The following is a 56,988-nucleotide window of genomic DNA, read 5'->3' as shown; positions in this document are numbered from 1 at the left end:
GTGCGGCCGGCTTGTACATCTCGAGCAGGTACTCGTACCCGAAGATCTCCTCCAGCCGCCGGCGGTCGAACACCAGCCGATCGAAGGGCGACAGCAGCGCAGTGCGCGGCGCGACGTCGTCGAGGCGCGCGAGCGCATCGGCGTCGACGCGCCAGCGGCCTTCCGCGCCGTCGACCACGGCCTCCTCGCCGATCTCGCCGACGTCCACCGGCTCCAGCGGCTGGGCGATGCCTTTCGTCCGCGCGATGCCAAGCGACGTCAGCCGTCGCTCCGCCCGCTCTCGTGCAGCCTCCTCATCGCTGAGGATCGGCACATCGGCCGGATACACGCGGTCCGCGACGTCGAACAGCCGTCCGGCGGCATCCCTCGACGAGATGGCAACGTCGCCGCACAGGACGAGCATCTCCAGCAGCTGCATCGAGTTGCGGTTGTTCGTCCACCCCGACGAGCGCCACGACACCTGGGCCGCGTCGGGGATGTCGGAGGCCCGCAGGGGACCCTCCGCGCGGAGCCGCGCCATCACCTCGCGCCGGAACACCTCGTTCGCCGCCAGCCACTCCCGGGCCTGCGCCGACTGGGGGCGCTGCCGCATCTCGGGAAGCAGCAGCGGCAGGTCGGTCATGGCCCGGTAGAACCCGCCCCACTCGAACACCGCGCGGTCCTCCTCGACGAGGCGCATGAGGTCGGCCGGCTGATAGGGCCAGCCGAGCCGGCTCCACAGAATCAGGTCGGCGCTCGGCGCGACCGCGGCCGTGGGCTCGATGTTCACGATGGTCAGCGCGTCGATCGTCTCGACGATGCCTGCAGGCCGCTCCCCCGTCAGGAGCTGCGCGCGCACCGCGAGGCGACGCGCGTCGTCACGAGTCAGCCGGACTGCCACGCTTCGACGCTACCGCCCGACGCCGACACCCGAGCGGGGCGCGTCAGAACTGCACGCGCGGCGGCTCCGAGATCGCGGCGCCGTCGATCACTTCGAAGAACTCGCGCTCGTGGAAGCCCAGGTTGCGCGCGAACATGTTGTTCGGGAACACCTTGATCTTGGTGTTCAGCTCACGCACCCCGCCGTTGTAGAAGCGGCGGGAGGCCTGGACCTTGTCCTCGGTGTCGACGATCGACTGCTGCAGCTGGAGGAAGTTCTGACTGGCCTGCAGCTGCGGGTATGCCTCGGCGACCGCGAACAGCGACTTCAGCGCCTGCTGCATGCGTCCTTCGGCGGCGCCCGCCTCCGCGGGGCCCGTCGCCGACAGCGTGTCGGCGCGTGCCTGCGTCACGCGCTCGAAGACCGCCTTCTCATGCGTGGCGTATCCCTTGACGGCCTCGATGAGGTTCGGCAGCAGGTCGGCTCGACGCTTGAGCTGGACGGTGATGTCGCTCCACGCCTCGTCGACGCGCACGTTCAGCTGGACCAGCGAGTTGTAGGTCGCCCAGAGATAGATGCCGACGATGACGACGAGCGCCACCACGATAAGGACTGGGATCAGCCATTCCATGTGCGGAGGCTCCGTTCGGTAGTGACCTCATCCTACCGACGCGCGCACGCCCGGCATGAGGGCGATCCGGGACTCTCAGCCGTTACCCACCGAGGACGCGATCGAGGTAGGGATTGCGGAACAGACGCTCCGGGTCGAGGCGGTCGCGCAGCGCCAGGAAGTCGTCGAAGCGCGGATACCGCTCACGGAACGTCGCGGCACCCAATGTGTGCATCTTGCCCCAGTGGGGTCGTCCGCCGAAGCCGAGCATGATCTCCTCGACCGCCTCGAAGTACTCCGTCGGGTCCTCGCGCCAGTACCGGTGCACGGCGATGTAGCCCGCGTCGCGACCGTGAGCCGTCGACATCCAGCGGTCGTCGGCGGCGGCGAAGCGCACCTCGACCGGGAACCCGATCCGCCAGCCGCGATCGTCGATGAGCGCGCGGAGCGCCTCGAACGCGGGACGCACGTTCGCCGCCGGCAGCGCGTACTCCATCTCGCGGAATCGCACGGACCTGCTGGTCGCGAACACGCGGGCCGAGGCATCCGTGAACTCCCGGTCGCCCCACACCTTCGCCGACACCCGGTTGATGGCGGGTACGAGTGCGGGGATCGCCCGTCCGGTCGAGCACGCGATCTGGTGCAGACCGCTCCCGACGAGGGTGTCGTCGATCCACTTGCCCACGGGGGCGAGCGGATGCCGCGGCGCACCGTCGGGCAGACGCGTGTTGGTCTTCGTCATCGCGCGGTCGGTGTGCGGGAACCAGTAGAACTCGAAGTGATCGGCACCGGCCACCCGGTCGTCGAGCGCCGCCAGGACGTCTTCGAGCGGCTCCGGCTGCTCCACGGCGTGCAGCACGTAGGCGGGGACGCACTGGAGAGTGACATCGACGAGGATGCCGAGCGCACCGAGCCCCAGAGCGACCGCGGGGACCAGCTCAGGGTTCTCTTCCTCGTTCACCGTGAGGAGATCGCCGGATGCCGTGACGAGAGTCGCTCCGACCACCTGCGCGGCGATGCCGCCGAAGCGGGCGCCGGTGCCGTGCGTGCCGGTGGAGATCGCACCGGCGATGGACTGCCGGTCGATGTCGCCCAGGTTCTCCATCGCGAGGCCGAAGGGCGCCAGCAACGACGGGACACGATGCAGACGCGTGCCGGCGAGCAGCGTCGCGCGGCCGCGATCCACGTCGACCGAGACGAGGCCGCTGAGCTCGCGGAGCTCCAGGAGTGCGCCGGGCGCGACGGCGATGCCGGTGAAGCTGTGCCCGGCGCCCACCGCTTTGACAGGGATGTGCTGGGCTGCCGCGGCGACCACCGCCCGCTGGACGGCCGCGACCGTGGGCGGGTACTCCACGCGCTGCGGCCGCACCGACTCCGTCCGTCCCCAGTTGCGCCAGACGCCGCCGGGGCGGGTCACAGGAACGCCTTCCCCTCGCCGCGGTAGGTCGGGAGTTCTCCGAGGCGTGCGTCGCCGTCGACCAGGTGGTACGCGGCGACGCGCTCGGCGAGCTCGCCGCTCTTGGAGTGGCGGAACCAGACGCGGTCGCCGATCCTCAGGTCGCGTGCCGCATCGCCCCGCAGGGGCGTCTGCACCTCGCCGGCTCCCTCGCGGGGCGCCATGCGCAGCCCCGCCGGCGCGACAGCGCGCGGCTGACGCGACTCGAGAGCGGGACCGGATGCGATCCATCCGCCGCCCAGCACCGTGGCGACGTCGGGAGCCGGCTTGCGCACGACCTCGAGGGCGAACGCCGCTGCCGGCGCCGGGTCGAAAGCGCGATAGCCGTCGAACAGGTGGCCGGCGAGGAGCCCGCTGCCCGCGGTGACCTCGGTGACGGACTGATCGGATGCCGTCAGCTCGAGCGAACCGGTGCCGCCGCCGTTGACGAACTCGAGGGGGGCGATGTCACGCAGCGCGGACACGATCGCGGCGCGGCGGTCCAGGAGCTCGGCGGCCGAGCGACGCTGCATCCAGCGGATCACCGTGTCGCCCGATCCCGTCGCGTCGCCCTGACCCGCGATCTGGGCTTCGTACATCATCAGGCCGACGAGCCGGAAACCCGGGCGCGCGGCGATGGAGCGCGCCAGCGCGGCGACCTCGGCCACCTCGTAGACCGGCGACCGCAGCACGCCGATGTGGCCCAGCGCGGGGGCGCGCCAGGAGGCGTCTGCGTCGATCGCGACCCGGATCTCGGCGCGGGCGCCGGGCGCGGCGATCGCGTCGACGAGGTCGAGCTGAGCGAGGTCATCGACCATCAGGGTGATGCGCGCCGCGGCGTTCTCGTCGGCCGTCAGCGCTGCGAGGGCGGCACGGTCGACCGTCGGGTAGCCGAGGACGATGTCGTCCATGGTCTCGGCGAGCCACAGCGCCTCGGGGAGGGTGAAGGCGAGGACGCCCGCGTAGCCCGGCAGTGCCAGCACGGCATCGAGCACCTCCCGCACGCGCACCGACTTGCTCGCCACGCGGATGGGGACGCCTCCCGCCCGCACGACCAGATCGAGGGCGTTGTAGCGCAGCGCCTCGGCGTTGATCGCGGCGACGGGGCCGCTGATATCTGCGAGCGCATGGGTCATGGCACCCCAGTAGGACGCGGGGTGGGCCCAGGGCTTCGTCGCCGTGGGTGTGGACAGCAGATCGAGACTCATACGGCTCGCTTCGGGTGCGTGCGCATCGCACCAGCCTAAGGCGCCGCGGGCACCTGCGGTGACCGCGTCGCGTCAGCGTGCGCCGGCGTGCGAAGGCCGACCGACAGGGTCAGTCCTTCGCCCTCGCGGCGCGCTCCTGCTCGACCTCGTCCTCGGCGCCGTATACCGCGATCGGAGGGGCACCGAGCAGCAGCGCGGTGACCTTCCACCACCAGCCGCTCTTCGGCTGCTTCTGCTCCTGCGCGTGGGGAACGTCCGCGCTCCGACCGTCCGTGCGCCGACGCGCCGTGTCGTTCTCGCCCATGTCCGGCCCCTTCACCGCTTTCGCCCAGGCTAACGCGTCTTCTCGGGCACCGCGAGGGTGTGGAGCCGGTGCCCCCGGTGGGATTCGAACCCACACTCGAGCGATTTTAAGTCGCCTGCCTCTGCCGTTGGGCTACGGGGGCCTCATCGCGTCCGCGGGGAACGCGAATGCCGCAGGCTCATCTTCTCAGACGAGCCTGCGGCATCCTGCGGACTTACTTCGCTGCGACCTTCTCGGCGTCGGCGGCCTTCGCGGCGGGCTTGCGCGCGGGAGCCTTCTTCGCCGGTGCAGCCGCGGCGGCCGGCTCGGCCGGCGCCTCGACGGGCTGCGGCGGTCGCGGACGCGCCGCGAACTCTTCGAAGACGTAGCGGGGGTTCTGGACGGTCGACAGGTTCACCATGTCGCGGCCCAGCCAGAAGTTGTTCCACCAGCCCCACAGCACGCGCCACTTGCGCTCCCACGAGGGCATGGCCAGGCCGTGGTAGCCGCGGTGGGCGAGCCAGGCGATCGGTCCCGTGAGGGCGAGCTTGCCGGACTGGAACACGCCGACCCAGAGCCCGAGGCCCGCGACGGCGCCGAGGTTCTTGTGGTAGTACTCCCGCGGCAGCTCGCCGCGCAGCACGCCGACGAGGTTCTTGGCGAGGAGCTTCGCCTGGCGCACGGCGTGCTGGGCGTTCGGGACGCAGTACCCGCCCACTCCGCCGCCGGTGAGATCGGGCACGGCCGACACGTCGCCCGCCGCCCACGCACCCTCGACGATCTCGTCCTCGCTGCCCACCCGCAGGTCGGCGCGGGTGCGGATGCGACCGCGCTCCTCGATGGGGAGGTCGCCACCGCGCACGACGGTGGGGTTCGCCATCACGCCGGCGGTCCAGATGATGAGGTCGCTGGGGATGGTCTCGCCCGTGGAGAGCTCGATGTTGCCGCCGACAGCGCCGGTGACCTGCGTGTCGAGGTGCACCGAGGCGCCCCGCTTGGCCAGGTTCTTCAGCACCCACTCGCTCGTCTTCAGCGACACCTCGGGCATGATACGGCTCATGGCCTCGATGAGGTGGAAGTGCGTGTCGTCGAACGTGATCTGCGGGTAGCTCTTGACCAGCGACGAGGCCAGCGAGCGCAGCTCGGCGAACACCTCGATGCCGGCGAAGCCACCGCCGACCACCACGACGGTCAGCAGCCGGTCGCGGTCGGGCCCCGGGGGAAGAGTGGACGCCTTGTCGAAGTTCGACATCAGCTTGTCGCGGATCGCGACGGCCTCTTCGATCGTCTTCAGGCCGATCGCGTTGTCGGCGATGCCCGGGATCGGGAAGGTGCGCGAGACGGCGCCGGCGGTGACCACGATCTGGTCGTAGGCGAACTCGTACGGCTCCCCCGCGATCGGGGTGATGGTGGCGACCTTGCCCGCGTGGTTGATGCCGGTCACCTTGGCGGCGACCACATGGGTCCGCTTGAGGTGACGACGCAGTGCCACGACGGAGTGGCGCGCCTCGATCGAACCGGCGGCGACCTCGGGGAGGAACGGCTGATAGGTCATGTAGGGAAGCGGGTCGACGATCGTCACGTCCGCTTCACCCTTGCGCAGATGCTTCTCGAGCTTCCAGGCCGTGTAGAAGCCTGCGTATCCGCCACCGACGATGAGGATCTTGGGCACGGTGTTGGTCACGGTTTGGAGTACTCCTCCTGTGTCAGCGGCTCGGCGCGCGGGACGCCAATCGGATGCGTCGGACAGCAGCGGTGACGCCGAGCGCCACCAGTATAGCCGTCGCTGTGGCCAGCAGGAGCGGCAGGGTCCCGTACAGCACGGTGTTCCGGTCGGGCAGCAGCGGCGACGTGACGCGGGTGGCCTGGTCGGCATCGGGCAGCGGCGGAACCTCGACGACCGGGGCCGGCTCCTCGGGCAGCGCCGCCACAGGAGCCCGGCGGTACAGCCGCACCCAGTCCTCGAGACTGCCCATGGGGTTGGCGGTCACACTCGGCACACTCGCCGAGACGGCGGCCGCGGCATCCACCAGTCCATAGCCGTAGAGCACGTCGGGCACATCCTTCGCGCCCGCCGCAGGCCGGGCGGTCTTGATGATCCGGTTGATGACGTTGGCGGCGTCGAGCTCGGGGTGCGCAGCGCGCACGAGCGCCACGATGCCGGCGACGATGGGTGCGGCGCCGCTCGTGCCGTTCCACGAGACCAGCGTCGAGTCGGCTGACACGCCCACGAGCTCCTCGCTGGGCGCCGACACGCCGATGGTGATGCCCTGTGTGGACGCATCGACGCTCGCCTCGCCGGCGCGGTTGACCCCGCCGACGGTGAGCACGCCCGGGATGGTGGCCGGGGCGCCGACGCGGGTCGTCCCGCTGCCCCGGTTGCCGGCCGCGACGACGATCACGACGTCGTGGTCGAAGGCGTAGAGGAAGGCGTCGTCCCAGCTCTCGGGCCAGTCCGGCACGTTCGTGGTGAGCGACATGTTGATGACGTCGGCCCCGTTGTCGACCGACCACCGGATCGCCTCGGCGATCTGGTCGGCGAAGGGCCGCTTGGCCGACGATCCGAACGCGACCGACACCGCGAGCAGCTGCGCCTCGGGGGCGACGCCGATCATGCCGGTGGCCGGACCCGTCCCGCGACCGGCGGCCAGTGACGCCACCCAGCTGCCGTGGTCGGCGTCGACCGCACCGACGGGCGTGCGGCCGTCGGGCGAACCGGCGCCCGACACGTCGGTGCCGGCGGCGACCGCGCCGGCGAACTCGACGGGTCCGCGGCCGATGCCGGTGTCGATGACGGCGATCTTCGCCCCCGCACCGCGCGTGGTCTCCCAGGCCTTCTGGACGCCGTAGTCGGTGAGCCAGTACTCCGCCGCGCGCACCGGGTCTTCCGCGGCGGTCACCGCTTCGGCCCTAGCCGGTGTGGTCGCCGCTTCGGCCGCCGCCGGTGCGGCGACGACCAGCGTCGCGGCGATCGCCGCTGACGTCAGCGCCGCGAGAAGGCGGCGGATCATCCGCCCGATCCCGGCTCGGCGCAGACGCAGCGCGCGGGCGACCACGACGACAGCGCGAGGGCGCGGTCGCCGATCGGATTCACGCCCGGACCGGCGGCGAGCGCGTGTCCGGCGAGCGCGTGCAGGCATTTGACGCGCGTCGGCATGCCGCCGGCCGAGATGCCGGCGATCTCGTCCACCTCGCCGAATGCGGAACGGTCGTGCAGGTACGCCTCGTGGGCGATCCGGTAGGCGGCGGCGACGTCTTCGTCGGCGGCGAGCAGTTCGGAGAGCTCGCGCATCACATGGTCGGCTTCGAGCACCGACATGGCGGCCGTCGCGGCCGGGTGCGTCAGGTAGTAGAAGGTGGGGAACGGCGTGCCGTCCGGGAGGCGAGGCGATGTCGCCACCACGGTCGGATTGCCGCACACGCAGCGCGCGGCGATTCCGACGACTCCGCGGGCCGGACGACCGAGCTGTTCGCGAAGCACGGCGAGGTCGGCGTCGCTGACAGGGGGGTACGGCGGGGTCGTCACAGAGCTGCTCCTTGGTCGGGCCCAGGGTACCGGCGGCACCTGGGACGCCGCTGGGCCGTGGGGCCGGCGAGGTGTCCGCGCCGGCCGCCGGGCCTCACGGCGTCGGGGTGGTCGAGGGGTCGGGGTCGGGCACGCCGATGTTCAGCGGCGCCGCCGTCCGCGCGAGGCCGGCCTCGGTCATCGAGCGCACGAGCTTCGACATCCAGTCCCCTTCGGCGGCCTCGAGCTCGTCACTCACCGGATCCTGTTCCTGCGGTGTCAGCTCGGGAGGTAGATCGTCGTCGACGAGGTAGACGACCTCACCGGGCTTGACGTAGTACAGCCGCTCGCGGGCCTGCGTCGTGATGTACGCCGGGTCCTTCCATCGCTCGCGCTGGGAGTCGAGTTCGGCGACCTCCTCGCGACTGAGCTGCACGGCCGCTTCCAGGGCTGCCACCTGCTGACGCTGGTCGACGTAGGTGCCGATGGTGGGCACGAGCACGAAGGCGGCGAGCACGACGAGGCCCATCATGATCACCATGAAGCCCGAGAGACGGATGCCGCCGAGCCAGCCCCGCACGTCGACAGGGCGGCGTCCGCTCACCGGGCGTCGACGTGGTGGGACAGGATCAGCGGAACGGGTCGAGCGGCCTGAGGTACGGGAAGGGGGAGCCGTCGTCTTGGCCACGGCTCCCCCTTCCTGCATACGCCGTCGTGCGGCGCCACTTCTCACGCGGTCAGCGCATCAGCCCTTGAACCGGGGGAACGCTCCGCGGCCCGCGAACACCGCGGCCTCGCCGAGCTCCTCTTCGATGCGCAGAAGCTGATTGTATTTCGCGACGCGCTCGCTGCGGGCGGGCGCGCCGGTCTTGATCTGACCCGCGTTCACCGCGACGGCCAGGTCGGCGATCGTGGTGTCCTCGGTCTCGCCCGAGCGGTGCGAGAGCATCGACCGGTAGCCGTTCTGGGTGGCCAGCGCGATGGCGTCGAGGGTCTCCGACAGCGTGCCGATCTGGTTGACCTTCACCAGCAGCGCGTTGCCGACGCCGAGGTCGATGCCCTTCTGGAGGCGCGTGGGGTTGGTGACGAACAGGTCGTCGCCGACCAGCTGCACCTGCGAGCCGATCTTCTCGGTGAGCGCCTTCCACGCGTCCCAGTCGTCCTCGGCGAGGGCGTCCTCGATGGTCACGACAGGGTAGTTCGCGACGAGGTCGGCGAAGTAGTCGGTGAGCTTCTCGGCCGACCACGGCTTGCCCTCGACCGTGTACACGCCGTTGTCGAAGAACTCGGTCGCAGCGACGTCGAGACCGACACCGATGTCGCGCCCGGGCGTGAAGCCGGCCTTCTCGATCGCCCGGATGAGGAAGTCGAGGCCCTCGCGGTTGCTGGGGAGGTCGGGGGCGAATCCGCCCTCGTCGCCGAGGCCCGTCGCGAAGCCCGCAGCCTTCAGCTCCCCCTTGAGGACGTGGTAGACCTCGGTGCCCCACCGCAGGGACTCGGAGTAGGTCTCAGCGCCGATCGGAGCGAGGAAGAACTCCTGGAAGTCGATGCCGTTGTCGGCGTGCTCGCCGCCGTTGATGACGTTGAACAGCGGCACGGGGAGGACGTGGGCGTTGGGTCCGCCCAGGTAGCGGAACAGCGGCAGGTCGGCCGAGTCGGCGGCGGCCTTGGCGACGGCGAGCGAGATGCCCAGGATCGCGTTCGCGCCGGTGCGCGACTTGTTCTCGGTGCCGTCCGTGGCGATGAGGATCTCGTCGACGACGCGCTGCTCACTCGCCTCGATCCCCTCGATGGCGGGCCCGAGCTCGTCGATGACAGCGGCGACGGCCTTCAGCACGCCCTTGCCGCTGTATCGGCTCTTGTCGCCGTCACGCAGTTCGTACGCCTCGAAGGCGCCGGTGGATGCGCCGGACGGCACGGCCGCACGCTGGACGATGCCATCGTCCAGCAGGACCTCCACCTCGACGGTCGGGTTTCCACGCGAGTCGAGGATCTCGCGGGCGCCTACAGCCTCGATCTGTGCCACAGGGGTTCTCCTTGCTTAGGGTGATTCGCTGGAGCGTCGTCGGTCCGCCCCTCAGCCTACTGACCCGGTGCCGGCTTGCGAGGACGTCAGACGATCAGCGCGATGGCGATGCCGTCGTAGCCCTTGGCGTCGAGGGTCTGGAGGGCTGTCGCGTCGAACCGCGGATCGCGGCCCAGCATCTCGAGGCCCCGCTGCACGCCGATGATCTGCGGATTCTCGGTGGCCGGATTGGCGACCTCGCCGCCGCGGACGGTGTTGTCGACCATGACCACGGTGCCCGGTCGGCCGAGGCGAGCCGCCCAGTCGAGGTAGATCGTGTTGGACTCCTTGTCGGCGTCGATGAAGACCAGGTCGAACGGCTCCTCGCCTTCGAGCGTGGGCAGCACGTCGGCGCCGCGGCCGAGCCGGATCTCGACCTTCTCCCCCACGCCCGCGCGGTCGAGGTTGGCGCGCGCGAGCTCCGCGTTGCGCGGCTCCGCCTCGATCGTCACGACTCGCCCGTCGCCCGGGATGCCTCGGGCGAGCCAGATCGTCGAGTACGCGGCGAGCGTGCCCACCTCGAGCACCCGACGGGCTCCCGAGATGCGCGCCATGAGGTGCAGCAGCTTCCCGTTGACCGGCGCGACTTCGATCGCGGGCAGCCCCGCGCCGTTCTGCGTCTCGACCGCCTTCTCGAGGTCCGGGTCGTGCCCCACCAGGAGGTCGGTCAGGTACGCGTCGACACGGGACCACGTCTCGGGAGTGGGCCAGGCGTCGGGAGTCGGTGGGGCCATGTCCTCAGCCAATCCGGCTGTCGACCGGGCGTCAAGGCCTGGTCGCCGCCCGGAGGACGAGGGCCTCGAGCAATGCGGCGGCCGTGGCTGCGTCGTCGACGGTGACCGTGACGCGTCGGCCGTTGCGTCGGGTGACCTCCAGCGCCTCGCCCGCGCGAAGCACGATCCCGAAGCGACGCCCCTGCGGTGCGATGCGCACTCCCCAGCCGCCGAACTCCCCCATCGGGTTCACCTCGACCCGCGCGGCCGACTCGATGTCGGCGAGCGGAACCGTGAAGCGCGGGATGCCGAGCACCGAGTCGACGTGCAGCCCGGTGTCGTCCACGCGCACGTGGAAGGCGAGGGTGGTCGCGGCGAGCAGGAGCAGCAGGATCGTGACGCCTGTCAGGATCCACACGAGCGTCGTGTCGGCGCCGGTGACCCAGGCCATGACTGCCGACACGGCCACCAGCACGACCGCCGCGATGATCGCGATGGCGGCGCCGGGCGTCATCGCCACCGACCGCATCCACAGGACGCGTTCGTGCGGCGCGAGCGCAAGCGGCTCGGCGGGCGGAGCGGAGCCGGCGACCGGGCGTGCCGCGGGCTGGAGGAACCAGGCGGCGACGCCGACCACGGCGCCCGCGATCAGGGACGCGATGAGCGCCGCCCACACCGTCGGCGCCTGCGATACGACGTCGAGGCCCACCTGCATCGAGAGCGTCCACGTGAGCGCGACGGTGACGACGGCCGACACGGCTGCCGCGGCCGCGCCCATCAGCCGGTACGTCGGTCCGGTGTCGCCGCGACGAAGTCCCGGCAGCGACGTCGCCACCATGAGCAGGGGAAGGCCGAGCCCGAACAGCACCGTCATGACCGGCTGCGTCCACGCGGGAGCGAAGCCATCCGCCTCGCCGGCGGCGTTCCAATGCACGGCGACCGTGGCAGGCAGCTGCGGCAGGGCGATCAGCTGCTTGACGAGCGCCACGGCGACAAGCGCAACCGGCAGCCACACGGCCACCAGGATGAAGCGGCGCAGGGCGAGCCGTGAGCGGTTCGACGGGTCAGCGGGCGGTGCGGTCGTCATGGGTGGCGATCTCCTTCACGAGTGCGGCGAGGGTGTCGGGCGGCAGTCCCGCGGCACGCGCGCGCGCAACGAGGCTCTGGATGTCATGGTGCAGCGACGCGAGGACGGTCGCCTGGGCGGTGATCACGGCGCCGCGGCCCCGCCGCAGCTCGACCAGCCCTTCGCCGCGGAGATCCTGATACGCATGCAGCACCGTGTGCACGTTGACGCCGAGGGCCGCGGCGATCTCACGCGCCGCGGGCAGGCGGTCGCCGGCGCGCACGCGCCCGGCTGCGGCATCCGCTCGCACCGAGTCGGCGATCTGCGCGAACAGGGGCGCATCGCTCTCAGGATCGATTCTCAGCAGCACACGATAACTCTATAACAACTAGAACAACTGTCGGAACCCGCCAACCGATGTCGAGCGGGAGCGGCTGTTCCGCCAAGCTGGTGGCCATGCGTGTGACTCCCCGACGCCTCGCCCTCGGCATGAGCCTGTGGATCCCGAATCTGTGCAGCGGCATCCGCGTCAAGAGGTTCGCCGACGACTGGACCAGCGCGACCGTCGAACTGCACGTGAACCTCATCACGCGCAACTACGTGAAGACGGCGTTCGGCGGGTCGATGTCGGCGATGACAGACCCGTACTTCTTCATGCTGGTGATGCATCAGCTCGGACGCGACTACGTCGTGTGGGACACGCGCGGCGAGATCGAGTTCCTGAAACCGGGTCGCGGCGTGCTCACTGCCCACTTCGAAGTCCCGCGCGAGAAGGCGGCGGAGCTGCGCGCACGGGCACACGGCGGGGCCAAGGTGCTCGAATGGTTCGAGACCGACATCACGGATGCCGGGGGTGACGTCGTCGCGAGGGTCCGACGTGAGGTCTACGTGCGCGAGAAGAAGCGGGTGACGCAGGCGAACGTCCCGCAGCGCGCCACGAGCGACGACGCGCCTCAGCGGGCGCGGTAATCCGACGCGGTGAACCCCAGCACCGCACGGAAATCGTTCGCGAGGTGCGCGTGGTCGGCATAGCCCAGGTCGGCGGCGATGTCGGCGAGAGAGGCATCCGGATGGTCGCGCACGCGCTGGGCCGCCTCCTGCAGTCGCCGGCGCCGGATCATCGCTGCCGGCGACAGCCCGACCATCCGGTGGGCGAGCCGCTGCAACGTTCGCACCGAGACCCGCAGGCGCTCCGCTGCGTCGTCGACGCGGAGGATCGCCGCATCCGACGTGAGAAGGCCGGCCATCGCGTTCGCGAGTCGCGCCTCAGGCGTCAGCGGTCCGACGCGCTGCATCAGCCATAGCGACACGACCGCCGTCGCCACGTCGAGATCGGGCATGGCGACCGACACGGTTCGCTCCAGCTCCGGCTCGTCCAGCACTGTGGACGCGTCGACGAGTCGGCTCGGCGCATCGTGCAGCCGCGCGAGGGCGGCGGGCTTCAGCAGGGCGCCGACGGCCCAGCCGCTTCCCTCCAGGACGCGCTCGGACGTCCGCGTCGTCGCGCCCCACAGCGTCACGACGGGCGGCTCGACGACGAGGTTCGCCGCGGGATAGCCCAGGACCGGCTGGCGCAACACGACGCCTTCAGGCAGGTCCCACCGGGGAAACCAGAACCACTCCACGAGATCGGATGCTGCCGCCGGCGGCGCGAGCCGCGTGAAGCTCGGCAGGCGCTCGGGATACAGCACACCGCGCGTCGGATCCGTCACACCGCCACGGTAATGCGCCGGGCCGACATGCGTCCGCCGAGGGTGTCGCGAATCTCCAAGCCCGCGGCATACCGCACGCGTGAGCATGGGGACATGACCACAGAAAACACCACCGGCGTGACCGGCGCCCACACCACCGACGGCCGCCCGCACGGGGCGAGCACGCTCACCCCGTTCCTCGCGATCCGCGGGGCGAAGCAGGCGCTCGAGTTCTATCGCGACGTCTTCGGCGCACGCATCACCGACGTCACCGAGTTCGATGGAGCCGTCGCGCATGCGGGGCTCGACTTCGGTCTCGGCTATCTGCAGATCGGCGAGCCGAGCCCCGCCTACGGGCTCGTCCCCGCACCCGACGGCGACGACGACTGCTACTCCATGGGCATCTATGTGCCCGACGTCGACGCGGCGACCGCCCGCGCGGTGGCCGCCGGGGCGACGGTTCGCGAAGAGCCCTCGACGTTCGTTTCGGGCGACCGGTTCGCGAGCGTGCGCGACCCGTTCGGCGTGCGCTGGTCGATCATGACGCGGGTCGAGGATCTGTCCGAGGAGGAGAGCGTCGCGCGCGTGGCCGAGTGGGCCGCGTCGTTCAGCTCATGAACCTGGCTGGGGTCACGCCCCGGTGATCTCCTGCAGCACGGCGGTGATGCGGCGCTCGCGGGTGTCGGGGCGCTTAGCCTCCGCGACTCCGCGCGCGAGCTCCTTGCGGCGGCTGAAGGACAGCGCATCGAAGGCGGACCGTGCACCACCGGCATCCAGCGCGGCGGCCAGGTCTGCGGGTACCTCGACGTCGCGCTCGGCCGTGTCGAGAGCAACCGTCGCGTCGATCTCGTCGCCGATGTCGACGCCGAGCCCGGCGCGGACGGCTTTCGACAGTCCGATCACGTTCCGCCCATCCATCACGGCGAGCCTCACGCGAGCAGTTCGCTCGCCGATGCCGACGACGACCGCGGCCCGCTTGCCCCCGCCCAGCTCGACGACCTGCGCATCGGTCAGCTCGATCGCCGTCGCCGGCCCGAACGGCGCCAGCACGGTGTGGATCTGCAGCGTCATGCCACCATCCTCGCGGCCCCCATCCGCTCCGGGAAGCCCGAATCCGCCGTTCGCCCGCGCGCGCTAATGTTCGCCCGTGGCCTCCCCCTCCCTGCAGCGCCGGCTCGGCCTCGGCGACGCCGTGTTCATCGGCCTCGGCTCGATGATCGGCGCCGGCGTGTTCGCGGTGTGGGGCCCGGCGGCGGCCGCCGCGGGCACCGGTCTGCTGATCGGGCTGGCGATCGCCGCCATCGTCGCCTTCGGCAACGCGACCTCGTCGGCGCAGCTCGCCGCCGCGCATCCGACCTCGGGCGGCACCTATGCGTACGGGCGTGCGGAGCTCGGCCCGTGGTGGGGGTTCATCGCGGGATGGGGCTTCGTGGTCGGCAAGACCGCCAGCTGCGCCGCCATGGCGCTCACGTTCGCCGCCTACGCCGCGCCGAGCGGGTGGGAGCGTCCGGTGGCCGTCGCGGCAGTGGTGGTGCTCACCACCGTGAACGGGTTCGGCGTGACGCGCACGGCAGGTGCCGCCCGCGTGATCGTCGTGGTCTCGCTCGGCGCGCTCGCGGCGGCGATCGCGGCGGCGTTCTCGGCGGGTGCGACCACAGGGTGGCTGACCGCCGAGACGATGTGGACGGGAGGCGGCTACGGCATCCTGCAGTCGGCCGGTCTGCTGTTCTTCGCCTTCGCCGGCTACGCGCGCATCGCGACGATGGGCGAGGAGGTGCGCGAGCCCCGTCGGGTGATCCCGCGGGCCATCGTCATCGCGTTCCTCATCGCGCTGGTGGTCTACGCGGTCGTCGCTGTCGGCGTGCTCAGCGCGCTGGGCCCGGCCGCGGTCGCCGTGTCGACTGAGCCGGTGGCCGATGCCGCAGCCGGGTCGGGATGGGCGTGGATCGGCCCGGTCGTGCGGGTCGGCGCCGCGGCCGCCTCGCTCGGAGCCCTTTTGGCGCTCATCGCCGGGGTCAGCCGCACCACGTTCGCCATGTCGCGCGAACGAGATCTTCCCGGCTTCCTCGATCGCGTGCACCCCCGCACGCACGTCCCGCTTCGCGCCGAGATGTTCATCGGCGCGGTCGTCGTGGTGCTGGTGGCGTTCATCGATCTGCGCGGGGCGATCGGGTTCTCGTCGTTCGGCGTGCTGCTGTACTACTTCGTCGCCAACGTGGCGGCCATGCGCCAACACCGGGAGGCGCGGCGCTACCCCGTCGCGCTGCAGATCACGGGGGCGATCGGATGCCTCGTCCTGGCGGTGACGCTCCCGTGGCAGTCCGTCGTGGGCGGCGTGGTGGTCGTCGCCATCGGCGTGGCCTACCGGGGGCTCCGGCTCCGCTTCGCGCGGCGGCGGTGATGCGGCATCCGCAGCTCAGCTGAGCGGCTTCACCTCGAGCGTCGCGGCAGTCGTGCCCGGCGCGACGGTCGCGAACGCGGTGTAGCCGTCGGAGGCCGCGCGCTCGAGCAGCGCCTTGAGGTTCTTCGTCCGCTGTTCGAGCCGCACGCGCGAACCCTGGCGCACAAGCGCGCCCTTCAGCGCGAGGAGGTCCGCCTCCGACACATCCCGGTCGTGGACCAGCACGACGGCCGGGGCTGCGGCATCCGTCTGCTCCGCCACGAGGTCGACGATCCGCTCGAAGCCGATCGAGAAGCCGACGGCGGGCACGTCCTGCCCGAGGAACCGGCCGATCATGCCGTCGTACCGGCCGCCGCCGCCGAGCGAGTAGTCGACGGAGGGGTGGGCCAGCTCGAAGATCGTTCCGGTGTAGTAGCCCATGCCACGCACCAGGAACGGATCGAACACCAGCGGAACGTCGTCGCCCTTCGACAGGCTCAGGGACCCGGCATCGGTTGCCAAGCCGGCGGACGCACGCGCCGCGGCCGCCGCCGCGCCGATGCCGACGAGGTGCGCCACGATCTCGTCGGGTGCGTCAGCGGGCAGCGCCTTGCGGATCTGCCGCTCGCCGTACGGGTGGTACTCGAGGGTCATCGGACGGCGCAGGAACGCCTCGAACGCGTCGACGGCGGACGCCGTCGCGCCCCGCTCGCGGAGCTCCGCGACGATCCCCTCCGGACCGATCTTGTCGAGCTTGTCGATCGTGATGAGCACGCCCGGGCGCTCCTCGGCACCGAAGCCGAACGTGTCCAGCATCCAATCGAGCACGCGGCGGTCGTTGATCCGCACGCTGCCGCCCTCGAGCCCCAGGGCGTCGAGGGTGTCCAGTGTCGCGACGACGAGCTCGGCCTCGGCGCGCGCCGAGCCGTCTCCGATGATGTCGATGTCGCACTGCACGAACTGGCGGTAGCGGCCCTTCTGCGGCCGCTCAGCGCGCCACACCGGCGCGATCTGGATAGAGCGGAACACCGACGGCAGCTGCCCGCGGTTGGTCGCATAGAAGCGCGCGAGCGGCACGGTCAGGTCGTAGCGCAGCCCGAGGTCCGTGAGGCTCGCGGGGTCGTCGGCCGCGGCGCGGACGGCGTCGGCGTCGAGGCCCCGCTTGAGCACGTTGTAGGCGAGCTTCTCGTTGTCGCCGCCGATGCCGGCGTGGAGCCGCGAATACTCCTCCACGACGGGCGTCTCGATCTCGTCGAACCCGTGCGCACGGTAGCGCTCGCGGATGACGGCGAGCACGCGCTCTCGACGGGCCTTTTCAGCGGGGAGGAAGTCGCGCATGCCGCGCGGGGGATTGACGGATGCCACGGAACCATCCTCCCAGATGGTCACGAGCCCGTTTCCGGGTCGTCGAGGCAAGGACAAAACGCCTCGCGCCCACGACGAACACCGCCTCAGCGCGTTGTGTCTCGCTCGCTCATCGACCGATCGACTCAGCGGCGCGGATGTCCCGCTCGAGAGCCCGCAGGCGCTCGCGGAGAGCGCGCTCGGCGTCCCAGCCGTTCGCGCGGGCCGTCGCCACGAGCGCCAGCAGCGCGTCGCCCAGCTCGGCCTCGGTCGTCGCGTCGTCGCGCCCAGACCGGGCGTCGCCGCCGAGACCGGTGGCACCGCCCTCGGTCTCGGACGAGATCCCCTGGTTCGACGGCGCCGACGCGGAGACTCCGACCTGGCCCGCCTTCGACAGGAGCTTCTGCGCGAGCGCCAGGCTCGGCATCCGCTCGCTCACGCCGTCGAGGACACTCGTCCGCGCGCTCTTCTCGGCCGCCTTCGCGGCGTTCCAGTGCACGAGCACCTCTTCCGGCGTGTTGGCGACCGCATCGCCGAAGACGTGGGGATGCCGCCGCACCATCTTGTCGGTGAGGCCCCGCGCGACGTCGTCGATGTCGAACGGCTCGTCGGCGTCGCGCGAAGCGATCTCGGCGTGGAACAGCACCTGCCAGAGCAGATCGCCGAGCTCCTCACGCAGCTCGTCCCGCGAGCCGTCCTCGACGGCGTCGATGAGTTCCGCGCTCTCCTCCACGAGGTAGGGCACGAGTGCGCGATGGTCGATCTGCTGCGTCCACACACAGCGGTCACGGACGGCGCGCATGACGTTCGCCGCCTCGCGGAGCGGATCGGATGCGTCGTGCGGCCGCGCGTCGGTCACGTCGTCGGGGATTCGGTCGTCGCCCGCTGCCGGTAATGCCATGCCCGCCACGATACGAGGCATCCTGCCAGAATCAACGAGATCACGGACCCGGCGAGCACGCCGAGCGTGGCCTGGTCGCGCAGGGCCGGGGCGTTCGTGAAGGCGAGCTCCGACAGCAGCAGCGACACGGTGAACCCGATGCCGCCGAGCGCACCGGCGGCGACGAGGTCGGCGAACGCGAGCGGCGGCGCACTCCCCCGGTGCGTCACGCGCAGCGACAGCCAGCCGAACGCCGCGATGCCGACGATCTTGCCGACGGGCAGCGCCACCAGCACGCCCCAGAACGCCGGCGACAACTGCGACAGCGGCACCGCAGGGATGACGACGAGCGCGGCGGAGAAGGCGAACACGGGCAGCACGATGACATTCACCCACGGCTCGAGCGCGTGCCGCACCCGGAGCGCCGGCTGCTGCGCCATCGCGAGTCCCAGCACGACCCCGGCGATCGTGGCGTGCACGCCCGACAGGTACACCAGCACCCAGGTCGTAATCGCGAGCAGCGCGAGGAGGATCGCGATCGGCACCCGGCCGCGCGTGTCGAGCTGCCTGCTCAGGATGCCGAACGCGACGACCGCGACCGCCGCTCCGGCGAGCGCGGCGATGTTGACGCCGTCGGTGAAGAGCACCGCGATGAAGACGATGCCGACGATGTCGTCGAGGATCGCCAGTGCGAGCAGGAACACGCGCAGCGCCGCCGGCAGCCCCTTGCCGAACACCGCGAGCACGCCCAGGGCGAAGGCGATGTCGGTCGCCGTCGGAATCGGCCATCCGGCGGTGGCATCCGATCCCCACGCAAACGCCGCGTAGATCGCGATCGGCACGAGAACACCGCCGGCGGCTGCGATCGCGGGCTGCATCGCCTTGCGGGCCGAGTTGAGCTGTCCGCTGGTGAGCTCGTACTGCAGCTCGACCGCGACGACGAAGAAGAAGACCGCCAGCAGGCCGTCCTTGATCCAGTGCGACAGGCTGAGCTCGAAGAGGCCCGGGATGCCGAGCTTCGCGTGCATCGCCGCATCTACGGCGGGCCACAGGGCCGAGTTGGCGACGAAAAGGCCGAGGCCGGCTGCGACGAGCAGGATGATCGCGGGAAAGCGGGCGGAGCGCAGAAGCGACATGGGACCTCCGTGAAGGATCGCAGGTCGACCGCGTTTCCGGGTCGACGATGGTGCGCCGACCAGACTTCCCGGCTCTCCACGGGTCAGTGTAGCGATCCGCTTCCCGCCGTGCCCCGAGCGCGGGCGTTCCGGCGCATTCGCATCGACGCGACACCGCGCACGAGCCGGATCGATGCGACTCCCCCGGCGACAGTGCGGCGGCGTCACACAACGTCGGCGGTGACGGCGCGGCGACAGCGCGCCGTTAGCCTGGAGAGATGCGCGAACTCACCCAGACCGAAGCGATCGACCTCGTCGGGCGGTACGAGGCGGAGCAGGCGATCCCCGAGCAGATGCGCAGCGACGTTCGCATGCTCGGAACCCTTCTCGGTCAGGTGCTGCGCGAGAGCGGATCGCCGGGCTTGTACGAGGACGTCGAGCGCCTGCGCACCGCGACCATCCAGGCCTACACCGATGAGACGCCCGAGGCCTTCGCCCGTGCCGCCGCGATCGCCGACTCGTTCACGATCGCCCGCGCCGACGAGGTGGCCCGAGCGTTCACCGCATACTTCCACCTCGTGAACCTCGCCGAGGAGCACCAGCGCGTGCGCATCCTCCGCGAGCGAGACGGACGCCCCGACCGCGAGCAGGCGACCGACTCGGTCGCCGCGGCGTTCGTACGGCTGGCCGCCGAGGTCGGCGACGACACGGCGCTGCGGCGTCTGCAGAACATGCGGTTCCACCCCGTCTTCACGGCGCATCCGACCGAGGCGCGTCGCCGCGCGGTCTCGACCAGCATCCGTCGCCTCGCCACGCTCCTCGAGCAGCACGACGCGTCGCTGCGGGGCGGCGCCGACGAGCGACGGGCACAGCGGCGCATGCTCGAGGAGATCGACACCCTGTGGCGCACGGCGCCGCTCCGCCCCGAGAAGCCCGCTCCCACCGACGAGGTGCGCGCAGTGATGGCCGTCTTCGACGACACGCTCTACACGGCCGTCCCCCACGTCTACCGCCGCGTCGACGACGCCCTGCAGGGACCGGCGGCCGGTGGGCGCGCACCGGTGGTGCGCCCCTTCGTGCGTGTCGGCTCGTGGGTCGGCGGCGACCGCGACGGCAACCCGTTCGTCACGGCATCCGTCACCCGGAAGGCTTCCGCGATCGCGAGCGAGCACGTGCTCCTCGGCCTCGCCCGCACCGCGAGCCGCATCGGCCGCACACTGACGCTCGATGCGACGACCACGCCGCCGAGCGACGCGCTGCTGGCGCTCTGGCAGCGCCTGAAGGCCGCCGACGAGGACGCCGCGAAGGACATCGCCAAGCGATCGCCGGACGAGCCGCATCGCCGCATCGTGCTGCTGATCGCCCGGAAGATCGAAGCGACGCGCGCGCGCAACGCCGACCTCGCGTACGCGGACCCCGAGCACCTGCTCGCCGATCTCCGCGTCGTCCAGGACTCCCTCGTGCAGGCCGGCGCACCGCGCCAGGCGTACGGGCATCTGCAGCAGCTGCTGTGGCAGGTCGAGACCTACGGGTTCCATCTCACCGAGCTCGAGGTGCGCCAGCACTCGGCCGTGCACGCCAAGGTGCTCGCCGAGCTCGAGTCCGGCGCGCCGCGCAGCGAGCTGGCCGAGGAGGTGCTCGACGTCATCCGCACGGTCGGGTTCTTGCAGGAGCGCTACGGCCCGCGCGCAGCCGGCCGCTACATCGTGTCGTTCACGCAGTCGGCCGAAGACCTCGCGGCTGTCCACAAGCTCGCTGCGTTCGCGGTCGGCCCGGACGGCACGCCTCCCGTCCTCGACGTCATCCCGCTCTTCGAGACCTTCGCCGACCTGCAGGCCGCTCCCCGCATCCTCGCCGAGATCGTCGAGCACCCGGAGTTCGCGGCGCGGCTGGAGGCCACCGGCCGGCGTCTCGAGGTCATGCTCGGGTACTCCGACTCCTCGAAGGACGTCGGACCCGTCGCCGCGAACCTCGCCCTCTACGAAGCACAGGCGAAGATCGCAGCCTGGGCGGACGAGAACGGGATCGAGCTCACGCTGTTCCATGGTCGCGGCGGGGCCCTCGGCCGCGGCGGCGGTCCTGCGAACTCCGCGATCATGGCGCAGCCGCCGCACTCGGTCGACGGCCGGTTCAAGCTCACCGAGCAGGGCGAGGTGATCTTCGCCCGCTACGGCGACCCCGCGATCGCGATGCGGCACATCGACCAGGTCGCAGCGGCGATCCTGCTCGCCTCTTCCCCGTCGAATGAGCAGCGCAATCGCGCGGCGGCTGAGAAGTACGCGGGCGTGGCGGCGACGCTGGACGCGGCATCCCGCGAGCGCTTCTTCTCACTGGTGAAGGCTCCCGGCTTCGCGCCGTGGTTCGCCCGCGTCACGCCGATGGAGGAGATCGGCCTGCTGGCGCTGGGCTCGCGCCCTGCCCGCCGGGGACTGTCGGTCGAGTCCCTCGAGGACCTGCGGGCCATCCCGTGGGTGTTCGCGTGGACGCAGGCGCGCATCAACCTCGCCGGATGGTTCGGGCTCGGCACCGCACTCGACGCCGTCGGCGACGAACCGCTGCTGCAGCAGGCCTACCAGGAGTGGCCGCTGTTCCGCACGCTCATCGACAACGTCGCTATGAGCCTCGCCAAGACGGACGATCGCATCGCGCTGCACTACCTCGAGCTCGGAGACCGTGACGATCTGGCCGCGCTCGTGCGCGACGAGATGCGGGTGACGCGGGACTGGGTCGTCCGCATCACGGGTGGCACGGAGCTGCTCGGCAACAAGCCGGTCCTGCAGCGGGCGGTCAAGATGCGCAGCCCCTACGTCGATGCGCTGTCGCTGCTCCAGCTGCGCGCCCTGCGCGCACTCCGGGACGCTCCCGAAGGCGCGCCGGTCGACCCCGAGCTGCAGCGACTGCTGCTGCTGTCGGTGTCTGGCGTGGCGGCCGGCCTGCAGAACACGGGCTGACCCGCGCCGAGTGCGGCGACACGCGCGTCGCGCGCGGGATCTCCGACGCCCCGGCGTACCGTAGCGCCCATGGCACGGAACGTCGTCGCCGAAGTCTGCCCCCACTGCGGGTCGCTCGATGTGCGAGCGACCGAGCCGAGGTGGTTCCGGATCGAGTGGGATCGTCGAGACGCCCTCGACGACGGCTGGGTCGACCGCCTCGAGTTCGCCTGCCGCGACTGCGACCTGCTCTGGGAGTGACGAAGGCGGATCACGGATGCCGCGGGCCGCTGCCGCACGCGGCCCCGCCCGCCGATGCCGAGTGGCGCGATCGGGACCCCTGCGCGCTAGCGCGTGCGGCGCGGCTTCCTCGTGCCCAGCATGTAGGGCAGCCCGCGACCCACTGCCGAGAACGTGCTGCCCAATCGCGACCGCAGGGTCGGAGCCGGCGATGCTTCGTCGACGTGGTCCAGATCCGCGACGTCGACGAAGTAGGCGCGGATGGTGCCTATGCCCTCGAGATCCGGTGCGAGCTCGCCGGCCGACGCGGGAAGAGATGCCGCGTCGGTGCGGCACAGTTCCTCGGTCAACAGGACGTACTCGGGGATGCCGACGGAGTTCTTCAGCAGCCGGTGCACCAGGATCACGTCGATGCCGACCAGCTTGGAGCGGCCGCCGATCCGCTGGATCGCGACATCGCCCACGTGCGCCACGAACTTGAGGGTGAGATTGCGTGCCTGGCGGCATCCGCCGCACGGGCAGAGATTCTGCACCACGTAGTCGCGCTCGAGATGGAAGGCGCGGTGCATCATCACCGCCAGACGCAGGATGTCGGTGAGCGTCGTGTCGGGATCACGCGCATCGGCACGCCGAGAGAGGAAGGCGGCGTCGCCCTCGATCTCGACGAGCTGGAATCCGTGCGCGGCGCGGACGATGCTCTCGAGCATCCGCGCCGTGTTGACCTCGGCATGCGCCAGCGTCATGCGGTGTGAGCCCATGTACTCGGTGTAGCCGCCGATATCGGCGATCAGCAGCGCCGTTCGCTCTGTCCCCATGTCTCCGGTCCCCTTCGTCGGTCGTTCATTCGAGCGGGTCTCGCGATGCCCGCCGCCCGTCGGGCAGGTCGTCGGGCGCATAGCGCTCGAGCTCGTCCTCAACCGTCGTCGCGGCCTTCCGGGCGCTGGGCGCAAAGCCGAGCACGACGTCGGTGAACCGGCCAGCGGTGAGCGCCTTGAGCGCGAGAGGGGTGCGCGCGAGCACCGTCGCGGTCCGCGGCGTGCGGCGAAGCAGCGCGATCTCACCGAATCCCTCCCCCTCGCCGAGCGTCGCGATCACGCGACCTTCGCCGAGCACGTCGGCTCGGCCGCTCTCGATCACGAAGTAGCGATCGCCGGGGTCCCCCTGGGTGAACACGGTGCTGCCCGGCGCCACCTCGACCGGTTCCAGCCCGCGAGCAAGCTGTTCGATCGCGGGCAGCGGGAGCGGCTGGAACATCGGCACGCGCTGGAGAAGGCGGACCTCGGCGTCCAGTGCGCCGACGGACCCGTCGAGGCCGCGCAGCCGCCACCACGAGGCGAGCGCGAGCACCGGACACAGCGCGCCGATCGCGATGAGCGCGCCGTCGACGCCGAGCCACGCGATCATGACCGATGCCATGATCGCGCCGACGCCGATGGATACCGCTACCAGGCTCTCGAGCACGCCGAAGACGCGCGCCATCAGCGCGTCCGGCGTCAGCCTGCCGATCAGCGTGAAACCGGCGAGGTCGATGAGCGCGTTGCCGACCCCGACGAAGGCGAGCAGGACGAGCGCCACGGCCTGCGCGGGAAAGACACCGACGAGGGCGAGGGGAAGTCCCCACAACGCCACACCGACGGCGAACCACGCGCCCAGCCGCCGGGTTCCCACCAGCAACGACGCCGCGAGCGAGCCCAGAACCGCTCCCACTCCGACCGAGGCCATCAGCGTCCCCGCTCCTGACTCGCCCATGCCCAGCAGTTCGATGGCGACCACCACCGAGAAGACGGTGAGTGCGCCCCGCGTGAGCGATTGAGCGGCGGCCAGGCCGAGGATCAGCTGCAGATCGCGACTCCGCCCCACCGCGGCGAGCCCCTCACCCGCCTCCCTCAGCAGGTCGCGTCGCGGCCCCGCCGGCCGCGGCGGCGCGTCGTACCGTACGCGCAAGAGCAGCAGCGCTGCCCAGAACGAGGCGAGCGCCGCCACCGCGAACACAACGGAGACATTCGTGAATCCCAGCAGGATCGCGGCGACGAGCGGCCCGACGAGCGTTGCGACGGAGTCCAACAGCCCCCTGACGACGTTCGCGCTGGCCAGTTCATGCCCGGTGCGGCACAGGGTCGGCAGCAGGGCGGAATGCGCCGGCCGGAACATGGTCGCCGCGAGCGTCGAGACGACCGCAAGCGCGTAGACGACCGCAATCGGGCCCGACACGGCCACGACGATCGCTGCGACGACGGTGGCGGCGCCTCGCACGACCGACACCACGACGAGCACGCGCTCGCGCCGTCCGCGATCCGCGAACGGCGACAGAATCGGCGCCAGCAGCGCCGAGGGCAGCGTGCGCAGCAGGCCCACCGCTCCCAGGGCGAGCGCGCCGCCCGCGTTGTACGCGACGATGCCGAGCGCCACCGTGAACGCCCACTCGGCAGTCCAGGCCCCGAGGAAGCTGAGCTGCGCGCGCCGCAGATTGGGGTTGCGCCAGTTGCTCGAGAAGGCCCCAACGGCCTGATCGAGCCTCGAACGGGTCCCCAGACGGCCCATGTCGCGACCCTATGGCTTGAGCCGGGGGAAGGCCAGCGCCACGTCGATCCGGCGCGCGGCAGGTGTGTGCGGCAGATCGGGGAGGGGTCAGTCCACCCGACGGTCGTCGGCGTGACGCGCGAGGCTGCGGCCGTAGCGCTCCGTGAGCTGGACCATGAGGTCGGGGGTCTCGCGGTCGAGCCCGAAGACGTAGCCGGGAAAGTCGAGTTCGCGCTGCGCGGCCCAGATCTCCTCGTGGCGGTCAGGCGGCAGGACCTGCACGGGATCGCCTACCGCCACCCAGCCGATCGGCACAGTCGAATCGGCGGGCAGCGTCGTGCGCAGATGCACGACCGCGTTGATCCGCACTTCGCTGCGCGCCCCGATGCGGGCACCGTTGAACACGCGCGTGCCGGTCGCGAGGAACACCTCCTCCTCGACGACGGCTCCCGAGATGCTCGCCATCGGGCCGACCAGCACGTGGTCGGCGATGTGCACGGGGTTGGTCGCGGTGGCGCGGATGAGCGCGTTCTCCATGACGATGACGTTCTCGCCCAGGGTGATCGCCCCGCCTTCCGCTGTGATCACCGCGCCGTGCAGGATCTGGCAGTCGGCGCCGATCTCGACGTCGCCGCTGATCACCGCTGTCGCGGCGACGACCGCGTCGGGATGGATACGGGGCTGCGCCCCGAGGTGCTCGAAACGCATCGTTCTTCCTCCGTCGGTGGTGGATCGATGCCAGCGTAGTGCGGCGCCTCCGCATCGCACCCGGTCGCCGGCGAGCGTGTCAGTACGGGTGCTCCGTCAGACGCCAGTAGTAGCCGCTCGGATCGAGCACCCGGAAATCGCGCAGGCCCCATGGCTGCGCCTGCACGTCGTCGTCGACGGGCCAGCCCTCGTCGGCGACCCGCCGGCGGGCGGCATCCAGATCATCCGTCTCGAGCACGAGCTCCACTCCCACCGGCGGCCGGCGCGGCGCGGGATCGACCGCGGCGCGCCACGCGGCCCCGACGCGCACACGACCGAGCTCGAGCGCGACGTAGGCCCACTCGACGTGCCGCTCATCGCGCACGAGCGAGAACCCGAGCACGCGGACGTAGAAGTCGACCGCCCGGTCCAGGTCGTCGGGGAAGATCTCGATGCGAAGGTCGGCCACCATGCCTCCACCCTCTCGCACGCGAGCCCCTCGCGTCGCGCGCATCGCGCATCGCGCGCTGTGCCAGGATCGAGCTCGTGGCCCTTCCCGTGAACGTCGATGACTTCGCCCGCGCCGAGACGGATCGGATGTTCCGCGATCTTCAGGCCCAAGCCGGCGGTGTCAACCGCTTCGTCCACAATCGCGAGCCCGCGGCGATCGACAACCAGACGGTGATCCGGTTGAACCGTGACACGCTCTACAGCTTCGCGGTCGTCGACCTGGTCGCCGGCGCGACACTGACTCTTCCCGAGCACGGCGACCGCTACCTGTCTGCGATGGTCGTCAATCAGGACCACTACGTCAACGCGATCTTCCACGACGCCGGGACCTACGAACTGTCGAGCGACCTCTTCGGTACGCGATACGTAGCCGTAGCGGTGCGGACGCTCGTCGACCCGTCCGATCCGAACGATCTGGCCGCGGTCGCCACCATCCAGGACGCGATCACCCTCACGGCCGCCTCGTCGGTCGAATTCGCGTACCCGGATTACGATGCCGTGTCGATGGACGAGACCCGCGAGGCTCTGCTCGCCCTCGCCCGGAACCTCACCGCGTTCGATCGCACCTTCGGCGCGAAGGAAGAGGTCGACCCGGTCCGTCACCTGATCGGCACCGCGGCCGGCTGGGGCGGCCTGCCATCGACCGAGGCGGCGTATATCGGCGTGGACCCACGCCTTCCCGTCGGGCGCTACGAGCTGACGGTCGGCGACGTACCGGTCGACGGATTCTGGTCGATCTCGGTCTACAACGCGGAGGGCTTCTTCGAGCCGAACGACCGGAACATGTACACCGTCAACAACATCACGGGCTCACGCAACGCGGACGGCTCCACCACCGTCCGGTTCGGGGACTTCCCACCCGGCACTCCGAATGCCATCCCGGTGACCGAGGGGTGGAACTACCTCGTCCGGCTGTACCGGCCGCGCACGCAGGTGACCGACGGCACGTGGACGTTCCCGACCCTCGACGGCGGAGGCGCGTCGTCCTGAGCTGAGTCCGCGCCGCCCGTCAGCCGACCGACCGGGCTCCCGCCGGCCGTCAGGCGTTGACGGCCGCATCGGCCGCGGCATCCGTGTCGGTCCTCTTCGGCGGCCACAGCTGCTCGATCAGCTGTGCGACCCAGGCGATGAGCTCGTCGTCACGCAGCGGATCACCACCGGCTGACGGAAGCGGCACGACCATCGCCTCGCCACCCGCGACCAGCTTGGCCTTGGGGTGCAGCCGCTGCAGGCGCACCCGCATCGAGTCGGGCAGATTCGCCGGCGCGATGCGCAGGTTGGGGCCCATCGCGACGACGTCGGCCAGCCCCGCCTGACCCGCGCGCCGGCGCAGCCGCGCGACCGCGAGCAATCCCTCGACATCGGCCGGGGGTTCGCCGTAACGGTCGGTCAGCTCTTCGACCACGAGGTCGATCGCGTCCGGCTGCGCGGTGACGGATGCTGCGGCCGAGAGCTTCTGATACGCCTCGAGACGCAGCCGCTCGCTGTCGATGTACGACTCGGGGATGCGGGCCTGCACCGGCAGCTCGAGGCGCAGTTCGGCCGGCCCCTCGGTCTCTTCGCCGCGGAACGTCGCGACGGCCTCGCCGATCATGCGCAGGTACAGGTCGAAGCCCACGCCGGCGATGTGCCCGGCCTGCTCGGCGCCCAGGAGATTGCCGGCGCCGCGGAGCTCGAGGTCCTTCAGCGCGACCTGCATGCCGGAGCCGAGGTCGTTGTTGACCGCGATGGTCTCGAGCCGGTCCGCCGCGGTCTCGCTGAGCGGCTTCATGTCGTCGTACAGGAAGTACGCGTAGGCGCGCTCGCGCGCACGACCGACCCGTCCGCGCAGCTGGTGCAGCTGGCTGAGACCGTACTTGTCGGCGCGGTCGATGATGATCGTGTTGGCGTTGGAGATGTCGAGACCCGTCTCGACGATCGTCGTGCAGACCAGGACGTCCGAGCGGCGCTCCCAGAACGCGTCGACGACCTCTTCGAGGGCGTGCTCGCCCATCTGCCCGTGCGCCACGGCGATGCGTGCCTCGGGCACCAGCTCGGCGAGCTCTGCCGCGACGCGCTGGATCGACTGCACCCGGTTGTGCACATAGAACACCTGTCCCTCGCGCAGCAGCTCACGGCGGATCGCGGCGGTGATCTGCTTGTCGTTGCGCGGGCCGACATACGACAGGATGGGATGCCGATCCTCGGGCGGCGTCTGCAGCGTCGACATCTCGCGGATGCCCGTCACCGCCATCTCGAGCGTGCGCGGGATGGGCGTCGCGCTCATCGCAAGGATGTCGACGTTGGTCTTCAGCTTCTTCAGCTGATCCTTGTGCTCGACCCCGAAGCGCTGCTCCTCGTCGATGATCATGAGCCCGAGGTCCTTGAAGATCACCTTCTCGGTGAGGATCCGATGGGTGCCGATGACCATGTCGACGGTGCCGTCGGTGAGCCCTGCGAGCACCTCGCGGGCCTGCTTGTCGGTCTGGAAGCGCGAGAGCGCCTTCACCTTCACCGGGAAGCCGGCGAAGCGCTCGGTGAACGTCTCGAGGTGCTGCTTGACGAGCAGGGTCGTGGGCACGAGCATCGCGACCTGCTTGCCGTCCTGGATGGCCTTGAACGCGGCGCGCACGGCCACCTCGGTCTTGCCGAAGCCCACGTCGCCCGACAGCAGCCGGTCCATCGGGATCGGCTTCTCCATGTCGGCCTTGATCTCGTCGATGGTCTGCAGCTGGTCGGGCGTCTCGGCGAACGGGAACGCCTCCTCGAGCTCGCGCTGCCAGGGCGTGTCCGGACCGAAAGCGTGACCCTTGGACGCCATCCGCGCCGAGTACAGCTTGACGAGCTCGACGGCGATGTCTCGGACAGCACGGCGCGCCTTGCTCTTGGCCTGCGCCCAGTCGCTGCCCCCCATCTTCGACAGGGCCGGCGCCTCGCCGCCGACATAGCGCGAGAGCAGGTCCAGCTGATCCGTGGGCACGAAGAGCTTGTCGCCGGGGTAGCCGCGCTTGGACGGCGCGTACTCCAGCACGAGGTACTCCCGCACGCTCTTGACCGCGTTGCGCCCGCCGCTGGAGACCTCGCGCTGCGTCAGCTCGACGAACTTGCCGATGCCGTGCGTCGCGTGCACGACGTAGTCGCCGGCCTTCAGCTGCAGCGGATCGACGACGGCCTTGCGCCGCGACGCGAGCTTCTTGACGACGCGCGAGTCGCCGCCGATCGTGCGGCCGTAGAACTCGGATTCCGTGAGCACGGCGAGCTTCGCGTCCGCGACCTCGAACCCGCGTTCCAGCACGCTCAGCACGACGTGGACGACGCCGGGCTCCGGCGCCTGGAGCACCTCGTCGACCCGGCGGGCGGCGATGCCGCGCTCAGCGAGCACATCGCGCGCACGCTCGACGAGCCCCGCACCCGACGCGGCGACCACGACACGCCAGCCGTCCGCCAGGAGGTCGCCCACGTGGGCGGTGGCGCCCTCCACGTTGCCCTGGAATGACGGCACCGCAGAGCCCGGCACGCGGATCGCGGCGGCCGCCTCGAGCGCGACGTCGATGTCGTCGTCGATGAGGCCTTCGGCCGCGGCATCCGCCTGTCCCGAATCGAATGCGCTGAGACTCCACCAGACACCGCCGCGCGCGCGTGCGGCGGCCCGCAGCGCCGGCAGTGTCAGGAAGTCGCCGGCGCCGAGATCCACAGGGGTGCTCGCACCCGCGGTCGCGGCGCTCCACGCCGCCTCGAGGAACTCTCGGTTCGTGTCCCCCAGCGTGATGGCCCGGGCCACGGCGCGCTCCGGGTCGACGAGGGCGACGGCGGATCCCTCGGGCAGGTAGTCCACGACGGTCACCAGCCGGTCCACCACGGCAGGCAGGAGCGACTCCATCCCCTCGACGGGGATGCCCTCGGCCATCTTCTCGAGCATGCCCGCGAGGCCCGGGAACTCGCCCTTCATCTCCCGTGCGCGGCCGCGCACCGCCTCCGTGAGCAGCAGTTCGCGACTCGGCAGCAACGTGACCTCTCGCACCTCGCCGGGCAGCGACCGCTGATCGGCGACCGAGAAGGCGCGCATCTCGTCCACCTCGTCGCCGAAGAACTCGACACGGTACGGGTGCGGGGCGGTCGGCGGGAAGACGTCCAGGATGCCGCCGCGCACCGCGAACTCGCCGCGACGCGAGACCATGTCGACACGGTGGTAGGCGAGCTCGACGAGGCGGGCAGAGACGTCGCCGAGGTCGTGTCCGCGGGCGCCCACGACGAGCTCGACGGGCGGCACGTCCGTCAGTCCCGCAGCGAGGGGCTGGATGGCGCCCCGCACGGACGCGGTGATCACCAGCGGCGTCGCGGCATCCCAGCGTGCGATGCGCGTGAGCACCTCGAGACGTGCCCCGACGGTCTCGGCGCTGGGACTCAGCCGCTCGTGCGGCAGCGTCTCCCACGCCGGGAAGTGCAGCACCTCGGCACCGGGCAGCATCGCGCCCAGCGCGGGGCCGAGGGACTCCGCCCGGCGGCCCGTGGGCGCGACCAGCAGCACGAGCGGCGGCTTGCCGGCGGCGCGGCGGCGTTCAATGAGAGCGGCGAGAAGCGGAGCGTCGAGCCCTTCGACCAGCGAGAAGTCGGCGTCGACGGATGCCGCGGCCACCGCATCCCGAAACGGCTCAGCATGCTCGAGGGCGCGAACGATCCCGGGAACTGTCACCGCACGAGTCTACGGCGCAGGTCCGACACCGAGCTCCGCCGCTGCACGGACAGCGAGCTTCGCCGCGGGACCGACAGCGAGCTCCGCCGCGGGACCGACAGCGAGCTCCGCCGCGGCACCGACCCGGAGCTCCGCCGCTGCTCGGTCGCGGCGACGCCGAAACGACGCACCATCGCCGACGAGGCGTCGTGCGGCCCTCCTAGGATGAGCCTGTGAGTCAGCCCTCCGCTCCCGACGCGCCCCAGAACCCGCCCGTTCCGCCCGGCGCGTGGGCTCCCCCCGCGTCCCCGCCGTTCGGGCCGCCCGCAGGCTCGGGTGCCGGTCAGCCGCCCGGCGCCGCCGGCCACGGCGTGCCGCGCGGGGTCCCGGCCGGATGGGCCGCGCCGCCTGCCGGCGCCTACGCCCCGGCGCCGGGCTACGCACCGCCCGCGGGGTATGCGGTCTCGCCGGTCGCGGCATCCGGCCAGTACGGCACGGGCATACCCGCCCGGCGCAGCGGCGTTCTCGGTGTCGTCGCCCTGGCGCTGGCGCTCGTCGCAACCGTCGGCGCCGGTATCGTCGGCGCGATCGCGAGCTTCCGCATCGGCCTCGGTGCCGGTCGAGAGATCTCCGCTCGCGCGTTCGATGCCGACTTCGACTGGTCGGTCCTGTCGCCCGTGCGTGACTGGGTGCTGCTCGGCGAGGTCGCCTTCTGGGTCGGCACGGTGCTCGGCCTCTGGGCTCTCGTACAGGGCATCGTCGCGATCGTCACCGCCCGCGGCCGTGGCGCCGGCATCGCCGCCGTGATCGTCGCCGCCCTGGGGCCGATCGCCTTCGGCGCCGTCGTGCAGGGCTTCCTCACCGCCGGGCTCTCCGCCGGCACCGGCATCGGCGGCTGATCCGCAGGCACGTCGGCGCGCGGCATCCGTCTGTCCCATGCGTGGTCCTCAGCTGAGGACGAGAGCCGAAATGAGGAGCGACGCCGCGCACCGTCCCGCATCTCCGCATGCTTCCTCAATTGAGGACGAGGCGCCGACGGCGCTCACCCCGCTCGCCTATCATCCCTGCGTCTGCGCCTCATTTGAGGACGAGAGCCGAAACGAGGGATCCACGCGGCTCATCGTTCCGCATCTCGGCACGCTTCCTCAGTTGAGGAAGTGCCGACCCCCGGCCCACGCCTCAGACGCGCGGGGCGTGGTGCTTCTGCTGTGCGGCGAGCAGGCCCTCGGCCACCAGCTGCTCGACCGCGTCGGCGGCATCGCCGACGAGGATCGGGAGGTTCTTGCGCTCGGTGGCGCCGAACGGGTCGAGCACCCAGTCGGCCGGGTCCTGGCGTCCCGCGGGACGGCCGATGCCGACCCGGACGCGCGCGAACTTCCCGGGGTCGAGCGCCTTGGCGACGTCGCGCACGCCGTTGTGGCCGCCGTGGCCACCGCCGGTCTTGAGCTTGATCGTGTCGAACGGGATGTCGAGCTCGTCGTGCACGACGACGACATGGTCAGGCTCGATGCCGTAGAACTTCACGAGCCCGGCGACGGGGCCGCCTGACACGTTCATGAACGTGTTCGGCTTGGCGAGGATGAGCTTCGGACCGCCCGGGCGCAGCCACGTCTCGACGACGCGCGCGTTCGCCTTGTGCGCCTTGAAGGACTCGCCCCGCCGTCCGGCGAGCTCGTCGACGACGAGCTGCCCGACGTTGTGCCGCGTGAGCTCATAGCGCGGACCGGGGTTTCCCAGCCCGACGACCAGCCACGTCTCTGCCATGTCATCCATCCTGCCCGAGCGGCGAGGCGCCCGACGAAATCCCGTTGACTTGCCCTATGTGTACGACACACCAGGGGTGTCGCGTACATATACGGCAAGTCGACCGAAGAGGCCGAGCGGGGAGGCGCCCGACGAAAAGAAGCGAGGGGGCGCGGCATCCGCACCCCCTCGCCTTCCTGAAGGCGATTACTCGCCGGCGGACTCTTCGGACGCCTCGGCCTGCTCGGCAGCGGTCTCGGCGTCGGCCTCGGCGATCTCGTCCTCGGCGGCCAGCGTCGCCGACGGCACCGAGATGGCGACGATGAGCAGCTCGGGGTCGGCCATCAGCACCGAGCCCTTCGGCAGCTTCAGATCGGCGGCCGTGATGTGCGTGCCGTCCTCGAGGCCCTCGACGTCGAGCTCGACGTGCTCGGGGATGTGCGTGGCCTCGGCCTGGATGGTGACCGTCGTGTTCTCGAGGTTCGCGATGGTGCCGGGGGCGGACTCGCCGACGACCTGGATCGGCACCTCGATCTCGACCTTCTCGCCCTTCTTCACGACGAGCAGGTCGATGTGCTCGATGACCTGGTGCACCGGGTCCTTCTGCACATCCTTGACGAGGGTGAGCTGCGACTTGCCGTCGAGGTCGAGCTCGAGCACCGCGTTGGCGCGGCGGATCAGCAGCGAGACCTGGTGGCCGGGCAGCGCGACATGCACGGGGTCGGTGCCGTGACCGTAGATGACGGCGGGGATCTTGCCGGCGGCGCGGAGACGGCGGGCGAAGCCCTTGCCGAAGCTCTCGCGGAACTCGGCCTGGACCTTGGTATCGGGCTCGGACGACATTGGGGTTCTCCTTGTGGGCGCAATGGCCCGGTAAGCTGCGGCGCGTGGCCGTTCTGACTCGGCCTGCGCGGTGGCGGGCCCGGGTATTCGGGGTGTCTTCGACTCGAACGCGCACGCGTGAGGAAAGCCGTTGGGCCGCCTTCACCGCGTCGATCACGGATGCCGCAGCCCGCCGGAATCGACGGGCGCGAGGCATCCCTCGCCGAAGTTCGAGTCGAGTCTACCAGCGCCCCCGCTACGATGAGGAACGCACCTGCTTCCCGCTCCCTACGGAGGACCCCATGGACTACGGCTTCTGGAGCCACGCTCTTCTCTGGCTCATCGGCGCCATGGCCGCTGTCGGTGCCCTCGGGACCGCGCTGGCGTTCTGGAGCCTCGGGCGCCAGGGCTACCGCAAGGACTGATACCGCTCGAGCGCGGCGAGCGCCGCATCGACGACGTCAGCCAGCGGCGGATCGCCCGCGACGACCACGCCCGGCTCGTCGGGTTCGAGATGCTCCAGCGTGCGCAGCTGCGAAGCCAGCAGCGACGACGGCATGAAGTGCTCGCGCGTGCCCATGCGACGCGCCAGTTCCTCCCGTGGCACACGCAGCTCGACGAAGACGACGCCCGGAGCCCCCGCGCGGATCCGCTCGCGATAGCGCCGCGCCAGGGCCGAGCAGGCCATCACCGCTCCCCCGGGCGCATCGTGCAGCGTCGTCGCGACGACATCGAGCCACGGCATCCGATCTTCGTCGTCCAGCGGGATGCCCGCGACCATCTTGGCGACGTTGGCGGCGGGATGCAGGTCGTCGGCATCGACGAACGGCAGGCCGAGACGCTCAGCCAGCGCCAGGCCCACGACGGATTTGCCGGAACCGCTCGGCCCCATCACGACGACGCGCGCCATCGGATTCGGACGCGACTCGCCGGTCGTCCGGACCGCGGGTGTGGGCACGGAGTGCGCCGGGAGAGAGGGCTCGGTCACGTCGGCCACGGTAGCCCAACGTCCCCGGCGGGGTCACACCCGGCCGGGGGCGGCTGTGAGCGTCCCGCCGCTGCGGTGTAACACGGACGCGCCAGACTCTAGGCTGAAAGAGACGACTTAACCTCAGGAGCGCGTGTGTCTTCGAACGACCCTTCAGCGAGCGGCAACCAGGCCGGGACCAGCATCTCGACGGATCAGGACCAGGCTCCTGACGAGGCGACGACCGCGCACGAGGCGGCGCCGGCGCCCGAGGATGTGGCCCGCCCCACGCCCGAGCCGGAGGGACCCGACGCCGATCGCGTGGCGACGGCGAACATCGGCGTCGTGGGTCTCGCCGTGATGGGCTCGAACCTGGCCCGCAACCTCGCCAGCCGCGAGGGCAACACCGTCGCAGTGCACAACCGCAGCCGGTCCAAGACCGACGAGCTGCTCGCCGCCCACCCCGAGGCCGGCTTCGTGCCCGCGTTCTCGTACGAGGAGTTCGCCGCGTCGCTGCAGAAGCCGCGCGCCGCGATCATCATGGTCAAGGCCGGACGCCCCACCGACGCCGTCATCGACGCGCTGGTCGAGGTGTTCGAGCCCGGCGACATCATCGTCGACGGCGGCAACGCGCTGTTCACCGACACGATCCGCCGCGAGAAGGCGGTGCGCGAGACGGGCATCAACTTCGTCGGCGCCGGGATCTCCGGCGGCGAGGAGGGCGCCCTGAACGGTCCGTCGATCATGCCCGGCGGCTCGGACGAGTCGTGGGTGACCCTCGGCCCGATCCTGAAGTCCATCGCAGCGGTCGCCGAGGGCGAGCCCTGCGTGACGCACATCGGCCACGACGGCGCCGGCCACTTCGTGAAGATGGTGCACAACGGCATCGAGTACGCCGACATGCAGCTCATCGCCGAGGCGTACGACCTCATCCGCCGCGGCACCGGCAAGACGCCGGCCGAGATCGCCGACGTCTTCGCCGAGTGGAACCGCGGCGAGCTGGAGTCGTACCTCATCGAGATCACCGCCGAGGTGCTGCGCCAGGTGGATGCCGAGACCGGCAAGCCGCTCGTCGACGTCATCCTCGACCAGGCCGGCGCGAAGGGCACCGGCGCCTGGACCGTGCAGACCGCGCTGTCACTCGGCGTGCCGGTGTCGGGCATCGCCGAGGCCACGTTCGCCCGGTCGCTGTCGTCGCACCCCGAGCAGCGCGAGGTCTCGCGCGAGCTGCCCGGTGCCGAGGAGGACCTCGAGGTCGAGGACGCCGAGGCGTTCATCGAGGACGTGCGCCTCGCGCTGTACGCGTCGAAGATCGTCGCCTATTCGCAGGGCTTCGACGAGATCCGCGCCGGCGCCGCCGAGTACGACTGGACGATCGACCTCGGCGCGGTCTCGAAGATCTGGCGCGCCGGCTGCATCATCCGCGCCCAGTTCCTGAACCGCATCGCCGATGCCTACGACGAGACGCCCGACCTGGCCGTGCTGCTCACCGCGCCGTACTTCGTCGAGGCGCTCGGCCGCGCACAGGGCGCATGGCGCCGGATCGTGTCCACGGCGGCGGGCGCCGGCATCCCCGCACCCGCCTTCTCGTCGTCGCTGTCGTACTATGACGGCCTGCGGGCGGAGCGACTGCCGGCCGCGCTCATCCAGGGACAGCGCGACTTCTTCGGTGCGCACACCTACAAGCGCATCGACAAGGAAGGAACCTTCCACACGCTGTGGTCGGGCGACCGCACCGAGATCGAGGCCGAAGACACCCACTGACACGAGCGCGTCGAACCGACGCGCTCCCGCATACGACGAGGGCGGATCTCCATCAGGGGATCCGCCCTCCTCGTGCCTGCGCCGGCTCCGCGCGTCAGCCGGCGTCGCCGTCCGCCACGGGCTTCACGTTGTGGTTGCGGCAGAACACGTTGCCCGGATCCCACGTGTGCTTGATGGCGGCGAGACGGGCCATCGTCGCCGGCGGGTACATGCGCTGGGCGATCGCCTCGTCGGTCGACACGGTGAAGTTGCCGTAGACGCCCGACCCCTTGGCCTCGATGGCGTCCCACGCGGCGTTGGCCGCCGCGCGCCCCGCGTCGTCGAGCATCCCCGGGATGTCGAAGGCCCCCGCCATCGCGAACCACGTCGCGTCGCGCGCGGGGAAGGCGGTGTCGTCCTGGGCCACATCGGCGTAGGCGCCGCCGAGAGACCGCAGCATCACGACCGAGGCCGGATGCTGCTCCCGGAACGCGACGAGGCGATCGATCGCCTCGTCGTCGAGCACACCCAGCAGCGTGTTGCCGCCGACGAAGCCGGGCATCGGCCGCTCGGGGTCGAACTCGGGGGCCTCCATCAAGACGTCGGGGTAGTCCAGCACGCCGAAGTCCCGCTCCGTGACGCCGGGGGCATCGGCGAGCGGCGCCAGTGCTCGGCGTGCGGCGTCCTCGTCGGTGCCGGCCCAGACGGCGGTGATCGAGGCGCCCGCCGGCGCATTCGGATCCATCGCAGGCACGTCCATGTACGTGACCGTGAGGTCGCGGGGCGCGTCGGCCATGACGTCGCGCAGCACGCGCAGCACGGGGCGTGCATCGCCCTCGAGCCCGTAGACGGCGTGGACGACGCCGTCGAGCCGGTGCGCCTGGAAGTCGAACCGCGTCACGACGCCGAAGTTGCCGCCACCCCCGCGCAGAGCCCACAGCAGCTCTGGGTGCGACGTCTCGGTCACCTCCACGACATCGCCCCGCGCGGTGACCAGCTGCGCGCCCACCAGCTGGTCGGCGGCCAGTCCCCACGCCCGCACCATCCAGCCGATGCCGCCGCCGAGGGTGAGACCGCCGACGCCGACGGATGCCGTGTCGCCGGAGCTGAGCCCCAAGCCGCGTTCGGCGAGGGCGTGGGCGACGCCGCCCCAGAGGGCACCGCCGCCGACGCGCACGCGTGTTCCTTCGACGTCGACGGTGTCGAGCGCCGAGATGTCGAGGGTGAGGCCGCCAGGCACCCCGCCCCAGGCGCTGTGGCCGCCGCCCCGGATCATGATCTCGAGGCGTTCGGCGGAGGCGTAGCGGACGGCGCCGCGCACATCGTCGACGCTGGCAGCGCGGATCACGGCAGCGGGCTCGCCGATGCCGGAGTGGAAACGACGGGCTGACTCCCATTCGGAGTCGCCCGGACGGATGACGGTGCCGACGGAGCCGGCACTGAGGTCGTCGTTGCTCATGACCGCAACGCTAGGACCCGCCGCCGACATCGGGGAAGATGTTCGCCGTCAGCGAGAGGGCGTCGTCCGCCGCGACGTCCGCGTCCGGGCGTAGGCTCGCGGCGTGACGAGCATCCTCTACATCGGCGGTACCGGAACGATCAGCGCGGCGTGCGTGCGCCGCTCCGTGGCTCTCGGGCACGAGGTCGCGGTGCTCAACCGCGGCAGCGCACGGCGTCCGCTGCCGCCGCAGGTCGAGCTGATCGAGGCCGACGTGCGCGACGCCGGCGCGGTGCGCACCGCGCTCGGCGACCGCCGGTTCGATGTCGTGGCCGAGTTCCTGGCCTTCACCCCCGAGCACATCGCGACCGATCTCGAGGTGTTCGAGGGACGCACCGGGCAGTACGTGTTCATCAGCTCGGCATCCGCCTACGAGAAGCCGCCGCGCCGGATGCCGGTGACGGAGTCGACGCCGCTGCGCAACCCGTTCTGGCAGTACTCGCGCGACAAGATCGCGTGCGAGGACGTGCTCGTCGCCGCACACCGCGAGCGCGGCCTGCCGGTGACCGTTGTGCGGCCGTCGCACACCTACGACGAGCGGCTGCTGCCCACGCTCGGCGGCTGGACCGACATCGCGCGCATGCGTGCGGGGCGTCCCGTCATCGTCCACGGCGACGGCACGACCCAGTGGACCATCACGCATTCCGACGACTTCGCGGTCGCCTTCACCGGCCTGCTCGGCAATCCGGCGGCGATCGGCGAGGCGTTCACCATCACGGGGACGCACGCGCCCACCTGGAACCAGATCTACGGCTGGCTGGCCGATGCCGCCGGCGTCGACTCGCCTGACCTCGTGCACGTCGCCTCCGACACGATCGCGGTGTTCGCACCGGACCTCGGACCGACTCTCATCGGCGACAAGGCCCACTCCATGTTGTTCGACTCATCGAAGGTGACGCAGCTCGTCCCCGAGTTCCGCACCACGATCACGTTCGACGAGGGCGCCCGCCGCATCCTCGCGTACTACGACGCGCACCCCGACGAGCAGCGGGTCGACGAGGGCCGCGATGCGCTCTTCGATCGCATCGCGGCCCATGCCCGCTCGGCCGGCTGACGCCCGCCGGTCGATCAGCGGGTGATGTCGCGCACGGTGCCCCTGTCGAGCCGGAGCCGGCGCCGCGCGCGGCGTGCGACGGCCGAGTCGTGCGTGACGATGATCAGCGTGAGCCCTTCGTCGTTGAGCGCCTGCAGCACCGACAGGATCTCGTCGCGCATGCTCTCGTCCAGGTTGCCGGTGGGCTCATCGGCGAGAAGCACGCGCGGGCGCTTGACGATCGCCCGCGCGATCGCCACGCGCTGCTGCTGACCGCCCGACAGCTCGCCGGGCCGATGGTCCGCGCGCTCTGCGAGACCGACATGCGCCAGCGCCTCGGCAACGCGGCTGCCCCGTTCGTCCTTCGAGAGGCCGAGCGGTTCCAGCGCCATGTCGACGTTCTCGTGCGCCGTGAGCGTCGGGATGAGGTTGAACCCCTGGAACACGAACCCGATCTCGTGCGCGCGGATACGGCCGAGCTCACGGTTGCTCGCGGTCGCGATGTCGATCTCGCCGACGTGCACCGAGCCGGTGCTGGGGCGGTCCAGCGCGCCCAGCAGCTGCAGCAGCGTGGACTTGCCGCCGCCGGTGGGTCCTTGGATCGTGACGAAGTCCCCCGCGTCGATCGTGAGGTCGACGCCGGCGAGCGCCTTCACGACGCGGCCCTTCTGGGTATAGGTGCGGGTGACGCCCTCGAGCCGGTACTGCGCCGGGGCTGCGGCATCCGGAGCCGAGGCCGCCTCGGTGTCGATCATGGTCATGACGTGGTCTTCCCTTCTTGGAGACGGTGTCGTGGAGATGAGTTCGGGTGCAGTGAAATCGGTGCTCGACATGGGATGCCTCAGCCCACCGATCGGAGGGCTTCGGCGGGGCTCAGCCGCGCGGCACGCCAGCCGCCGAATGCGCCGGCGACGAGACCGCCCAGCACCGCGATGCCGACCGCCGCGACGACGACCCACAGCGTGACCGGTGCCTGCAGCACGATGTCGGCGCCGGTCTGCGGCATCATCGCGTTCCCGAACGGCCCGCTCCCCGCCGGCCCCTCTCCCCCGCCGCCAGGACCGAAGCTCTGCGTGGCGGGCGCCGTCGAGATCGTCGGGGCGATGACGTTGATGGCGATGATGCCGGCGAAGCCGACGACGAGGCCGGCGACACCGCCGAGGAGGCCCTGCACGACCGATTCGCCCGCCACCTGGCCGACGACGCGGCCGTTGGACCAGCCGATCGCCTTCAGCGTGCCGAACTCCCGCGTGCGGCGCGAGACGCCCGACATCGTGAACAGCACGGCAAGGACCAGTGCGACGGCGAGCACGATGAGCGACAGCCACGTGCCGAGGCTCGTGATGAGCGAGGACGCGCTCGACAGCGATCCCGACACGGTCGAGGCGAGATCGGACTGCGAGCTCACGGTGGCGTCGGGCAGCTCCTCCTGGAGCGCCGTCTGCACCGACGAGATGGCATCGGACGACTCCGCCTGCACGTACACGGTCGAGATCACGTCGCCGGCGCCCGAGAGCTCTTGGGCGACGTCGAGCGGGATGTACATGTTCGAAGCGGTGTCGGCCTCATCGGACGTCGACGCCACGAGGCCGACGATCTCGAAGTCCTGGCCGCCGACGTCGATGGTGTCCCCGACTGCCAGGCCGGCGGTCGTGGCGTATGTCGCATCGAGGACGGCGACGTACGCGCCCTCGTCGGACGCCTCGAGGCCGCGTCCGTCGCTGAGCGCCACCGCCGACAGCGGGCCCACGGCATCCGCCGACGGGTCGATGCCGAGCACCGTGAACGAGTCGACGCCGAACGAGCCGCCGCCGAAGCCGCCCCCACCGCTCTCTCCCTCGGTCTGCTGGGGCGGCTGCGCCTGGCTGGTGGCGTCGCCGGTGGCGTCGTCCGGCCTTTGCGGCAGCTCTCCCGAGAAGGTCATGTTCGTGAGGCTGAGTGCAGCGGATGCCGCGGCCACGCCGTCGATACCGGTCACCGTGTCGAGCGTCGCGGCGTCGAGGGTCGAGCGCATCGGCTCGGTCACCAGCCGCGACTGGCTGAGCTCGGTCGTGCCGTCGTCGGTGGTCTCGCCGCCGTCCTCACCGAAGTCGAACCGCGCGCCGCCTTGGCCGGGCTCGGCCTGCGCTCCCGTGACCGTCAGGTCGGTGCCGACGCCGTACACCGATTCCAGCGCCTGCGCCTGCGCGGCGCTCACGCCGGCGGCGAGCGAGTTCACGATCATCACGAGCGCGATGGCGATCGCGAGGCCGGCGGCCACGATGATCGTCTGCTTCTTGCGGCCGGCCAGCTCCCGCCGCAGATAGGTCATGTACATGGGTCTCCTCTGGGCGGGCGGAATGCCGGCCGTCGAGGGGAACGCTACGAATAGCGGTGATGCGCTCTGCAAGCAGCACTTATGAAGCGGTTATGCGTTGCCGCTTCCTCGCGCCTCGGAGGCGGCCGGGTTTTCACAGCGCGCGCATAGCGGGCGCCATAGGAACCGCATAGGAAGGCGTCCACAATGGACGCATGACCAACCCCTCACCCGCCCTGCTGCGTCCCGACGGCTCGAACCTCCGCGTGCTCGTGGTGGACGACGAGCAGATGCTCACCGACCTGCTGTCGATGGCGCTGCGGATGGAAGGGTGGGAGGTGCGGACCGCCGGCTCGGGCTTCGAGGCTCTGCAGTCCGCACGCGAGTTCGAGCCCGACGCGATGGTGCTCGACGTCATGATGCCCGACCTGGACGGGATGGCCGTGCTGCAGCGGCTGCGTCAGTCGGGCGACGACGTGCCGGTGCTGTTCCTGACCGCCAAGGACGCCGTGAGCGATCGCGTCGCCGGCCTCACCGCCGGCGGTGACGACTATGTCACGAAGCCGTTCAGCCTCGAGGAGGTCGTGGCACGGCTCCGCGGCCTCATGCGCCGGGCAGGCACCGCCCACGCCGCGGGAGCCGAGCCGATCCTGCGCGTGGGCGATCTCACCCTCAACGAGGACAGCCACGAGGTCGAGCGCTCGGGCGAGGAGATCGAGCTCACGGCGACCGAGTTCGAACTGCTGCGCTACCTCATGCGCAATCAGCGTCGCGTGGTCTCGAAGGCGCAGATCCTCGACCGTGTCTGGAACTACGACTTCGGTGGGCGCTCCAGCGTCGTCGAGCTCTACATCTCGTACCTGCGCAAGAAGATCGACGCCGGCCGCGAACCCCTCATCCACACCGTGCGCGGCGTCGGCTACATGATCAAGGCGCCCCAGTGACCGACGAGCCCCGCGCGCAGGCTCCCGGGAAGAACGGGACGGATGCCGCGCCGGACGCAACCGCGCCCACCGACGCGTCTCCACTCGGGGACGGCGGCGATGCAGGGTCCGGCTCGACCGGCGCCGACGCGAAGGTCGCCCGGCGCGCACCGTGGACGCTGCAGCGGAAGCTCATCGTGACGGTGGTGGCCATCACCTCCTTCATCATGGTGCTCGTGGCGGTGGCGACCAGCGCGATCCTCAGCCAGGTGCTGGAGCAGCAGCTCAACGACAACGTGCAGTCGGCGGCGCGACGGTCATCGATCGTGCTGGCGCAAGCAGGGGCGAGCGGTCTGACTGCCGAGGAGATCCTGACCCAGCAGCCGCAGCCACCGGGTTATTTCCTGGCGATCCAGACCCTTCCCCACGTCCCGACCGCCGCGGTGATGACCACCCAAGGCGTCGTCGAGTTGGATGCCGACGAGATCGACAAGATCAGCGAGAGCCTGAATGGCCAGAGCGATCAGCTCGTCGTGACTGTCGAGGACCGCGGAACCTACCGCGTGGAACCCGTACGGGCAGGTGCGACGTACGCCCTCGTCGGGCTGTCCAGAGATGACGTCGCCGTGACTCTCACGCGGATGCTCATCACGATCGGCCTCCTCACCGCCGGCGGTCTGCTCCTGCTCGCCGTGGCCACGGCCTGGACCATTCGCCGCGGCCTCGCACCCCTGCGTGCTGTCGCCGACACGGCGGCCCGCGTGTCGACGCAGCGGCTCGACCAGGGCGAGGTCACCATCGCCGAGCGGGTACCCGCCCGCCAGGCCGACCCGCGCACCGAGGTCGGCCGCGTGGGCGAAGCGCTGAACACGCTCCTCGATCACGTCGACGAGTCGCTCACCGCCCGCCAGCGCAACGAGGAGCGCATGCGCGCATTCGTTGCCGATGCGAGCCACGAGTTGCGCACGCCGCTCTCGTCGATCCGCGGCTACAGCGAGCTGTCGCTGAAGGCCCTCAGCCGTGCCCCTCGACTAGCTCGGGGACCGGAAGCGGCGACCATCGAGACCACCGAGGCGTCGCTCGAGCGCATCCAGGCGCAGTCGCTGCGCATGACGTCGCTCGTCGAGGACCTGCTGCTGCTGGCGCGCCTCGACGAGGGGCAGGAGCTCGTCTACGGCACCGTGGACCTGACGCGGCTCGTGATCGACGCCGTGGGCGATGCGCGGCCCACCGGGCCCGACCACGAGTGGGTGCTCGAGGTGGGCGATGAGCCCGTGCTCGTCGCCGGCGACACCGGACGGCTGCACCAGGTGGCCGCCAACCTCCTGGCCAACGCCCGCACGCACACGCCCGCGGGCACCACGGTCACCGTGAGCGTCGCCCGTGACGACGGCACGGCGGTCCTTCGGGTCCACGACGACGGTCCTGGCATCGATCCGTCGATCAGGGACGAGCTGTTCGAGCGCTTCTCGCGCGCCGACCGCTCGCGGGCGCGACAGACCGGCGGCACCGGCCTGGGCCTCTCGATCGCCCGTGCCATCGTCGATGCCCATGGCGGCAGCATCCGTGTCGACAGCGCACCCGGAGACACGACGTTCGAGGTGCGTCTGCCGGCTCGCCCGGCCGACCCGGCGTGAGCGCCGGGGTCAATAGCCGCTGAAGGCGTCCGTCGTGATCGAGCGCGCGCGCTCGAGCGCCGGCGCCAGATCGGCGATCAGCGCCGCCGGGCCCGAGATGTACGCGTGACGCGATGAGATGTCCGGCACGACGCGCAGGAGGCCGTCGGCATCGAGGCGCACGCCCTTCGCCCACGTCCAGTGGTCGGGGAGGTCGGCGGGGCGATCGCGGGTGAACACGATGACGCGGGCTCCGGATGCCGCGATCTCGTCGCGGTACGCCAGCTCTGAGGAGTCCGACGCGACGTAGACGAGCACGATGTCCCGGTCGAGGCCCGACGCCTGTGCGTGGCGCAGCTGCGACACGAACGGCGTGACGCCGATGCCTGCGGCCACCATCAGGATCGGCGCCGCATCGCGCTTGGGCAGCAGGAAATCGCCCCAGACGCCGGTGATGGCGAGCGCGTCGCCCGGCTCCACCTCGGCGAGCGCCTTCTTGTACGAGCTCTGCGCCTTGGTGGTCTTGCCCTCCTTGAACGCGACCTTCAAGAGGGGCAGGTCTTCCGGTGCCGACGCGATGCTGAACTCGCGTCGCGTGCCGCGGGCGTCCGGGTGGCGATGAGGCACCTCGAGCTCGAGGTACTGGCCGGGAAGGAACGCGAGCCGGTCGTGCACCCGGAACGTGAGCTCCTGAACGTTCGGCGTGGGCTCCGCGCGCGACACGAGGGTGAGGCGCACCGCCGTGCGCACCGCGAAGGCGAACGCGACGAGGTTGCCGACGAGGAGGGCACGCTCCTGGCCGAGCGTGATGTCGCCGAGCGGGATGGGCCACCCGGCCAGCACGCCGACCACCGTGGCAACGGTCAGCTGCTGCCAGCGGCGGGGCGGGAGCGTGAGCGGTTCGGAGAGCATGAACGCGCCGAGGAAGAGGAACGGCGACGACCAGAGGATCGGCCAGAGCAGGTCGAGCGCATCGATCTCCAGGCCGGCGGATTGGTACTGCGCCGCGGTGCGGAAGACCGCGACCGCCACCGCGAAGACCAGGAACACCGCGACGATGCGCAGCTTCTCGGTGCGCACCAGCACGGCGAGGCCCAGGAGGATGACCGGTGCGGCGAGTGCCGGGGTGCCGACCCACCAGGAAGACGCGCCGAGATCCGGCCACACCAGGCTCAGCAGGGTCAGCACGGTGGCACCCACCGCCGCCGGGTTGAAGATGTGGCGTCCACGCCACGCGAGCACGTACTTCGACAGCGAGGCGACCGCAGCCGCGATCACGATCCCGAGGAGTCCCACGAGCTCGAGCGTCGGCCGCAGCACGAACAGCAGGATGTGCGCCGTGATGAGCGACGATTCCAGGCGCCAGGGCAGGTTGAGCACCCGCTGGGCCGCGGCATCCACCCCCACGCACACGGCCGAGAGCACCGCGAGGGTCACGACGAGCTGCAGGGGGTCAGGGCCGACGAGGCCGAAGAACGACAGCAGCAATGCCACGACGGCGAGCGCAGCGAGCGCGAAGTACACCAGGCGGTACATCGACAGGCGGCCGAGCACCGCGAAGATGCGGTTCCAGACGGCGGTGAGGGTTCCCATGCGCTCAGACCGGCTGCAGGGGCTCGGGGCGGCCGGCAGGGGGAATGACGCGGATGTCGTCGCCCGGGCGCACGACGCCGCCCTCGAAGATGACCGACATGACGCCGGCGAGGCGCACGGTCGCGCCGGTGTCATCGAGGTGGACGAGCTCCTTCATCAGCCCTTCGGAGATGCCGTCGATCTGGACGCACGGGTTGCGCAGACCGGTGATCTCGACCACGGCCTCCGCGCCGAGAGCGAGTCGTGTGCCGCGCGAGAGTCCGAGCAGATCGATGCCGGCGGTGGTGACATTCTCACCCAGCGCCCCGGCGTGCACCTCGTGACCGCGTTCGGCCATGTCGTCGAACAGCTCGGCGTGGATCAGGTGCACCTGGCGGAGATTGGGCGTCGTCGGGTCGCGTCGGATGCGGGACAGGTGCTGCACGGTGGTGCCGGCGTGGGCATCGCCTTCGACGCCGATGCCGGCGATGAGGGTGATGCTCTCGCGCGTCGGCTTGCTGAAGCGATGCGCGTCGTCGCGTGCCACCGCGACGACGTGTCCGGCGAGGGGTTCGGGGCGAGGGTCGGTCACTGCTCCAGGCTATTCGGTCGAACGAACAGGTCGGCGCGGCAGCCCGGAGACCACTCGACGCGGCCATCCGTCGTCATACGCACCCACTCGACGCCCCACTCGTGGGCGAGGCGGGGGCCGCCGTCGAAGAACAGCGCCGTCGCGACGGCGTCGGCCGTCATCGCGTCTGCCGCCACGGCCCACGTCGCGGCGATCGCCCGCACCGGCTGCCCGGTGCGGGCATCGAGTACGTGGTGCAGGGTGGTGGATCCCGTCGCCGACGGCCACGAGCGCCGGTTGACCGCGGACGCGCAGAGCGCGGCATCCGTCACCTCCCACACGCCGATGGCGCGACGCGGATCGAAGGGATGCTCGAGCCCGATGCGCTGCGGCCGCCCACGCACCGCGAGATCGCCGCCGGCGTCCACCGTGATGTCGCCCGTCACGGTGGACGTGAGGGTGCCGAGGACGAGGTCGACGAGGCGGCCCTTGCCGAGGGCGCCCACGTCGATCGTCGTCGGCTCGCTGAGCGCGAGGAGCCCGTCCCGCCAGGTCAGCAGCTGCTGCCATCCGGCGGGCGCGGGGGCCGGCTCGCGATCACGGAGTGTGTACGCGGCGTCGTAGCCGAGGGCGTCGAGCGATCCCCCGACGAGCGGGTTGACGGCCCCTGCCGTCGCGGCTGACAGCGCCGCCAAGGCCTCCAGCATCGGAACGGCATCCGGCGGCGCGGGCACGGCCCCTCCCGTCCGCGCCAGCGCGCTCACCACCGAGTCGGTGCGGAATCGCGACCATTCGCGATCGAAGTCGTCGATGCGGGCGGCGACCTCGTCACGCACCGTCGCCGGCAGACGATGCTCGGTGACGATCTCCCATGTCGTGCCGATGGCGTCGAAGCGCCAGGAGTCCGGCGCCGCGCTCACGGCCTACTTCGCCGCCTCGGACTTGATGGTCTCGATGGCGTCGTTGAAGCCGCCGCTGGTGAGCGACGATCCCGCCACGCGGCTGACCTGGATGTCGTCGATGTCGTGCCCGACGACGACGTCGGCGATCCCGCCGATGAACTGGCCCTGGAACTGCTCCGACTCGCGCTTCTGCGGGTCGCCGGCGACTTTGACGGTCGTGATGACGTCGTCCTCGAGGGTCACGGTGACCGCGATCGTCTCGACCGACTCGGGCGTCGCATACGAGCCGTCGGCCGTGTACGTGCCGTCGGCGTACGAGCCGGAGCCGGACGCGCCTGTGCCGGTGCCGTCCGAGGTGCCCGTGGTCTCGGAGGCCTCCGGCGTGGCCGGCTCTTCGGCCTCGGAGGCCTGCGGCGCGCAGCCGGCGAGGAGGGCGATGCCGGCGGCGGCGGTCAGCGCCGCTCCGGCTCGGACGGGGCGGGAAGCGAGTGCGGTGCGGATCATGACGGTCCTCCTGGCTCGGGTCGGCTCGGGTCGGTGCGGATGGCGACGCCGGAGCGTCTGGGAGAGATCCTGCCAACGACTCCTATGAGCCGGCTTCGAGCGTGTCGATCGCAGGTGATGAGCCGGCCCGCGCCCGCAGCACCGCCTTGAGCGCCTCGACCGCGAGGAAGATGCCGATCGACACCACGATGGGGAGGATCCAGGATGCCGCGGCCAGCGGCCGCGAGTCGAACAGCAGGTTCATGAACGGCACGTACGTGTAGATCACCTGCAGCACGATGAGCGCGATGGCCGACCACCACACCGCTCGGTTGCCGCGCAGCACGTCGAGAGTGAGACTCGAGCGGCTCAGGAACCGGCAGTTGAACAGGTAGGCGAGCTGTCCGAGCGCCAGCATGAGCACCGCCTCGGTGCGCGCCACCTCGATGTCGGCGCCGGTGGCGACGACGCCGTAGAAGACGCCCATCGCGGCGCCGCCGATGACGAGCGACACCACCAGTACGAAGCCGAGCTCGCGGCGATCGATGATCGGTCCCCCGGTGGCGCGCGGCGGCCGGCGCATGATGCCGCGCTCGGCCGGCTCGTACGCGAGTGCGAGGGAGAGCGTCACCGCCGTCACCATGTTGACCCACAGCACCTGCACGCTCGTGATGGGCAGCGCGAGTCCGAACAGGACGGCGACGAGGATCACGAGCGACTGCGCCCCGTTGGTGGGAAGCAGGAACACGATCGACTTGCGCAGGTTGTCGTAGATGCGACGGCCCTCGGCGATCGCGCCGCGGATCGTCGCGAAGTTGTCGTCGGCCAGCACGAACTCGGCGGCCTCCTTGGTCGCCTCGGTGCCCTTGATGCCCATCGCGATGCCGACGTCGGCCCGCGTCAGCGCGGGAGCGTCGTTGACGCCGTCGCCGGTCATCGCGACCACCTCGCCGTGCGACTGCAGCGCGCGCACGATGCGGATCTTGTGCTCGGGACTCGTGCGCGCGTACACGTCGACGTCGCGCACGACCTCGCGCAGCTGCTCCTGCGTCAGGGCCTCGAGCTCCGCGCCGGTCAGCACCTCCGCGTCAGCGCTCGCGAGTCCCATCTCGTGCGCGATGGCGAGGGCGGTGCCGGCGTGGTCGCCGGTGATCATCTTCACCCGGATGCCGGCGGTGTGGCAGTCCGCGATGGCCTCGACCGCTTCCGGCCGAGGCGGGTCGACGATGCCCCACAGGCCGATGAACTCGAGGTCGATGAGGTCGTCGAGCGCGAACTCCTCCGTCGTCGGCCGCACCGGCTTGCGCGCCGCCGCGAGCACACGCAGTCCCTGTGAGCTCAGCCTCTCGATCGCCGCGTTCCAGCGGACGAGGTCGAGGGGCTCGGATCCGTCGGCGCCGCGCTGTGTGAGCGAGCGCTCAAGGAGGCGGTCGGGTGCACCCTTGACGAGGATCGCCCGCGAGACCTCGCCCGCGGCACCACCGGATCGGGCTCCCTCGTTGAGGGTCGCCATGAGCTTGTTGGCGGAGTCGAACGGGATGACGGCTACCCGGCGGCCCCCGGCACTGCCCACGCCGCCCTTCATCGCGACGACTTTCAGGGCGCCCTCCGTCGGCTCGCCCACCAGGCTCCACGCGCCGTCGTCGCCGCGGACGATGTGTGCGTCGTTGCAGAGGGTCGCGATCGCCAGCAGCGCCGCCAGGTCGCCGCGGTCGGTCGGCGCGCCGGCCTCGACGGCGGCGGACCCCGCGCCGGCGCCCGCGCCCGCGCCCGCGCGGACGATCTCGCCCTCGGGCACGTAGCCGAGCCCGGTGACGTCGTACTCGGCGAGCGGTGTCACGATGTGCCGCACGGTCATCTCGTTGCGGGTGAGCGTGCCCGTCTTGTCGGAGCACACGGTGGTCACCGAGCCGAGCGCCTCCACCGCGGGAAGCTTCCGGGTGATGGCGTTGTGGCGGGCCATCTGCTGCACGCCGATCGCGAGCGTGATCGTCACGAGTGCCGGCAGCCCCTCGGGGATCGCCGCCACCGCGAAGCCGATGGCCGCCGAGATGAGCTCGGGATACGGCATCCCGTGCACGAAACGCCCGATCAACATCATGATGGCGGCCATCGCCAGGATCACGACAGTGAGCACGCGGCCGAAGCTGTCCAGCTGCCGGGTCAGTGGGGTGGCCAGCGACTCGGCTTCGTCGGCGAGGCTCTGGATGCGGCCGAGCTCGGTGTCGGATCCGGTCGCGGTCACGAGCCCCCGGCCCTGGCCGGCGCTCACGATGGTGCCCGAGAACGCCATCGAACCACGGTCGCCGACGCCCGCCTCGGGCGCCGCCGGGTCGGTGGTCTTCGACGACGGGACGGACTCCCCGGTCAGCGCCGCTTCGTCGATGCGCAGCTGGAACGCCTGCAGCAGCCGCAGGTCGGCCGGCACCTTGTCGCCGGGCATGAGCCGCACGACATCGCCGGGAACCAGGTCGGCGGCCGGCACGGTGACCCAGCCGCCGTCGCGCCGCGCGCTGGCATCGGCCGACAGCATCCCGCGGATGCCGGCGAGTGCCTTCTCGGCCCGCCCCTCCTGGATGTAGCCGATCACCGCGTTGATGATCGCGACGACCATGATCACCCAGAAGTCGAGCCAGTCCCCCATGAGCGCCTTGATGACGGCGGCGCCCAGCAGGATGTAGATCAGGGTGTCGTTGAAGTGGGCCAGAAAGCGCAGCACAGCCGGCTTGCGCGCCGGCTCGGGCAGGCGGTTGGGACCTGCGATCTCGAGACGTGCCGCAGCGTCCGCGGCGTCCAGTCCCCCGGCGTCAGCCTCGAGATGCTCCAGCACCTCGTCGACCGGCAGCGCCCACGGACGCGCGACGGTCAGGCGCGCCTGGGTCAACGATGCGGAATCGAGCGGTGCGGGGTTCGGCGGCTGCGTCATGGATGCTTCGTCCTTCCGTCGCCGCCGCGGTGCCGGTGCTCCGACCCGGTGCCGGCGTCAGGCCGCCCCGTCGAACATGCTGGTGACGGAGCCGTCTTCGAACACTTCGTGGATCGCGCGTGCGAGCAGTGGCGCGATAGGGAGAATCGTAAGGCTCGGGAACCGCTTCTCGTCGGGGATCGGCACCGTGTCGGTCACGACGACCTCGTCGATCGCCGGGCTCTGCAGCCGCGTCGCCGCCGGATCGCTGAAGATCGCGTGCGTCGCGGCCACGATCACCTTGGTCGCACCGTTGGCCTTCAGCGCCTCGGCCGCCTTCACGATCGTGCCGCCGGTGTCGATCATGTCGTCGACCAGCAGGCAGACGCGACCGTCGACCGCGCCGACGATCTCGTTGACGGTGACCTGGTTGGCGACATTCGGGTCCCGGCGCTTGTGGATGATCGCCAGTGGCGCGCCCAGGCTGTCGGACCACTGATCGGCGACGCGCACGCGCCCGGTGTCGGGTGAGACCACGGTGAGGCGCGCGCGGTCGGCTTCGCTGAGCGTGTTCTCGAAGTACTCCAGCAGCACGGGCTTGGCGAACAGGTGGTCGACGGGGCCGTCGAAGAAGCCCTGGATCTGCGCGGCGTGCAGGTCGACGCTCATGATCCGGTCGGCGCCGGCCGTCTTGAAGAGGTCGGCGACGAGCCGGGCGCTGATCGGCTCGCGGCCGCGGCCCTTCTTGTCCTGTCGCGAGTAGGGGAAGTAGGGCGCGACGACGGTGATGCGCTTGGCGGACGCCCGCTTGGCGGCGTCGAGCATGATGAGGGTCTCCATCATCCACTCGTTGACCGGTGGGCCGAAGCTCTGGATGAGGAAGAGGTCGCAGCCGCGGATCGAGACCTCGAATCGCGTCAGGATCTCGCCCGACGCGAAGGTGCGGTACTCGGTCGGGACCAGCTCCGTGCTCAGCTGCTCGGCGACCTGCGCCGCGAGCTCGGGGTGCGAGCTGCCGCGCGCGATGACGAGCCGTTTCTTCGTCTTGGCGACGAGTCCGGGGGCGATGTCGTTCGCCCGGTCGAGTTCAACGGTCTTCTTCTTGCGCGCCATCGTCCGCCTTCTGTGCGCTGCGGGCCTTGGCGGCGACGTCCGCCGCTCCGGTACCCGGTCTGTTCTTCTCGACCCAACCCTCGACGTTGCGCTGAGGGGCGACGCTGAGAGCGAGAGCACCGGCCGGCACATCCTTGCGGATGACCGCCCCCGCCCCCGTCTTCGCGCCGTCTCCGATCCTAACGGGCGCCACGAAGACGTTATGCGAGCCGGTGTGCACTTCGTCCCCGATCTCGGTGGGGTGCTTGGCCAGGTCGTCGTAATTGGCGGTGATCGCACCGGCGCCCAGATTGACGCCGCGGCCGATGGTGGTGTCTCCGATGTACGACAGATGGGGCACCTTGCTCGATTCGCCGATCGTGGAGTTCTTCGTCTCGACGAAGGTGCCGATCTTGCCGCGGTCGCCGAGGTACGTGCCCGGCCGGAGGTAGGCGAAGGGGCCCACAGTCGCCTTCGCGCCGATGACGGCGAGGGTCGCGTCGGTGCGGGTGACCGTGGCGTCCTCGCCCACCTCGCAGTCGACCAGGCTCGTGTCGGGGCCGACCGTGGCGCCCGACGCGATCGTCGTCGCGCGCAGGATGTGGGTGTTCGGGAGCACCGTGACGTCGGGGGCGAGCGTCGCTGTGACGTCGATCCACGTCGTCGCGGGGTCCAGGATGGTCGCGCCTTCCAGCTGCCAGCGACGCACCGTGCGCGCGTTGAGCAGGCGCGCGGCCTCGGACAGCTGCACGCGGTCGTTGACGCCGAGCGCGGCCACCGCATCCGGAGCGGTCAGCGCCGCCACGGCGAGGCCGTCGCCGCGCAGCAGTGCCACGACGTCGGTCAGATACTTCTCCCCCTGCGCGTTCGCGGTTCCGACGAGCGCCAGTTGCGTGCGAAGCGCCGCCGCCTGGAAGACGTAGACGCCCGCGTTGATCTCGGAGACGGATGCCTCGTCCGCCGTCGCATCCTTCTGCTCGACGATCCGCGCCACCGCGCCGTCGGCGTCGCGGATGACACGGCCGTACCCGGTCGCATCATCGAGCGCCGCGCTGAGCACCGTCGCGGCGACGGCGCCGTCGCGGTGGCCGCGCAGGAGGGCGGCGAGGGTGTCGGCCTCGAGGAGCGGCACGTCGCCGCTCAGCACCAGGACATCGCCCACGAAGTCGTCGAGGGCGTCGAGGGCCATCTCGACGGCGCGGCCTGTTCCCGGGATCTCGTCCTGGTCGACCACGATGACGCCCGGTGCGGCATCCACGACGGCTCCTGCGACCAGGTCCCGCTCGTGCCGGACGACCACCACCACGCGCTCCGGCGCGAGGGCGAGCGCGTGGTCGAGCACGTGCCCCACCAGCGGGCGGCCGCCGATCCGGTGCAGCACCTTCGGCAGTGACGACTTCATGCGGGTGCCCTGGCCGGCGGCGAGGACGATGACGGCGAGAGCGCTGTCGCGGGGGGTGTCGATCATGCTCCGCCGCCAGGACTCGAACCTGGGCCTCACAGCTCCAAAGGCTGTCGTGCTGCCATTACACCACGGCGGACCACGGCGTTCCGAGGTGCCGGGAGCCGCCCGTCAAGTCTGCCAGACGGTGCCACCTGCTTCGGGCGGGACGGCTGCCCCGATAATGGGGGGATGACGGGGCAGAGCGACGAGGTGGACCGCATCGTCGAGGCGTGGACGACGCAGCGCCCCGACCTCGACTTCTCGCCCCTCGGCGTGCTCTCGCGCGTCGATCGGCTGTCGCGTCATCTCGACCGTGCCCGGCGCGACGCATTCCGCCGCAGCGAGCTCGAGCCGTGGGAGTGGGACGTGCTGTCGGCCCTGCGACGCGCCGGCGAGCCGTTTCAGCTCAGCCCGAAGCAGCTCCTCCAGCAGACCCTGGTGTCGAGCGGCACGATGACCAACCGCATCGATCGTCTGGTGGGCCGCCGGCTCGTGCGCCGCGAGGCCGATCCGGACGACGGCCGCAGCGTCCTGGTCACCCTCACCGACGAGGGGAAGATCCGGGTCGATGCTGCGATCACGCGTCTCGTCGACGCCGAGGCGCTGCTGCTCGAGACGCTCTCGCGCGGCGATCGCGAGCGCCTCGCCGGCCTGCTGCGCAAGCTCAGCCTCGGCTTCGACACGACGCCGTGAAAGCGTCGGGCTCAATCGAGCAGATCAGCGCACCCAGCCGCGGATCTCGCCGATTCTGCCCGGATCTTTCACGCCCCGTCGGGCTCAGCCGAGCTGCTCGGTGAGCTCGAACCAGCGCTCCTCGACCGCGTCGCGCTCGTTCTCGAGCCCGGTGATCCGTGCCATCTCAGCGCCCAGGCCGACGTAGTCCGACTGATCGTGGTCGGCGAGCGCGACGCGCGCCGCGCCGATCTGCGACTCGAGCTTCTCCAGACGCCGTTCGAGCGCAGACACCTCCTTCTGCGCGGCGCGCAGCTCGGCGCCCGACAGCGCGGGCGAGGCCGACGCCGAGGCCGCGGCATCCGTCCCGCTCGTGCGCTTCGTCTCGTCGCGCTCGCTCAGCGAGCGGGCCCTGAGCCGCAGGTACTCGTCGACCCCGCCCGGGAGGTGGCGAAGGTGTCCGTCGAGGATCGCGTATTGCTGATCGGTGACCCGCTCGATGAAGTACCGATCGTGCGACACGACGAGGAGCGTGCCCGGCCAGGAGTCCAGCAGGTCCTCGATGGCGGCGAGCATGTCGGTGTCGAGGTCGTTGGTCGGCTCGTCGAGGATGAGCACGTTCGGCTGCTCGAGGAGGATGAGCAGCAGCTGCAGCCGTCGTTTCTGACCGCCGGACAGGTCTTTCACCGGCGTCGAGAGCTGGGCGCTCTGGAAGCCCATGCTCTCCAGGAGCTGGCCCGGCGTGAGCTCCTGGGCCTTCGATCCGGCGCCGAACGTGTACGTCGTGCGCAGACGGGAGATGACGATGCGGACCGGATCGTTGAGGTGCTCCTCGAGTTCGTCGAGGCGCTGCGTGAGCGTGGCGACCTTCACGGTCTTGCCGCGCTTGACGCGTCCGGCGGTCGGCTCGACATCGCCCGACACCAGCCCGAGCAGGGTCGACTTGCCCGCGCCGTTGACGCCGAGGATGCCGGTGCGCTCGCCGGGGGCGATCCGCCACTCGACCGGATGCAGCACCTCGCGCCCGTCATATGCCACTGCGGCGTCGAGAAGGTCGACCACGTCCTTGCCGAGGCGCGAGACCGCGAGCGAGCGCAGTTCGGTCGCGTCGCGGATCTCGGGCACGTCGGCGATGAGGTCGTTCGCGGCGTCGATGCGGAACTTCGGCTTCGACGTGCGCGCCGGTGCGCCGCGGCGCAGCCACGCCAGCTCTTTGCGGGCGAGGTTCTGCCGGCGCTGTTCGATGACGGCGGACTGGCGGTCACGCTCGACCCGCTGCAGGATGTAGGCCGCGTAGCCGCCCTCGAACGGCTCGACGATGCGGTCGTGCACCTCCCAGGTGGTGTTGCACACCTCGTCCAGGAACCAGCGGTCATGCGTCACGACCAGCAGCCCGCCCTGGTTCGCCGGCCATCGCCCCTTGATGTGCGCGGCGAGCCACGAGATCGCCTCGACGTCCAGGTGGTTCGTGGGCTCGTCGAGGAAGAGCACGTCGTGGTCGCCCACCAGCAGCGTGGCGAGCGACACGCGCCGCCGCTGACCGCCCGACAGCCCGGCTACCGGCCCGTCCCACGGGAGGTCGCCCAGCAGCCCGGCGATCACATCCCGCGCCCGGGGATCGCCGGCCCACTCGTGGTCGGGACGATCCCCGACGACGGTCTGGTGCACCGTGAGCGTGTCGTCGAGCGTGTCGGCCTGGTCGAGCACTCCGACACGGATGCCGCCACGCACCGTCACCCGGCCGCCATCGGGCTCCAGCCGGCCGGCGAGCATCGCCAGCAGGCTCGACTTGCCGTCGCCGTTGCGGCCGACGACGCCGATGCGATCGCCCTCGTCGATGCCGAGCGAGACCCGGTCGAAGACGACCTTCGTCGGGAACTCCAGGTGCAGGGCCTCGGCCCCCAGAAGATGTGCCATGTCCCCTCCAGGCTAGGCGAGCCGGAGGGGCCCGCCGCGCGTCGGGTGCGCGGCGACCGCTCAGTCGGCGATCTGGACGGCGCGGTCGAACGCGACGTAGCCCGAGAAATCGGCCCCCACACGCGTCACGGCGCTCGAGTGCGGCCTCGGATACGACCAGGCGCGATCGGTGTGCTCGTGCTCGCCGACGCGCACGCTGAAGTACTGCGCCTCGCCCTTCCACGGGCAGGTGTAAGGCGTCGCGCTCTCGATCAGGGCGCCCTTCGCGACCGCGACCGGCGGCCAGTACCAGTTGCCCTCGATGCGGACAAGGTCGTCCTTGTCCGCCTCGGCGATCACCACGCCGTTCAGCACAGCCTTCACGATTCCTCCAGGGGGGTTGGTCTCACCCCAGAGGATCGAACCTGCGCGCCCGCGGATGTGTTCCCCGGCGAGGGCCGCGCCCCGGCGACGCCCGATCAGTACCAGATGCTCAGCCGGGGCGCGGTGTGCCAGCCCAGCACACGAGCGGCCGCCGTGGGATCCGTCGTCTTCACGCGGCCCGCGGCGGCGAGCGTCGCCGGTGACACCGCCCCGAGGTACGTGGCCGACAGCTCGGTGATGCCGAGCGCCACCTCCACGGTCCCCGCCGGGCCGTCACCGTCGTCGAGGGGGGTCACGCGACCCACGCCGGCGTCATCGACCTCGAGCAGGTACCGGCCCGTCGAGAGGCCGATCGGGTCGGACACGTCGAGCACCAGCGTGCCCGCGGCGCCGTAGCGACGGGCCTCGAGGCAGGAGACGACATCGATGATCCGCACGTATTGGTGATCGCGTATGGCGACCTTCGCGGCGCGCTGGTCGGCGATCATCCACAGCAGAGGCTCGTCGACCGACAGCTCGCTCGCGTGCACCTCGGCCACCAGGTCGAGTTCGAGCAGGAATCGCCACAGCGCCGCGTAGGCGTCGTCGGTCTCGGCGATGAGGTAGTGGACGGTGACCGTCGCCTTGGTGAAGTCCTCGTGGTTCTCACGCACGGCGTACACCGCGGCGCCTCGCACCTCGCCCTCGGCATCCCGGTACTGCACGGCGCGCTTCTCGCCGACCTTCTCCGCGGCCGGATTCGTACCGGCGAAGCCGTCCCAGTGCGAGCCCGGCACGTCGATCTCGCCGGGGAAGCGATGCCGCACGCGCTCGTGCAGAACCGGCAGCAGTTCGCGCACGCGGTCGCGGGTCACGAAGTCGATGCGCCCGGCCGGCTCCGGGCCGATCCATGCGGCCCGCTTCGTCTCGATCTGCCACGATGCGCCCGCCACGGCGGGGGCGAATCCGTAGCGCCCGTAGAGCGGCGACTCGCTCACGGTCAGCATCGCCATCGGGATGCCGGCGGCCTGAGCCGCCCGCAGCTCCCCCTCGAGCATGGCCCGGGCGACACCGCGCCGGCGGTGGGTGGGCGCCACGGTGACGGCGGAGATCGCGCAGGACGGGATCGCCGAGCCACCGGGCACGGTGAGCTCGCCGAGCCACGACGCGATGGTCGCCACCGGCGCGTCGGCCATCGCACCGTCGGCGTCGTAGACCCCGGTGAGCCGTCGGTAGCCGCTGCGGTCGCGCGCGGCCGACACTTGCTCGTCGGTGCGCTCGCTGTCCTGGAAGCCTCGCGCCGCCGACTGCAACCAGCCGGCGAACCCGTCGTGGTCGACCGCGAGCCGACGGTAGTCGAGCCCGTTCGCGGCGAGCCGCGCGCGGGACTGCTCGTCGACGGGTCCGGCGCGGAACGCCGCGCGGTGGGACTCGTCGGCGCCGCGGGTGAGATCGAGCGTCTTCATGGGTCTTCCTCTCCATGCCCGCCCCGGGGGCGGGCTCAGGTCGGCGTGCGGGTCAGGTGATCACGCGGGCACCGGCCACCGGACCGTGCACGTGGAGTGCCTCGTATCCCGCGGCAGACAGCGTGATCTGCAGCTCGAGCGCCGACTCGGGGTCGACGGTCAGGAATGCCAGCGTAGGGCCGGACCCCGACACCAGCCCGGCGAGCGCCCCGGACTCCTCGCCGAGCTCGAGCACCTCGCGCAGCTGCGGGCGCATCGAGAGCGCGGCGATCTGCAGGTCGTTGCGGGT

General features: G+C 71.0%; 53 protein-coding genes and 2 tRNA genes (2 of these 55 only partly in view). 13 read left to right on the top strand and 42 right to left on the bottom strand.

Annotation, left to right across the window (positions count from 1 at the left end; genetic code table 11):
• The 14 genes from NCG93_RS01075 to NCG93_RS01010 all read right to left on the bottom strand — a co-directional run.
• Positions 1–880 carry the 5' portion of a DNA glycosylase AlkZ-like family protein gene (locus NCG93_RS01075; protein ID WP_194413592.1) on the bottom strand. 218 nt of this gene lie to the left of the window's left edge, so the window shows 880 of its 1,098 coding nt (coding positions 1–880); the start codon lies at positions 878–880; the stop codon falls past the left edge of the window.
• Between the two features lie 43 nt (positions 881–923).
• Entirely contained in the window at positions 924–1,490 is a 567-nt protein-coding gene (locus NCG93_RS01070; RefSeq protein WP_194413591.1) for a LemA family protein, read from the bottom strand.
• An 82-nt stretch (positions 1,491–1,572) separates the two neighbouring features.
• Positions 1,573–2,886, bottom strand: coding sequence for a D-arabinono-1,4-lactone oxidase (locus tag NCG93_RS01065; RefSeq protein WP_194413590.1), 1,314 nt, complete (start codon positions 2,884–2,886; stop codon positions 1,573–1,575).
• The gene (locus NCG93_RS01060) at positions 2,883–4,112 is read right to left on the bottom strand and encodes an alanine racemase (protein WP_194413589.1); all 1,230 of its coding nucleotides are present in this window, start codon (positions 4,110–4,112) and stop codon (positions 2,883–2,885) included. Before NCG93_RS01060 ends, NCG93_RS01065 begins: the two co-directional genes overlap by 4 nt.
• A 109-nt stretch (positions 4,113–4,221) precedes the next feature.
• Entirely contained in the window at positions 4,222–4,416 is a 195-nt protein-coding gene (locus NCG93_RS01055; RefSeq protein WP_194413588.1) for a hypothetical protein, read from the bottom strand.
• A 69-nt stretch (positions 4,417–4,485) separates the two neighbouring features.
• Positions 4,486–4,558: transfer RNA gene (locus NCG93_RS01050), tRNA-Leu, on the bottom strand.
• A gap of 72 nt (positions 4,559–4,630) precedes the next feature.
• Complete coding sequence (locus NCG93_RS01045) at positions 4,631–6,067, bottom strand: NAD(P)/FAD-dependent oxidoreductase (RefSeq protein ID WP_194413825.1); 1,437 nt, start codon at positions 6,065–6,067, stop codon at positions 4,631–4,633.
• A gap of 34 nt (positions 6,068–6,101) precedes the next feature.
• Positions 6,102–7,406: a S8 family serine peptidase gene (locus NCG93_RS01040; RefSeq protein ID WP_194413587.1), complete on the bottom strand. Its 1,305-nt coding sequence runs from the start codon at positions 7,404–7,406 to the stop codon at positions 6,102–6,104.
• Positions 7,403–7,921: a DUF501 domain-containing protein gene (locus NCG93_RS01035; protein ID WP_194413586.1), complete on the bottom strand. Its 519-nt coding sequence runs from the start codon at positions 7,919–7,921 to the stop codon at positions 7,403–7,405. Before NCG93_RS01035 ends, NCG93_RS01040 begins: the two co-directional genes overlap by 4 nt.
• Positions 7,922–8,015: 94 nt before the next feature.
• Entirely contained in the window at positions 8,016–8,504 is a 489-nt protein-coding gene (locus NCG93_RS01030) for an FtsB family cell division protein (protein WP_252787397.1), read from the bottom strand.
• 141 nt (positions 8,505–8,645) lie between these two features.
• On the bottom strand, positions 8,646–9,926 hold the full coding sequence (gene eno / locus NCG93_RS01025; protein WP_194413584.1) for a phosphopyruvate hydratase: 1,281 nt from the start codon (positions 9,924–9,926) through the stop codon (positions 8,646–8,648).
• A gap of 86 nt (positions 9,927–10,012) precedes the next feature.
• Positions 10,013–10,699: an O-methyltransferase gene (locus NCG93_RS01020; RefSeq protein WP_194413583.1), complete on the bottom strand. Its 687-nt coding sequence runs from the start codon at positions 10,697–10,699 to the stop codon at positions 10,013–10,015.
• A 31-nt stretch (positions 10,700–10,730) separates the two neighbouring features.
• On the bottom strand, positions 10,731–11,765 hold the full coding sequence (locus NCG93_RS01015; RefSeq protein WP_194413582.1) for a DUF1648 domain-containing protein: 1,035 nt from the start codon (positions 11,763–11,765) through the stop codon (positions 10,731–10,733).
• Entirely contained in the window at positions 11,743–12,114 is a 372-nt protein-coding gene (locus NCG93_RS01010) for a GntR family transcriptional regulator (RefSeq protein WP_194413581.1), read from the bottom strand. Before NCG93_RS01010 ends, NCG93_RS01015 begins: the two co-directional genes overlap by 23 nt.
• Before the next feature lie 86 nt (positions 12,115–12,200).
• Between NCG93_RS01010 and NCG93_RS01005 the strand changes: the two genes are divergently transcribed.
• Entirely contained in the window at positions 12,201–12,713 is a 513-nt protein-coding gene (locus NCG93_RS01005; RefSeq protein ID WP_194413580.1) for a PaaI family thioesterase, read from the top strand.
• On the opposite strand, the gene NCG93_RS01000 is transcribed toward NCG93_RS01005, so the two are convergent.
• Positions 12,698–13,456 (bottom strand): AraC family transcriptional regulator, encoded by a 759-nt coding sequence (locus NCG93_RS01000; RefSeq protein ID WP_252787396.1) that lies wholly within the window; start codon positions 13,454–13,456, stop codon positions 12,698–12,700. The two genes, NCG93_RS01005 and NCG93_RS01000, sit on opposite strands and share 16 nt — an antisense overlap.
• Before the next feature lie 93 nt (positions 13,457–13,549).
• Between NCG93_RS01000 and NCG93_RS00995 the strand changes: the two genes are divergently transcribed.
• A complete protein-coding gene (locus tag NCG93_RS00995; RefSeq protein ID WP_194413578.1) occupies positions 13,550–14,053 on the top strand; it encodes a VOC family protein in 504 nt (167 codons plus the stop codon).
• Positions 14,054–14,065: 12 nt separating this feature from the next.
• Here the strand turns inward: NCG93_RS00995 and NCG93_RS00990 are convergent, their stop codons facing one another.
• Entirely contained in the window at positions 14,066–14,506 is a 441-nt protein-coding gene (locus tag NCG93_RS00990) for a YdeI/OmpD-associated family protein (RefSeq protein WP_194413577.1), read from the bottom strand.
• Between the two features lie 76 nt (positions 14,507–14,582).
• Here NCG93_RS00990 and NCG93_RS00985 point away from each other — a divergent pair, with 76 nt between their 5' ends.
• Positions 14,583–15,836 (top strand): APC family permease, encoded by a 1,254-nt coding sequence (locus tag NCG93_RS00985; protein ID WP_194413576.1) that lies wholly within the window; start codon positions 14,583–14,585, stop codon positions 15,834–15,836.
• 15 nt (positions 15,837–15,851) lie between these two features.
• On the opposite strand, the gene hisS is transcribed toward NCG93_RS00985, so the two are convergent.
• The 3 genes from hisS to nhaA all read right to left on the bottom strand — a co-directional run bounded on the left by hisS (position 15,852) and on the right by nhaA (position 19,175).
• Positions 15,852–17,153, bottom strand: coding sequence for a histidine--tRNA ligase (gene hisS / locus NCG93_RS00980; protein WP_206687581.1), 1,302 nt, complete (start codon positions 17,151–17,153; stop codon positions 15,852–15,854).
• Positions 17,154–17,289: 136 nt separating this feature from the next.
• Positions 17,290–17,961 carry a nucleoside triphosphate pyrophosphohydrolase gene (locus tag NCG93_RS00975; protein ID WP_241741781.1) on the bottom strand — a complete coding sequence of 224 codons (672 nt, stop codon included), beginning with the start codon at positions 17,959–17,961 and terminating at the stop codon, positions 17,290–17,292.
• 53 nt (positions 17,962–18,014) lie between these two features.
• A complete protein-coding gene (gene nhaA, locus NCG93_RS00970; protein ID WP_194413573.1) occupies positions 18,015–19,175 on the bottom strand; it encodes a Na+/H+ antiporter NhaA in 1,161 nt (386 codons plus the stop codon).
• Positions 19,176–19,432: 257 nt separating this feature from the next.
• Between nhaA and NCG93_RS00965 the strand changes: the two genes are divergently transcribed.
• Positions 19,433–22,105, top strand: coding sequence for a phosphoenolpyruvate carboxylase (locus NCG93_RS00965; protein WP_194413572.1), 2,673 nt, complete (start codon positions 19,433–19,435; stop codon positions 22,103–22,105).
• A gap of 69 nt (positions 22,106–22,174) precedes the next feature.
• Positions 22,175–22,345, top strand: coding sequence for a hypothetical protein (locus NCG93_RS00960; protein WP_194413571.1), 171 nt, complete (start codon positions 22,175–22,177; stop codon positions 22,343–22,345).
• Between the two features lie 86 nt (positions 22,346–22,431).
• On the opposite strand, the gene NCG93_RS00955 is transcribed toward NCG93_RS00960, so the two are convergent.
• The 4 genes from NCG93_RS00955 to NCG93_RS00940 all read right to left on the bottom strand — a co-directional run bounded on the left by NCG93_RS00955 (position 22,432) and on the right by NCG93_RS00940 (position 26,003).
• The gene (locus tag NCG93_RS00955; protein ID WP_194413570.1) at positions 22,432–23,139 is read right to left on the bottom strand and encodes a DUF2652 domain-containing protein; all 708 of its coding nucleotides are present in this window, start codon (positions 23,137–23,139) and stop codon (positions 22,432–22,434) included.
• Between the two features lie 25 nt (positions 23,140–23,164).
• Positions 23,165–24,865, bottom strand: coding sequence for an MFS transporter (locus NCG93_RS00950; RefSeq protein ID WP_194413569.1), 1,701 nt, complete (start codon positions 24,863–24,865; stop codon positions 23,165–23,167).
• Between the two features lie 87 nt (positions 24,866–24,952).
• The gene (locus NCG93_RS00945; RefSeq protein WP_194413568.1) at positions 24,953–25,552 is read right to left on the bottom strand and encodes a gamma carbonic anhydrase family protein; all 600 of its coding nucleotides are present in this window, start codon (positions 25,550–25,552) and stop codon (positions 24,953–24,955) included.
• A 79-nt stretch (positions 25,553–25,631) separates the two neighbouring features.
• Positions 25,632–26,003 carry a VOC family protein gene (locus tag NCG93_RS00940; protein ID WP_194413567.1) on the bottom strand — a complete coding sequence of 124 codons (372 nt, stop codon included), beginning with the start codon at positions 26,001–26,003 and terminating at the stop codon, positions 25,632–25,634.
• Positions 26,004–26,077: 74 nt separating this feature from the next.
• Between NCG93_RS00940 and NCG93_RS00935 the strand changes: the two genes are divergently transcribed.
• Positions 26,078–27,031, top strand: coding sequence for a DUF1214 domain-containing protein (locus NCG93_RS00935; protein ID WP_252787395.1), 954 nt, complete (start codon positions 26,078–26,080; stop codon positions 27,029–27,031).
• A gap of 49 nt (positions 27,032–27,080) precedes the next feature.
• Here NCG93_RS00935 and mfd read toward each other — a convergent pair whose 3' ends face one another.
• Positions 27,081–30,713, bottom strand: coding sequence for a transcription-repair coupling factor (gene mfd / locus NCG93_RS00930; protein WP_194413566.1), 3,633 nt, complete (start codon positions 30,711–30,713; stop codon positions 27,081–27,083).
• 212 nt (positions 30,714–30,925) lie between these two features.
• On the opposite strand from mfd, the gene NCG93_RS00925 reads away from it, so the two are divergent.
• Entirely contained in the window at positions 30,926–31,591 is a 666-nt protein-coding gene (locus tag NCG93_RS00925; RefSeq protein ID WP_194413565.1) for a hypothetical protein, read from the top strand.
• Between the two features lie 280 nt (positions 31,592–31,871).
• Here NCG93_RS00925 and pth read toward each other — a convergent pair whose 3' ends face one another.
• A complete protein-coding gene (gene pth / locus NCG93_RS00920) occupies positions 31,872–32,456 on the bottom strand; it encodes an aminoacyl-tRNA hydrolase (RefSeq protein WP_194413564.1) in 585 nt (194 codons plus the stop codon).
• 186 nt (positions 32,457–32,642) lie between these two features.
• On the bottom strand, positions 32,643–33,278 hold the full coding sequence (locus tag NCG93_RS00915) for a 50S ribosomal protein L25/general stress protein Ctc (protein WP_194413563.1): 636 nt from the start codon (positions 33,276–33,278) through the stop codon (positions 32,643–32,645).
• Positions 33,279–33,559: 281 nt separating this feature from the next.
• Here NCG93_RS00915 and NCG93_RS20000 point away from each other — a divergent pair, with 281 nt between their 5' ends.
• On the top strand, positions 33,560–33,682 hold the full coding sequence (locus tag NCG93_RS20000; protein ID WP_284444971.1) for a hypothetical protein: 123 nt from the start codon (positions 33,560–33,562) through the stop codon (positions 33,680–33,682).
• On the opposite strand, the gene NCG93_RS00910 is transcribed toward NCG93_RS20000, so the two are convergent.
• On the bottom strand, positions 33,667–34,149 hold the full coding sequence (locus NCG93_RS00910) for a gluconokinase (RefSeq protein WP_194413823.1): 483 nt from the start codon (positions 34,147–34,149) through the stop codon (positions 33,667–33,669). The two genes, NCG93_RS20000 and NCG93_RS00910, sit on opposite strands and share 16 nt — an antisense overlap.
• Before the next feature lie 396 nt (positions 34,150–34,545).
• On the opposite strand from NCG93_RS00910, the gene gnd reads away from it, so the two are divergent.
• Entirely contained in the window at positions 34,546–35,988 is a 1,443-nt protein-coding gene (gnd, locus tag NCG93_RS00905; RefSeq protein ID WP_308212075.1) for an NADP-dependent phosphogluconate dehydrogenase, read from the top strand.
• A gap of 94 nt (positions 35,989–36,082) precedes the next feature.
• Here the strand turns inward: gnd and NCG93_RS00900 are convergent, their stop codons facing one another.
• On the bottom strand, positions 36,083–37,426 hold the full coding sequence (locus NCG93_RS00900) for an FAD-binding oxidoreductase (protein WP_194413561.1): 1,344 nt from the start codon (positions 37,424–37,426) through the stop codon (positions 36,083–36,085).
• Positions 37,427–37,529: 103 nt separating this feature from the next.
• On the opposite strand from NCG93_RS00900, the gene NCG93_RS00895 reads away from it, so the two are divergent.
• Positions 37,530–38,519 carry an SDR family oxidoreductase gene (locus NCG93_RS00895; RefSeq protein WP_194413560.1) on the top strand — a complete coding sequence of 330 codons (990 nt, stop codon included), beginning with the start codon at positions 37,530–37,532 and terminating at the stop codon, positions 38,517–38,519.
• Between the two features lie 14 nt (positions 38,520–38,533).
• Here the strand turns inward: NCG93_RS00895 and NCG93_RS00890 are convergent, their stop codons facing one another.
• Together NCG93_RS00890 and NCG93_RS00885 are read right to left on the bottom strand one after the other, a co-directional pair.
• Positions 38,534–39,259 (bottom strand): ABC transporter ATP-binding protein, encoded by a 726-nt coding sequence (locus NCG93_RS00890; protein ID WP_194413822.1) that lies wholly within the window; start codon positions 39,257–39,259, stop codon positions 38,534–38,536.
• Between the two features lie 80 nt (positions 39,260–39,339).
• Positions 39,340–40,815 (bottom strand): ABC transporter permease, encoded by a 1,476-nt coding sequence (locus NCG93_RS00885; protein WP_194413559.1) that lies wholly within the window; start codon positions 40,813–40,815, stop codon positions 39,340–39,342.
• A gap of 194 nt (positions 40,816–41,009) precedes the next feature.
• Between NCG93_RS00885 and NCG93_RS00880 the strand changes: the two genes are divergently transcribed.
• Together NCG93_RS00880 and NCG93_RS00875 are read left to right on the top strand one after the other, a co-directional pair.
• Positions 41,010–41,738 carry a response regulator transcription factor gene (locus NCG93_RS00880; protein ID WP_284444970.1) on the top strand — a complete coding sequence of 243 codons (729 nt, stop codon included), beginning with the start codon at positions 41,010–41,012 and terminating at the stop codon, positions 41,736–41,738.
• Between the two features lie 206 nt (positions 41,739–41,944).
• Positions 41,945–43,354: a sensor histidine kinase gene (locus NCG93_RS00875; RefSeq protein ID WP_194413820.1), complete on the top strand. Its 1,410-nt coding sequence runs from the start codon at positions 41,945–41,947 to the stop codon at positions 43,352–43,354.
• A 9-nt stretch (positions 43,355–43,363) separates the two neighbouring features.
• On the opposite strand, the gene NCG93_RS00870 is transcribed toward NCG93_RS00875, so the two are convergent.
• From NCG93_RS00870 to NCG93_RS00835, 8 genes are all read right to left on the bottom strand, one after another.
• The gene (locus NCG93_RS00870) at positions 43,364–44,926 is read right to left on the bottom strand and encodes an FAD-dependent oxidoreductase (protein WP_194413558.1); all 1,563 of its coding nucleotides are present in this window, start codon (positions 44,924–44,926) and stop codon (positions 43,364–43,366) included.
• A 4-nt stretch (positions 44,927–44,930) separates the two neighbouring features.
• Positions 44,931–45,497 (bottom strand): MOSC domain-containing protein, encoded by a 567-nt coding sequence (locus NCG93_RS00865; RefSeq protein WP_252787394.1) that lies wholly within the window; start codon positions 45,495–45,497, stop codon positions 44,931–44,933.
• Entirely contained in the window at positions 45,494–46,396 is a 903-nt protein-coding gene (locus NCG93_RS00860; RefSeq protein WP_194413557.1) for an FAD:protein FMN transferase, read from the bottom strand. The genes NCG93_RS00865 and NCG93_RS00860 overlap by 4 nt, the downstream gene beginning before the upstream one ends.
• 3 nt (positions 46,397–46,399) lie before the next feature.
• Positions 46,400–46,882 carry an FMN-binding protein gene (locus tag NCG93_RS00855; RefSeq protein ID WP_194413556.1) on the bottom strand — a complete coding sequence of 161 codons (483 nt, stop codon included), beginning with the start codon at positions 46,880–46,882 and terminating at the stop codon, positions 46,400–46,402.
• 82 nt (positions 46,883–46,964) lie between these two features.
• Positions 46,965–49,787 (bottom strand): HAD-IC family P-type ATPase, encoded by a 2,823-nt coding sequence (locus NCG93_RS00850; protein WP_194413555.1) that lies wholly within the window; start codon positions 49,785–49,787, stop codon positions 46,965–46,967.
• 57 nt (positions 49,788–49,844) lie between these two features.
• Positions 49,845–50,879: a ribose-phosphate diphosphokinase gene (locus tag NCG93_RS00845; protein WP_194413554.1), complete on the bottom strand. Its 1,035-nt coding sequence runs from the start codon at positions 50,877–50,879 to the stop codon at positions 49,845–49,847.
• Positions 50,854–52,326: a bifunctional UDP-N-acetylglucosamine diphosphorylase/glucosamine-1-phosphate N-acetyltransferase GlmU gene (gene glmU, locus NCG93_RS00840; protein WP_194413553.1), complete on the bottom strand. Its 1,473-nt coding sequence runs from the start codon at positions 52,324–52,326 to the stop codon at positions 50,854–50,856. The genes NCG93_RS00845 and glmU overlap by 26 nt, the downstream gene beginning before the upstream one ends.
• A gap of 1 nt (position 52,327) precedes the next feature.
• Positions 52,328–52,399 (bottom strand) — tRNA-Gln (locus NCG93_RS00835).
• 92 nt (positions 52,400–52,491) lie between these two features.
• Here NCG93_RS00835 and NCG93_RS00830 point away from each other — a divergent pair.
• Positions 52,492–52,995, top strand: coding sequence for a MarR family winged helix-turn-helix transcriptional regulator (locus tag NCG93_RS00830; RefSeq protein WP_194413552.1), 504 nt, complete (start codon positions 52,492–52,494; stop codon positions 52,993–52,995).
• 84 nt (positions 52,996–53,079) lie between these two features.
• On the opposite strand, the gene NCG93_RS00825 is transcribed toward NCG93_RS00830, so the two are convergent.
• The 4 genes from NCG93_RS00825 to NCG93_RS00810 form a co-directional block, all read right to left on the bottom strand.
• On the bottom strand, positions 53,080–54,891 hold the full coding sequence (locus tag NCG93_RS00825; protein WP_194413551.1) for an ABC-F family ATP-binding cassette domain-containing protein: 1,812 nt from the start codon (positions 54,889–54,891) through the stop codon (positions 53,080–53,082).
• A 60-nt stretch (positions 54,892–54,951) separates the two neighbouring features.
• Complete coding sequence (locus NCG93_RS00820; RefSeq protein ID WP_194413550.1) at positions 54,952–55,254, bottom strand: DUF427 domain-containing protein; 303 nt, start codon at positions 55,252–55,254, stop codon at positions 54,952–54,954.
• A gap of 95 nt (positions 55,255–55,349) precedes the next feature.
• Positions 55,350–56,699, bottom strand: coding sequence for a GNAT family N-acetyltransferase (locus NCG93_RS00815; RefSeq protein ID WP_194413549.1), 1,350 nt, complete (start codon positions 56,697–56,699; stop codon positions 55,350–55,352).
• 52 nt (positions 56,700–56,751) lie between these two features.
• Positions 56,752–56,988, bottom strand: partial view of a 4-(cytidine 5'-diphospho)-2-C-methyl-D-erythritol kinase gene (locus tag NCG93_RS00810; protein WP_194413548.1) — the final stretch only. It continues 687 nt past the right edge of the window; only the last 237 of its 924 coding nucleotides appear in the window; the start codon falls outside the window, past its right edge — the gene reads right to left on this strand; it ends in the stop codon at positions 56,752–56,754.

It is taken from the genome of Microbacterium yannicii (assembly GCF_024055635.1).
Taxonomy (GTDB): Bacteria; Actinomycetota; Actinomycetes; order Actinomycetales; family Microbacteriaceae; genus Microbacterium; species Microbacterium yannicii.
The sequence above is the reverse complement of the archived record's forward strand: the minus strand, read 5'-3'. Positions and strand labels throughout refer to the sequence as shown.

Coding starts and splice junctions, on each gene's coding strand:
- NCG93_RS00815 (WP_194413549.1), bottom strand. CDS start 56,699: ATGAAGACGCTCGATCTCACCCGCGGCGCCGACGAGTCCCACCGCGCG.
- pth (WP_194413564.1), bottom strand. CDS start 32,456: ATGGCAGAGACGTGGCTGGTCGTCGGGCTGGGAAACCCCGGTCCGCGC.
- NCG93_RS00915 (WP_194413563.1), bottom strand. CDS start 33,278: ATGTCGTCCGAGCCCGATACCAAGGTCCAGGCCGAGTTCCGCGAGAGC.
- NCG93_RS00875 (WP_194413820.1), top strand. CDS start 41,945: ATGGTGCTCGTGGCGGTGGCGACCAGCGCGATCCTCAGCCAGGTGCTG.
- NCG93_RS00880 (WP_284444970.1), top strand. CDS start 41,010: ATGACCAACCCCTCACCCGCCCTGCTGCGTCCCGACGGCTCGAACCTC.
- NCG93_RS01020 (WP_194413583.1), bottom strand. CDS start 10,699: ATGGCCCCACCGACTCCCGACGCCTGGCCCACTCCCGAGACGTGGTCC.
- NCG93_RS00940 (WP_194413567.1), bottom strand. CDS start 26,003: ATGGTGGCCGACCTTCGCATCGAGATCTTCCCCGACGACCTGGACCGG.
- NCG93_RS01040 (WP_194413587.1), bottom strand. CDS start 7,406: ATGATCCGCCGCCTTCTCGCGGCGCTGACGTCAGCGGCGATCGCCGCG.
- NCG93_RS00950 (WP_194413569.1), bottom strand. CDS start 24,865: ATGGGCCGTCTGGGGACCCGTTCGAGGCTCGATCAGGCCGTTGGGGCC.
- NCG93_RS00855 (WP_194413556.1), bottom strand. CDS start 46,882: ATGATCCGCACCGCACTCGCTTCCCGCCCCGTCCGAGCCGGAGCGGCG.
- hisS (WP_206687581.1), bottom strand. CDS start 17,153: ATGCGCGACTTCCTCCCCGCTGAAAAGGCCCGTCGAGAGCGCGTGCTC.
- glmU (WP_194413553.1), bottom strand. CDS start 52,326: ATGATCGACACCCCCCGCGACAGCGCTCTCGCCGTCATCGTCCTCGCC.
- NCG93_RS00850 (WP_194413555.1), bottom strand. CDS start 49,787: ATGACGCAGCCGCCGAACCCCGCACCGCTCGATTCCGCATCGTTGACC.
- NCG93_RS00955 (WP_194413570.1), bottom strand. CDS start 23,139: ATGGGGACAGAGCGAACGGCGCTGCTGATCGCCGATATCGGCGGCTAC.
- NCG93_RS00945 (WP_194413568.1), bottom strand. CDS start 25,552: ATGCGTTTCGAGCACCTCGGGGCGCAGCCCCGTATCCATCCCGACGCG.
- NCG93_RS00900 (WP_194413561.1), bottom strand. CDS start 37,426: ATGAGCAACGACGACCTCAGTGCCGGCTCCGTCGGCACCGTCATCCGT.
- NCG93_RS00960 (WP_194413571.1), top strand. CDS start 22,175: ATGGCACGGAACGTCGTCGCCGAAGTCTGCCCCCACTGCGGGTCGCTC.
- NCG93_RS00990 (WP_194413577.1), bottom strand. CDS start 14,506: ATGACGCTGCAGATCCACACCGTGCTGGCGCCGTTCGGGCCGGCGACG.
- NCG93_RS01015 (WP_194413582.1), bottom strand. CDS start 11,765: ATGACGACCGCACCGCCCGCTGACCCGTCGAACCGCTCACGGCTCGCC.
- NCG93_RS00845 (WP_194413554.1), bottom strand. CDS start 50,879: ATGGCGCGCAAGAAGAAGACCGTTGAACTCGACCGGGCGAACGACATC.
- NCG93_RS00825 (WP_194413551.1), bottom strand. CDS start 54,891: ATGGCACATCTTCTGGGGGCCGAGGCCCTGCACCTGGAGTTCCCGACG.
- NCG93_RS01005 (WP_194413580.1), top strand. CDS start 12,201: ATGCGTGTGACTCCCCGACGCCTCGCCCTCGGCATGAGCCTGTGGATC.
- NCG93_RS01060 (WP_194413589.1), bottom strand. CDS start 4,112: ATGAGTCTCGATCTGCTGTCCACACCCACGGCGACGAAGCCCTGGGCC.
- NCG93_RS00830 (WP_194413552.1), top strand. CDS start 52,492: ATGACGGGGCAGAGCGACGAGGTGGACCGCATCGTCGAGGCGTGGACG.
- NCG93_RS00890 (WP_194413822.1), bottom strand. CDS start 39,259: ATGACCATGATCGACACCGAGGCGGCCTCGGCTCCGGATGCCGCAGCC.
- NCG93_RS00995 (WP_194413578.1), top strand. CDS start 13,550: ATGACCACAGAAAACACCACCGGCGTGACCGGCGCCCACACCACCGAC.
- NCG93_RS01055 (WP_194413588.1), bottom strand. CDS start 4,416: ATGGGCGAGAACGACACGGCGCGTCGGCGCACGGACGGTCGGAGCGCG.
- NCG93_RS00965 (WP_194413572.1), top strand. CDS start 19,433: ATGCGCGAACTCACCCAGACCGAAGCGATCGACCTCGTCGGGCGGTAC.
- NCG93_RS00910 (WP_194413823.1), bottom strand. CDS start 34,149: ATGGGGCCGAGCGGTTCCGGCAAATCCGTCGTGGGCCTGGCGCTGGCT.
- NCG93_RS00885 (WP_194413559.1), bottom strand. CDS start 40,815: ATGTACATGACCTATCTGCGGCGGGAGCTGGCCGGCCGCAAGAAGCAG.
- NCG93_RS01070 (WP_194413591.1), bottom strand. CDS start 1,490: ATGGAATGGCTGATCCCAGTCCTTATCGTGGTGGCGCTCGTCGTCATC.
- NCG93_RS20000 (WP_284444971.1), top strand. CDS start 33,560: ATGGACTACGGCTTCTGGAGCCACGCTCTTCTCTGGCTCATCGGCGCC.
- nhaA (WP_194413573.1), bottom strand. CDS start 19,175: ATGTCGCTTCTGCGCTCCGCCCGCTTTCCCGCGATCATCCTGCTCGTC.
- NCG93_RS00870 (WP_194413558.1), bottom strand. CDS start 44,926: ATGGGAACCCTCACCGCCGTCTGGAACCGCATCTTCGCGGTGCTCGGC.
- NCG93_RS00975 (WP_241741781.1), bottom strand. CDS start 17,961: ATGCGCGCCGTCCGTGACCGCTGTGTGTGGACGCAGCAGATCGACCAT.